Below are 42,266 nucleotides of genomic sequence, written 5' to 3'. Positions count from 1 at the left end.
TAACACCGCCTTCGCGAGCAAGCCCGCTCCCACAGTTGATCGAGTTCCAACTTGAGAATGCGATCGAATGTGGGAGCGGGCTTGCTCGCGAAGCAGGCGACTCGGTCTTACTGAATCTCGTCCGGCTTGACGATCACCCAGTTCTTGTCCGCCGTCACCGGCAAGCCTTCTTTAGCTTGCGCAGCTGCGTGCTTGGCCATCATGCCGTTCAACTGGGTCGTGTACTTGTCCTTGCGGTTGACCCACAAGTGAATGCCACCCTTGGCCACGTCCACATCGTGGAACAGCATGTAGCCATCGCTGGTCGGCGTATCGCCACCCACGATCACCGGTTTTTTCCACTCGTCGATGTAGGTAAGGATCGCCGCGTGCTTGCCGGCCATCCAGGTCGCGGGCGTCCACAGGTACGGGGTCAGCTCCAGACCGAGGTTGGCCTTCTCGTCGTACTTGCCGGCGGTAATCTGCTTACGCGCGGTGGTCAGCTCGCCGGTTTTGCGGTCCTTGAGCAACGTGCTCACGCCGATGACGTTCTGGGGTTTGACGTTGTAGCCGTACTTCGGATCAGCCGCGACCATGCGCACCAGCTCCTCCGACGCGGCGGTCATCACGTACACCTCGATGCCGTTTTCCATCAGCTTGTTGAACAGCTCAGCCTGGCCGGTGAAGACTTTCGGCGGCTGCACCTCGGACTTCTTCACCACGTCGCCTTCAAAGTAGGTGACGGGGACCGGTTTGCCGGACGCCATCAACTCATCCACCTGGACCTTGAGTTCCTTGAGGGTGAAGCCGGAAAAAATCTGCGCAACCCACGGGTAGCAGACCATGTCGTCGACTTCACACAGGCGGTAGTAATAGCTGAACAGGCTTTCCTTGTGGTCGGCGGTGTCTTTGAACGGCATCAGCTTCAGGGAAGGGTCCATGCTGTCGCGGGTGATCAGGCCCTTGTTTTCCATGTACGGCAGCAAGGACTCTTCGAGGTCGTAGCGGTAGCTGGTGTTGTCCATGTCGAACACCGCGAAATTACCCTTGTTGGCGTTGGCGGCGATCATCTTGTTCAGTTGCTCGGCGGCAGGCGCCGGCCAGTGCTTCAACTCGGTGGCGGCAAAGGCTTGGCTGGCAAGGCCGAGGCAAAAGGCAGCGGCGAGCAGCGTGGGCGCGAACTTCATAAGCGTTTTCTCTGTAAGTGAAAGACATCGACGCTAACAAATTCTTGTGACAATTCCCAAGTCGAGCGCGACGGTGCGCGTTCTGATCCCGTCACCGCCATACACCTGAGCGCCACACGCTTATTCCAAAAACGACAGTCACCATTCCATATCGGTATTAAATCAATATATTTCAAGCTGTTAGCATTTTCGGTTCGCAATCGCAGGCTCACGCGATTGGCAACACTCTCAACGGAGTTTCAATGAATCTGCCCCTGATTCTCAACGTACTGGTGTTCGTGGCCCTGTTGCTGGGCCTGGCACAAACCCGCCGCACAAACTGGAGCCTGGCCAAGAAGGTCCTGTTCGCGCTCGCCCTGGGTGTGATATTCGGCACGGTGCTGCACACGATTTACGGCGACGGTAACCCGGTGCTCAAAGCCTCGATTGGCTGGTTCGACCTGGTCGGCAACGGCTATGTGCAGTTGCTGCAAATGATCGTGATCCCGCTGGTGTTCGCCTCGATCCTCAGTGCCGTGGCGCGTCTGCATAACGCCTCGTCACTGGGCAAGATCAGCTTCCTGACCATCGGCACGTTGCTGTTTACCACCGCGATTGCGGCGCTGATCGGCATCGGCCTGACCAACCTGTTCGGCCTCACCGCCGAAGGTTTGGTGGCCGGTACTCAGGAAATGGCGCGCCTGCAAGTGATCCAGAGTGATTACGCAGGCAAGGTCGCCGACCTGAATATCCCGCAACTGCTGTTGTCGTTCGTGCCGGCTAACCCGTTTGCCGACCTGGCCCGGGCCAAACCGACGTCGATCATCAGCGTGGTGATTTTCGCCGCCTTCCTCGGGGTTGCCGCGCTGCAACTGCTCAAGGATGACGTGGAAAAAGGCCAGAAAGTGCTCAACGCCATCGACACCCTGCAAGCCTGGGTGATGCGCCTGGTGCGCCTGGTGATGAAGTTGACGCCATATGGCGTTTTGGCGCTGATGACCAAAGTGGTCGCCGGCTCCAACCTGCAAGACATCATCAAGCTCGGCAGTTTTGTGGTGGTGTCGTACCTGGCGCTGGGCCTGATGTTTGTGGTGCACGGCCTGCTGCTGTCGCTGGCCGGGATCAACCCGCTGCGGTTCTTCCGCAAGGTGTGGCCGGTGCTGACCTTTGCGTTCACCAGCCGCTCCAGCGCCGCGGCGATCCCTCTGAGCATTGAAGCGCAGACGCGCCGCCTGGGCATTCCGCAATCCATCGCCGGTTTCGCCGCTTCGTTTGGGGCGACCATCGGCCAGAACGGTTGCGCCGGGCTTTACCCTGCGATGTTGGCAGTGATGGTCGCGCCGACCGTTGGAATCAACCCGCTGGACCCGCTGTGGATCGCGACGCTGGTGGCGATTGTGACCTTGAGTTCGGCCGGTGTGGCGGGAGTGGGTGGTGGTGCAACGTTTGCTGCGCTGATCGTACTGCCGGCCATGGGTTTGCCGGTGTCACTGGTGGCGCTGCTGATTTCCGTGGAGCCGCTGATTGATATGGGCCGCACGGCGCTGAACGTGAACGGTTCGATGACGGCGGGCGCGATTACCAGCCAGGTTATGGGGCAGACGGATAAAGCGTTGCTGGATGCCGATGAGCATGCCGAATTAGCGCAAGCCTGACAGACCGCTATCGCGGGCAAGCCCGCTCCCACAGTTGACCGAGTTTTCCTGAAGAAACCGGATCACCCTGTGGGAGCTGGCTTGCCTGCGATGCTCTTAGGCCTTTTCCCAAACCTCGAAGTTGTACGCCGGCTTATCGCCCTCAGCCGGGTTTTCAACATTCGACACCAGCTTCCACTGGTTCAAATCAAACTCCGGAAACCAAGCATCACCCTCAGGGCTCAACGCCACCCGCGTCAAATACAGGCGATCCGCCTGCTCCAGCCCTTGCGCATACAACTGCGAACCTCCGATCAGCATCAGCTCATCCACACCTTGCTCCAGCGCCCACGCCTCTGCGCGTTCCACGGCTGCTTCCAGTGACGGAAAAACTTCCGCACCTTCAAGTACAAGATCGGTCTGACGGCTAACCACCAGGTTCAAGCGCCCCGGCAACGGTCGGCCCAGGGAATCCCAGGTCTTGCGCCCCATGATGATCGGCTTGCCGAGCGTGGTGGCCTTGAAATATTTGAAATCCCCCGGCAAATGCCAGGGCATGCTGTTGTCGACGCCGATCACGCGGTTTTCACCGAGGGCTGCGATCAGGCTTAGAGGGAGAGTTTTTTTCATGGCGACGAGAATACCAGAGCCGCGAGTCAGCGGTTATGCTCCAGGCTCACTTGCTCAACAGGATGGCGCGTGACTGCACTGAACCCCCTGCAAAAACTCTGGCTGACGGAAACCGTGCGCCTGCGTGAAGAACACGCCGGTCCCCTGGAAGACCTGGAAGCCAACCGTCTGGCCCGCACGGCCGGTGGCGACTTGCCGACGCGCATCCAGAACCGCGCCCTGCACCTGGCCGAGCGCGATGGCCTCACCGTCGCCCTCACTCGCTGGCTGCAGGGCGCGCGTCTGGCGCTGGTGCTGTTGGCGATAGTCGCGGTTATCAGCGGTGCCGGGCTGGCCTTTGCCGCCTTGGGCAACGGCCTGACCCCAGTGAATGTGTTTTGGGCGTTGGGCAGCCTGCTTGGCTTGAACCTGATTTTGCTGACCAGTTGGGCCTTGGGCCTGCTGTTTGCCGGCGAGCACAGCGCCGCCCTTGGGCGACTGTGGTTGTGGCTCAGCGAAAAGCTCGCCCGAGACGCCAAGGCCGCGCAGCTGGCGCCCGCGCTGCTGCTGTTGTTGCAGCGCCAAAAGCTCAATCGCTGGGCGGTGGGTGTGCTGGTCAATAGCCTGTGGTTGCTGGCCTTGCTCAGTGCCATGCTGATTCTTCTTACGTTGCTCGCCACACGCCGCTACGGCTTCGTATGGGAAACCACCATCCTCGGCGCCGACACCTTCGTCGCCGTGACCAGAGCCCTCGGCACCCTGCCCGCCTTGCTCGGCTTCAATGTGCCCACCGTCGAGATGATCCGCGCCAGCGGCGATTCTGCTCTGAATATCGAAAGCGCCCGTCAGGCCTGGGCCGCGTGGCTGGTCGGTGTGTTGCTGGTCTACGGCCTGCTGCCACGGTTGATCCTCGCCCTGCTGTGCCTGTGGCGCTGGAAACGCGGGCGCGCGGCATTGCGCCTTGACCTGAATCTGCCGGGCTACAGCCAGTTGCGCGAACGTTTGATGCCCAGCAGCGAGCGCCTCGGCGTCAACGATGCCGCGCCCGAACAGCTGCACCACGTCAGCGGCGGCGTCAGCGAACTGGAAAGCGACGGCGCGCTGCTGGTCGCCATCGAGCTGGACGACCAACACCCTTGGCCGCCCAAGCTGCCAAACAGCATCAAAAACGCCGGTATCCTCGACAGCCGTGAATCGCGCAACAAACTGCTGGAGCAACTCACGCGCTTCCCGCCCGCGCGCCTGACCATCGCCTGCGACCCACGCCGCTCGCCGGACCGTGGCAGCCTGGCGCTGATCGCCGAACTGGCGCGCAGCGCCACCGCCACCCGCGTCTGGCTGCTGCAAGCGCCCACTGGCCAAGCGCTGGACGCCGAGCGCCTGGGCGACTGGCACACCGCACTGCAACAGCTTGAGCTGCCCTTCGCCGATTGCGCGCCGCTGAACTGGCTGGAGACCGGTCATGACTAAACCGCTGAAACTCGCCGTGGTCGGCCACACCAATGTCGGCAAGACCTCGCTGCTGCGTACGCTGACCCGCGATGTGGGCTTCGGCGAAGTCTCCCATCGCCCCAGCACCACGCGGCATGTGGAAGGCGCGCGCTTGTCGGTGGACGGCGAAGCCTTGCTGGAGCTCTACGACACGCCCGGCCTGGAAGATGCCATCGCCTTGCTCGACTATCTGGAACGCCTGGACCGACCCGGCGAACGCCTCGATGGCCCGGCCCGACTGGCGCGTTTTCTGGAGGGCAGCGAAGCCCGCCAGCGTTTCGAGCAGGAAGCCAAAGTGCTGCGCCAACTGCTGGCGTCCGACGCGGGACTGTATGTAATCGATGCCCGCGAGCCGGTGCTGGCCAAGTACCGCGATGAGCTGCAAGTGCTCGCCAGTTGCGGTAAACCCTTGCTGCCGGTACTCAATTTTGTCAGCAGCAGCGACCACCGCGAGCCGGACTGGCGCGAAGCCCTGGCGCGCCTTGGCCTGCATGCGCTGGTGCGTTTCGACAGCGTCGCGCCGCCGGAAGACGGCGAGCGGCGGCTGTATGAAAGCCTCGCCCTGCTGCTCGAAACCGCGCGGCCACAGTTGGAGCGGCTGATCCTCGATCAGCAAGCCCAACGCCAGGCCCGCCAACAAAGCGCCGCACGGTTGATTGCCGAGTTGCTGATCGACTGCGCCGCGTGCCGGCGCAGCGTGGTCACCGAGGATGAGCCGCACGCCATCAACGACCTGCGCAAAGCCGTGCGCCAGCGCGAACAAAAATGCGTGGAGGCCCTGCTCAAGCTGTTCGGCTTCCGCCCACAGGACGCCGCCGCCAGCGACTTGCCGTTGCTCGACGGGCGCTGGGGCGACGACCTGTTCAACCCCGAAACCCTCAAGCAACTGGGCGTGCGTGTCGGCGGGGGAATTGCTGCAGGCGCGGCGGCCGGTGCAGGCGTGGATTTACTGGTCGGCGGCTTAACCCTCGGGGCCGCCGCCCTGGCTGGCGCGATTGCCGGTGGCGCACTGCAAACCGCGCGCAGCTACGGCAGCCGCTTGCTCGGCAAGATCAAGGGCCAACGCGAACTGACCGTGGACGACAGCGTGCTGCGCCTGCTTGCCCTGCGCCAACGCCAGTTGCTCAAGGCCCTGAACCTGCGCGGCCATGCGGCGTTGCACAGCATCAAGGTCGACACGCCCCAGGACAAAACCTGGCGCGAAGGCAAGCTGCCGGACGCACTGCACAAAGCCCGCGCCCACCCGCAATGGTCGTCACTCAACCCCCACGCCAAATTGAGTCAGGCCGAGCGCCAGGAACAGGTCGAAGCGCTGGCTCAGCGCCTGGACGCGACCTAAGGCGCCAGTAACCGCCGCGCTTTGGCCTTGAGCACTTCAAGGTCAAGCACCGGCACGTGCATTTGCTTGGCTTGCTCGTCCCAGTGGCGCAGGCGCAGGCTGACTTGGCAGAGCGGGTCTTGCGCAAACGCACGGGCTTCTTCGGCGCTCATCACCCCGCCCTGATAACCCAGGGTACGACGGCTGGCTTCACTCAGGCGGGCGTAGTAGTCCGGCTGGCTGAAGGTCAGGTAGCGCTTGGCCTGCACGTGATACTCCACCAACTTGGCCATACGCTTGCTGAAGCCTGCGCGGCGCAAATAATCCGCGCCGAGGCGCTCATGGCTGACCACGCCATAGCCGCCCATGTTCGCGCCGCCCTGGCCGCAGATATGCCCGATGTCGTGAAAGAACGCGGCCAACACCACCTCATCATCAAAGCCTTCAGCCATTGCCAGTTGCGCCGCCTGAGACATGTGCTCGATCTGCGACACCGGCTCGCCGATGTAATCTGCGGTGCCGTGCTGTTCGTACAAGCCGAAGACGTCGGCAATCGCCTGTTCCGGGTTCATCACGCCTCTCCCCACAACGTTGTGATATTTCGCTCGGCCATCGCCGGCCCCACGCTCATGCCGACGCCGGTGTGCATCAGCGCCGCGCTCACGCCCGGTGCTGCCCGCAGGAACGAAAACGGCCCCGGCCCACGCGAGCCGTACACGCCTTGCCAGCGTTCCACCACTTGAACCTTGCAGCCCAGGGTCTGCTCGGCCAGTTCGATCATCCAGTCATCGACCTGCTCGGCATTGAACGGCGAGGCATCGCTGCCGTAGTCGTGGGAATCGCCGATGATCAGCTCGCCCTGGGGCGTGGGGCTGATCAGCAAGTGAATCCCGTGCTCATGCAGGTACGGCGTTTCGCGCAGGATGTGCGCTCGCACTGGCGCGGCTTCCGGCAGGTCGGCGAAGGCGCCGTAGTGCACGCAACTCAACCCCGTCAGCAAGGCATGTTGCAGATTCAGGTCTATTGCAGGCCGCGCCCGCAGCATTTGCAGGCGGCAGATACTCGGGCTGAGTTCGGCAATCGATTCGGCCAGCAGGGTTTGGTAATCGTGACCGGAGCAGACGATGATCTGCTCGCCGCGAAAGCTGCCTACGGTGCTGTGCAGTTGGCCGGGCTCGACGTCGCGCACCAGGGTGGAGAAGTGAAACTCCACGTTCAGCTCCTGCGCCAGGTAGTTGATCAGCGCCGGAATCGCTTCGCGCGAATACAGTTGCTGATCATCCTTGCCGTGCAGCGCCGCGCGGTGATGGCGGAACTGGCCGCCGTACACCTCCTTCATCGCCGCGCCTTGCAGCAGCTCGACGTTGTAGCCGTGTTCCCTGGCGCGACCGGCGCAGAAGGCTTCCAGCAGATGTTCTTCGGCTTCGGTACGGGCGAACAGGTACGAGCCGTTGCGCTTGAGTTGCAGGCCAGCGACGTGCGCCCAATGGCCCCAGATGTCGTGGCTTTCGCGAGCCAGGTCAAGCATTGGCCCCGGTGGTTGGCCGGTGACCAGTGCCTGGCCGAAGTTGCGCACCGAGGCGCCCAGCGGCGTGGCGCTGCGTTCGAAGACCTTGACCTTGAGGCCGCGTTTGGCGGCGGCAAAGGCGTGGGACAGGCCGAGGATGCCGGCGCCCACAATCAGCAGGTCGTTTGGTTGTGTCATGTCGTGATGTCCTGAATTCGAGACCGCTATCGCAGGCAAGCCAGCTCCCACAGGGGAATGCATTCCAAGTGTGGGAGCTGGCTTGCCTGCGATGAGGCCATCAGCCCTAACGAAAACTTACTGACCCGCTACCTTCTCCGACTTGCCGTCATAGCGCTTGCGCCATTCAGTCAGGATGCTGTCGCGGTTTTTCGAGGCCCAGGCGAAGTCGTTCTTGATCAGGCGCTGTTCGTAGTCAGCCGGCAATTCAGTCTGCGGCTTGGCAATACCTGGCTGGGCGAGCACGGCGAAGTTGTCCTTGTACAAATCCATCGCTGCGGGGCTCGCGGAGAAGTCAGCCAGCTTTTTCGCCGCGTCTGCATGGGCGGTGCCCTTGATCACAGCCGTCGCTTCGATGTCCCAACCCAGGCCTTCTTTCGGCAGGATAATGTCCAGCGGCGCGCCCTGGCGCTTCAACTGCACGGCCGGGTATTCGAAGGAAATACCAATCGGGAACTCACCCGACGCCGCCAGCTTGCACGGCTTGGAGCCGGAGTGAACGTACTGGCCGATGTTCTGGTGCAGGTCGTCCATGTACTGCCAGCCCTGTTTCTCGCCGAAGGTTTGCAGCCAGGCGCTGACGTCGAGGAAACCGGTGCCGGAAGACGTCGGGTTCGGCATCACGATCTTGCCTTTGTACTCAGGCTTGGTCAGGTCTTGCCAGCTCACCGGTTTGGTCAGGCCCTGCTTTTCGGCTTCGACTGTGTTGAAGCAAATGGTCGCCGCCCACACGTCCATGCCGACCCAGGCCGGCGGGTTGGCGGCGTCGCGGTAGTTCTTGCCGATCTTGTCCAGGTCCTTGGGCGCGTAGTTCTCCAGCATGCCCTGCTGGTCTAGGATCGCCAGGCTCGAAGCAGCCAGGCCCCAGACCACGTCGGCCTGCGGGCGGTCTTTTTCAGCCAGCAGCTTGGCGGTGATGATGCCGGTGGAGTCGCGTACCCATTTGATTTCGACGTCCGGGTTAGCCTTTTCGAAGGCCTCTTTGTAAGTCTTCAACTGCTCGGCTTCGAGGGCCGTGTACACGGTCAGCTCGGTCTTGGCGAAGGCATTCAGGCTGAATGCAGTGAGTACCGCAGCGACCAGCGCCAGGGGCTTGAACATGGAACACCTCCTACAGGGACAATTATTGGCCGGGCGCGGTCTGGCGCCAGGCTTGGGAGCGGCGCAATGCGCCACGTGAGGCCCACGCCAGCAGCAGCGAGACGCCGGCCGAGGTGAACAAAATCAGAGTCGACATCGCCGCCGCGCCGCCCACGTTGCCCGCGTCATCCATGTTCAACACGGCGACGGCGGCGAGGATGGTGTCGGGGCTGTAGAGGAAGATCGCGGCGGACACGGTGGTCATCGCCGACACAAACAGGTAGCGCACGATGTCCAGCAAGGCGGGCAAGCAAATCGGTACCGTGACTTTCAGGTAATGGCGGTACAGCGGCGCCTTGAGGGACAGCGCGGCGGCTTCGAATTCGGCGTCCAGCTGGCGCAGCGCGGTGGTCGCGGTCATCTGCGCGGTGGTCAAATAGTGCGCAATGGTGCACACCACCAGCAGGGTCATGGTCCCGTAGAACACATGCAGCGGGTTGCCGTTAAGGTTGAAAAAGAACACGTAGCCCAGGCCGAGCACCAGGCCCGGCACGGCCATCGGCACAAAGCTGAGCATGCGCAGCGCCAGGTTCAGGCCTTTCTGGCCCTTGGTCTTTTCCATCAGGTAAGCGCCGGTGAAGATCAGCACACTGCCCACCAATGCTGTGCACAGCGCCATGGTCAGGCTGTTGCGGTAGGCCAGCCAGCCGCCGCCCGCGGTGTCTTCGAATTGGTAATGGCTGAGGGACAGCGACAGGTTGTACGGCCAGAATTTCACCAGCGAGGAATACACCGCCATGCCGAACACCAGCAGCAACACGGCGCAGATCAACAGCACGGTGGCCAGGTAGCAGCCGTCTCGCAGCCGCGACTGCGCGGGCTGGAACACTTGGGCTCGGCCACTCATGGAGTCGCCATGGCGACGGCGCAGCCAGGCATCCACCGCAAAACTGAACAGCGCCGGCAGCAGCAACACCATGCCAATCAACGCGCCGCGACCAAACTGTTGCTGGCCGACCACCGCCTTGTAGGCTTCCAGCGCCAGCACCTGATAATCGCCGCCGACCACCACGGGCACGCCGAAGTCGGTGATGGTCAGGGTGAACACCAGGCAGAACGCCGCGAACACCGCCTGGCGTGTGGCCGGCCAGGTGATGCTGCGAAACGCCCGGGCCGGGCTGGCGCCCATGCTGGAAGCGGCATCAAACAAGCGCGCATCTGCCAGAGACAGCGCCGACAGTAGAATCATCAGGGCATGTGGGAAGGTGTAGATCACCTCACCCAGCACAATCCCCCAGAAGCCGTAGATGTTGTCCGAGAGCAGGCCGCGCAACAGGCCCTGATTGCCGAACAGGTACACCAGCGCAATCCCTGGCAACATCGACGGTGCCATCAACGGCAGCAGCGACAGGCCGCGCCAGATCGCCTTGCCGGGAATCAGCGTGCGTTGCAGGGCGTAGGCAAACAGGTAGGCCAGGGGTACGACGATGGCCGCGACGCTGAGGGAAACTTTCAGGCTGTTGCCGAGTAGCCAGTGGAAGTTGTCGCTGGTCACCAATTCGCGTGCCGCTACGAGGCCGCCGCCCTGCCCGGCGGCACTGCTGAAGCCGCGCCAGAAGATCGCCAGCAACGGCATCAGCACGGCGATGCCGAGCAGTAACAGCCACAGCAGTTTGCCGCCGACCACGAAAATACGGTCGCCCGTTTCGGCACGTGATGCCTGACGCGGCAACGTCATCACGGCGGCCATGTCAGGCAAACACCTGCAGGCTGCGCGGCGGCAAGGCGACCCAAATGTCCTGCGCACCGAGGCGCGGCATGGCTTCCGGGGCCAGCTCGGCGAGCAATGGATGCCCTGGCAGTTGCTCCAGCTCAAAGCTCATGCGGCAGCGGTTACCCAGAAAGGTGATCTCGCGGACCTTGGCCGGGAACAGGTTTTCTTCATGCACCGGCGGGTTGACGCTAATGGCTTCCGGGCGACAGAACAGCCGGCCGGATTTGGCCACGCCCGCATCGTCGGACAAGCGCATATTCATCCCGCCAACCTGGGCGTGGCTGGCACTGTTGCGGCTGAAAGGCAGCCAGTTGCCCTGGCCGACAAACTCCGCCACGAAGGGCGTGGCCGGGCGGTCGTAGATTTCCTGCGGCGTGGCGTACTGCTCGACCTTGCCGTTGTTCATCACGGCAATGCGGTCGGCCATCAGCATGGCCTCGTCCTGGTTGTGGGTGACCATCAGCGTGGTGATGCCCAGGCGCCGTTGCAGCTGGCGCAGCTCGGTGCACAGATGCTCACGCACACGGGCGTCGAGGGCGGACATGGGTTCGTCCAGCAATAACAAGGAAGGCGCCGGGGCCAAGGCACGGGCCAGGGCGACACGTTGTTGCTGGCCGCCGGAAAGCTGGCCGGGGTATTTTTTTTCGCTGCCGACCAGGCCCACCAGTTCCAGCATCTGGCCGACGCGCTGACGCACTTCATCGCGGCCATTGCCCATCAGGCCGTAGCCGATATTCGCTTCAACGGTGAGATTGGGAAACAGTGCGTAGGACTGGAACAGAATGCCGTAGTCCCGCGCTTGTGGCGGCAACAGAGACACGTCGCGATTGCCCAGGCGCAGCTCACCGCTGTCCTGGCGCTCCAGGCCGGCGATGCAGCGCAGCAAGGTGGTCTTGCCACAGCCGGACGGGCCGAGCAGGCACACCAGCTCGCCGGCGGCGACGTCCAGGGACACGTTGTCCAACGCGGTAAAGGCGCCGAAGCGCTTCTGGATACCACGCACCGTCATCGGCGCGCCGGGGTTGGTCAGGGCTGTGTTCATGGAGGCACCTCATCAAACTGATGAAGGCCATGCTAGGCGGGCAATGCGTCGCGGTTGTGGCAGGAAGGCAAAAGGCGGTGATAGTGGTATTCGTGGATTTGTGTAGGAATTATGGAGATGGGGTGTCTGGTCTGCCGCATTCGCGAGCAAGCCCGCTCCCACACTTGACCGAGTTCCAACCTGAGAATGCAGTCAACATGTGGGAGCGGGCTTGCTCGCGAAGAGGCCCTCAAAGCCACTATCAACCTCAGATTGGCGACATTTCCTGCGCCAGCCCCAGAAACGCCGCCGGGAGCCGCGCAGCCTTTCTTTCCTTGAGGCAGTACAAATACTCCGGAATCTGCGGCGCGTTCTCGATGGTCAGCACCCGCAACTGCGGGTCGTGGGGCACTTCCTGCCGGGCGATGATGCTGATGCCGATATTGCGCAGCACTGCTTCGCGAATCGATTCGCGGCTGCCGATTTCCAGCAGCGGCCCATAACTCACGCCGGCGCCCTGCAACATTTCTTCGGTCAGCCGCCGCGTGGTGGAGCCGGCTTCGCGCATCAACAAGGTGTGCCCGGCCAGGGCACTTAACGGCACGTGATCGAGGTTGGCCAACGGATGGTTGCGATGCACCGCCAGCACCAACGGATCGGTGCCCAGCACGCGGCGGATCAAGCGTGGGTCTTCGAGCAATTGCGAGGAAGCGGCGACGTCAACGCGGTAATCATCCAGCGCTTCGAGCACTTGCTGGGAGTTGCCGATTTCTACCGACACTTCTACCTGTGGCAGGCGCTCGCGAAAGGCTTTGACCAGATCAAGAATGTAATACGGCGCCGTTGCGGCAATGCGTAAGGCGCCCTGAACCTGGCCGGTGTTGCGCAGGAAAAACTCGATGTCCGCTTCCTGCTGCAACAGCGTCTTGACCATCGGCAGCAACCGCGCGCCGTCGTCGCTGACGGTGAGGCGGCGCCCGCCGCGGTAGAACAGTTCAACGCTGTATTGGCTTTCCAGGTTGCGAATCTGGGTGGTGACCGTGGGCTGGCTCAGGCCGAGCTTTTTCGCCGCCTGGGTGATGCTGCCCAGGCGGGCGACCATGTAAAAAGCCTTCAGCTCGGCACTCAGCACGCCACCCTCTCATCGTTTATTTGCGCAACAGGCGCAGGCCATTGAACACCACCAGCAGGCTCACGCCCATGTCGGCGAACACCGCCATCCACATGGTGGCCAGGCCCAGGAACGTGACCGCGAGGAAGATCGCCTTGATCACCAGCGCCAGGGCGATGTTCTGCTTGAGGATACTCGACGTTTGCCGCGACAACCGAATGAAAGCCGGAATCTTGCGCAAATCGTCATCCATCAACGCCACGTCGGCGGTCTCGATGGCCGTGTCGGTGCCAGCAGCGGCCATGGCAAAACCGATCTCGGCGCGGGCCAGCGCCGGGGCGTCGTTGATGCCGTCGCCGACCATGCCCACGCGGTGGCCTTTACCGTAAAGGGCTTCGATGGCTTGCAGTTTGTCGGTGGGCAGCAGGTCGCCCTGGGCCTGATCGATGCCGACCTGGGCGGCAATCGCTTGCGCTGTGTGGGTGTTGTCGCCGGTGAGCATCAGGGTTTTGATGCCCAGCGCGTGGAGTTGCTGGATCGCTTCGCGGCTGCTGTCTTTGACGGTGTCGGCCACGGCGAACAGCGCCAGCGGGCCGGATTTGTCGAGCAGCAGCACCACGGACTTGCCTTGTTTTTCCAGGGCGAAGAGTTTTTCTTCCAGCGCCGGCGAGCACAGGCCGAGGTCTTCCACCAGGCGGTGGTTGCCCAAGTGGTAGGTTTCGCCATTGATGTCGCCGCGCACACCGCGACCGGCCAGGGCCTCGAAGTTATCCACAACGTGGGCGGGCAGGTTTTTATCCACAGCCGCGTTGGCGATGGCCAGCGACACCGGGTGGTCAGAGCGACCGGCCAAGCTGGCCGCCAAAGCCGGCGCGCTGTCTTCAATGTTGGGAAACAGCGCCAGGTAATCGGTTTGCACCGGCTTGCCGTGGGTGATGGTGCCGGTCTTGTCTAGGGCCAGGTAGTCGAGTTTGTAACCGCCCTCCAGGTACACGCCGCCCTTGATCAATATGCCTTTGCGCGCCGCTGCCGCAAGGCCGCTGACGATGGTCACCGGGGTGGAAATCACCAGTGCGCAAGGGCACGCGACCACCAGCAGCACGAGGGCGCGGTAGATCCAGTCAAACCAGACGCCTGCCATGAACAGCGGCGGAATCAGCGCCACGCCGAGGGCAAACAGGAACACCGCCGGGGTGTAGACCTTGGCGAAGCTGTCGACAAAACGCTGGGTCGGCGCCCGCGCGCCCTGGGCTTGCTCCACGGCGTGAATGATGCGCGCCAGGGTGGAGTTGTTGGCGGCGGCGGTGACTTTGTACTCCAGGGAACCGGCCTGGTTGATGGTGCCGGCGAAGACTTTGTCGCCCACGGTCTTTTCAATCGGCAGGCTTTCACCGGTGATCGGCGCCTGGTCGATAGTGGATTGCCCGGCGGTGACTTCACCGTCCAGGCCAACGCGCTCGCCGGGTTTTACCCGCACGATGGCGCCCATTTCAATACTTTTGACTTCCTGTTCAGCCCAGGAGCCGTCGGTCTGCTGCACCGTAGCTTGCTCCGGCGTCATCTGCATCAAGCCGCTGATGGCATTGCGCGCCCGATCCAGGGACTTGGCCTCGATCAACTCGGCCACGGTGAACAGGAACATCACCATGGCCGCTTCCGGCCACTGGCCGATCAGGATCGCACCGGTGACGGCGATGCTCATCAGCGCGTTGATGTTCAGGTTGAGGTTTTTCAGGGCGATCCAGCCCTTTTTATAGGTGGTGAGGCCGCCGCTGAGGATCGACACCAGCGCCACCAGTGCGATGACCCAGGTCGGTGCGACGCCGCTGAAATGCAGCACCTCGGCACCCAACGCGCCTACGCCGGAGACAGCCAGCGGCCACCAGTGTTTCTTCGCAGGTGGCTCGGCGGCGGCGACGCCCTCCTCGATGGGGTCGGCCTGCATGCCGAGGGATTTGATCGCCTCGACAATCGGCGCAGTGCTCGGCAAGTCGTGGGTGACGCCGAGAATGCGATTGATCAGGTTGAATTCCAGTTGCTGCACACCGGCGAGCTTGCCCAGTTTGTTCTGGATCAGGGTCTGCTCGGTGGGGCAGTCCATGGCTTCAATGCGGAAGGTGCTGAGCCGCGAGCCGGCGGTGGGCGCGTCGCTCAGTTGCACCAACGCGGGAGCTGGCGTGCCGGAACAGCAGGCGCCGCCGTGGCCGTGGTTATGCACAGGCGTGAGTTTTTTCGGGGCATGATCGTGGTCGTGATCATGGTCGTGTTTGTGCGGGGTGTGGAGGGAGTCGCTCATTCTGTCGCGTCCGTAAAGGTGCCTGTTGCCAAGTAAAGACCCTGTAGCCACTATAGGGTCAAGCACCCATTTGGAGATTGCTGCAATGAAGATCGGCGAATTGGCCAAACTGACCGACTGTCAGGTGGAAACCATCCGTTATTACGAGAAGGAAGGACTGCTCCCGCCCCCGGCCCGCACGGACGCCAACTACCGCGTGTACACCCAGGCGCACACCGAGCGGCTGATCTTTATCCGCAATTGCCGCAGCCTCGACATGACCCTCGAGGAAATCCGCAGCCTGCTCGGGCTGCGCGACAGCCCGCAAGACCAGTGCGAAAGCGTGAATGCGTTGATCGACGAGCATATCCACCATGTAAAAGCGCGGATCGACGGGCTGCTGGCCTTGCAGGAGCAGTTGCTCGATTTGCGCCAGCGCTGCGGCGGCGGGGATCAGTGCGGGATCTTGCAGCGGCTGGAGGTCAGCGGTGGCGTGACGGCCAGTGAGGCCGAGCCTTCCCATGTGGGCAGAAGCCACGGCCATTGATTCAGCCTGGCAACCTGATTCATATGTGGGCGCTGGCTTGCCAGCCCCCACATTTTTTGACCGAGGCCGCTTTCAGATTGCGACGTCAGCCTTGATGCTTGGGTCGGCGTCGTAGCCGACGATTTCAAAGTCTTCAAACTTGTAGTCGTAGATCGACGCAGGTTTACGCTTGATCACCAGTTCTGGCAGCTTCTTCGGCGTGCGCGCCAGTTGGGTGCGGATCTGCTCCATATGGTTGCTGTAGGCATGGGTGTCGCCGGTGGTGACGATGATCTCGTGCGGGATCAGGTCGCATTGCTGGGCGAGCATATGGGTCAGCAGCGCCAGGGCGGCGGTGTTGTACGGCAGGCCGAGGAAAACATCGGAGCTGCGGATGTACAACTGCATCGACAGGTGACCGTCGTGCACAAACGCCTGGTACAGCAGGTGGCACGGCGGCAGGGCTTGCTTGCCGTCACGGGCGTTTTGCTGCGGGCTTTTAGTTTCGTCCGGCAGGTATTCGACGTTCCAGCCGTGGAACAGAATGCGACGGCTGTTGGGGTTGTTCTTCAGCGTGTCGACCATGTAATCGATCTGGTTGATCGTGCCGCCGTCCTTGGTCGGCCAGGCGGTCCACTGCTCACCGTAGACCGGGCCCAGGTCGCCGTCTTCGGTGGCCCATTCGTCCCAGATTTTCACGCCGTTTTCGTTAAGCCACTTGATGTTGGTGTTGCCGCTCAACATCCAGATCAATTCGTTGGCGATGCTTTTGAAATGAAGCTTCTTGGTGGTCAGCAGCGGGAAGCCGTCGGCCAAGTTATGCCGATACTGACGGGCGAACACGGCCTTGGTGCCGGTGCCAGTGCGATCGCCCTTGGTCAATCCATTGGTCACGACGTCGTTCAGTAGTTCGAGATATTGCTTCATGTTTTTACCTGTATCAAAGAAGCCGAGGCGCGCACGCCCCGGCGTTCGTATTTAAAGCGCGGCGTTCTTGATCGGTTGCGGGCGATTGTAAGCCCACCACAGCAGGCCCAGGCCAGCGATGATCATCGGCAGGCTGAGAATCTGACCCATGGTCAACCAGCCCCACGCCAGGTAGCCCAGCTGTGCATCCGGCACGCGGACGAACTCGACGATAAAGCGGAAGATCCCGTAGAACAACGCGAACATGCCGGACACGGCCATGGTTGGGCGTGGCTTGCGCGAGAATAGGTAGAGGATAAGGAACAGTGCCACGCCTTCCAGCGCGAACTGGTAGAGCTGCGACGGGTGGCGCGGCAGTTGCGCCGGGTCGCTGAACGGCGGGAACACCATGGCCCATGGCACGTCGGTCGGCTTACCCCACAACTCGGCGTTGATGAAGTTACCGATTCGCCCGGCGCCCAGGCCGATTGGCACCATTGGCGCAATGAAGTCCATCAGCTGGAAGAACGACTTGCCGTTGCGACGGCCGAACCACCACGCGGCGATCATCACGCCAACAAACCCGCCGTGGAACGCCATGCCGCCCTTCCACACTTCAAAGATCAGCGTGGGGTTGGCGATGTAGGCCGGCAGGTCGTAAAACAGCACATACCCCAGGCGTCCGCCGACGATGACTCCCATCGACAGCCAGAAAATCAGGTCGGAGAGTTTCTCTTTGGTCCAGGTCGGATCAAAACGGTTCAGGCGCCGGGAAGCCAGGAACCAGGCACCGCCGATGCCGATCAGGTACATCAACCCGTACCAGTGGATTTTCAGCGGACCGATGGCCAGGGCCACCGGGTCGATCTGCGGGTAAGGCAGCATTGCGACTCCTCGTTAATCATTAGTCATGGCGACCGGACCTTGCCCGGGCGCGATTAAGCCTGCGTTACATCAAGAAACTTATTCGCCGAGGAAGCCGACGGTCATCCACAAAGACCGGCATGTTAACGGATGGAAGGCGTGCGACCCAACTGGATACGATGGAACGCCTGTGCCTGAGTGGGTAGAGTGGCAAAAAACACAAAAGGGATCGCCTGATGTGCCTGATTGTTTTTGCCTGGCGGCCGGGTCACGCCCAACCGCTGATCGTCGCGGCCAACCGCGATGAGTTCTACGCCCGCCCGAGCCTGCCACTGGCGCAGTGGCCGGATGCTCCCGATATCTATGCCGGCCGTGATCAGCAAGCCGGTGGTACCTGGCTTGGGGTGAATGCAGCCGGACGTTTTGCGGCCCTGACCAATATTCGCGACCCGCACCAGCCACCGGCGCGCAAGTCCCGTGGGGAGTTGGTGGCGCGCTTTCTGAGTGGATCACTGCCGATTGACGAATACTTGGCTGACGTTAACGGGCGTTCGATTGAATACGCCGGTTTCAACCTGCTGCTGGGCACGCGGGATGAGCTGTGGCATTACAACGCCAATGACACCGAGCCGACGCGGTTGCAGCCCGGGGTATATGGGTTATCCAATGCCGGGCTGGACACACCGTGGCCCAAGTTGCTCAAGGCCAAGGCGGCACTGAGCGGGTTGCTGGAGGATCCACAGCCGGAAGCGTTGTTGGGGATTTTGAGTGATGCGCAGACCGCGCCGTTCGCTGACTTGCCGGACACCGGGGTGGGGTTGGCGACGGAGAGCCTTTTATCCAGCGTGTTTATTGCCAGCCCGAGTTATGGGACGCGGGCGAGCACGGCGCTGATTGTGAATGCGGATGGGTCGCGGCGGATGGTGGAGCGCAGTTTTGGGCCGCATGGAGGGCGGCTCGGTGAAGTCGAACTGATGATTTAGCGGTGCCTGGACTGGCGCCATCGCAGGCAAGCCAGCTCCCACATTTGACTGTGTATGCAGTTCAAAATGTGGGAGCTGGCTTGCCTGCGATAGCCGCGCTTCGGTCTAAAGGGTTTTCGCCGACGCCGGGTTAATCATCCGCGTCAGCCCCAGGTTCTTCAGCGCCAATTGCAGCGAGCTGTGGATAACTTGCGGGTTGTCGATGGTCATCAATTGCGCCAGCAGATCCTTGGCCATGCCCAGTTCGACCTGGCGCAACATCCACTTCACCTTTGGCAAGTTGGTAGCGTTCATCGACAGGCTGTCAAAGCCCATCGCCATCAACAGCACCGCCGCCGCCGGGTCGCCGGCCATTTCACCGCAGATGCTCACCGGCTTGCCTTCGGCATGGGCGTCGCGCACCACGTGTTGCAGGGCTTGCAGCACCGCCGGGTGCAGGTAGTCGTAGAGGTCGGCGACCCGCGGGTTGTTACGGTCCACGGCCAGCAGGTATTGGGTCAGGTCGTTGGAGCCGACGGACAGGAAGTCTACCTGGCGCGCCAATTCCTTGGCCTGGTACACCGCCGCCGGAATCTCGATCATTACGCCAATCGGCGGCATCGGCACGTCAGAGCCTTCGTCGCGCACTTCGCCCCAGGCGCGGTGGATCAAGTGCAGCGCTTCTTCCAGCTCATGGGTGCCGGAGATCATCGGCAGCAGGATACGCAGGTTGTTCAAGCCTTCACTGGCCTTGAGCATGGCGCGGGTCTGCACCAGGAAAATTTCCGGGTGATCAAGCGTTACACGAATGCCGCGCCAGCCGAGGAAGGGGTTGTCTTCCTTGATCGGGAAATACGACAGTGACTTGTCGCCGCCGATGTCCAGGCTGCGCATGGTCACCGGCAACGGGTGGAATGCGGACAGTTGCTCGCGATAAATCGCCAGCTGCTCCTTCTCACTCGGGAAACGCTGGTTGATCATGAACGGCACTTCGGTGCGGTACAGCCCCACGCCTTCAGCGCCGCGCTGTTGCGCACGGGCTACATCGGCGAGCAGGCCGGTGTTGACCAGCAACGGCACGCGGTGGCCGTCGAGGGTGACGCAGGGCAGTTCGCGCAGAGAATCCAGGCCCAGTGCCAGTTGTTTCTCTTCTTCCACCACCTCGGCGAACTGCTTGCGCAGCAAGTCGCTGGGGTTGGTGTAAACCTCGCCGCGATGGCCATCGACGATCATGTCGATGCCGTCGACTTTGGAATACGGCAAGTCCACCAGGCCCATCACCGTCGGGATGCCCATGGCTCGGGCCAGGATCGCGACGTGGGAGTTACCCGAACCCAGAACCGAGACTAACCCCACCAGCTTGCCTTCCGGCACTTCGCCGAGCTGGGTTGCGGTCAGCTCTTCACTGACCAGGATGGTGTTGGCGGGGAACACCATGTTGGTCGTACGGTCTTCCTGCAGGTAAGCCAGCAGACGGCGACCGAGGTCGCGCACATCCGAGGCCCGCTCACGCAGGTAGGCGTCGTCCATCATTTCAAAGCGGTTAACGTGATCGGTCACCACCTGACGCAGCGCGCCCTGGGCCCACTGGCCGGTCTTGATCACGGTTTTGACTTCGTTCCCGAGGGACGCGTCGTCGAGCATCATCTGGTACACGTCGAACAGTGCGCGCTCTTCCGGGCGCAGCTGGGTGGCCAGCTTGTTCGACAGGTTGCGCATGTCAGCGCGTACGCCTTCCAGCGCGGTTTTGAACAGTTTGATTTCAGCTTCGATGTCTTTGACGGTCTTGTCCGGCACCACGTCCAGGTCCGCCGGCGGCAACATGACCACCGCCGTACCGACCGCAGCGCCCGGCGAACCCGGCACACCGACAAACTTGGCCGCCTGGATGCCCTTGCCTTCACGGCCCAGGCCGCGAATCGAACCCGTCGCTTCGGCGTGGGCAATAACCCCGGCCAACTGCGCGCTCATGGTCACCAGGAAGGCTTCTTCACCTTCGTCGAACTGGCGGCGCTCTTTTTGCTGGATGACCAACACGCCGACGACGCGGCGGTGGTGAATGATCGGTGCGCCGAGGAACGAGGCGTAACGCTCTTCGCCGGTTTCGGCAAAGTAGCGGTAACGCGGGTGATCGGCCGCGTTTTCGAGGTTCAGGGGTTCTTCACGCGTCCCCACCAGGCCCACCAGACCTTCATTGGGCGCCATGCTGACCTTGCCAATGGAGCGCTTGTTCAGGCCCTCGGTGGCCATCAGCACAAAACGGTTGGTCTCGGGGTCCAGCAGGTAAACCGAGCAGACCTGGCTGCCCATGGCTTCCTTGACGCGCAACACAATAATCCCCAACGCCGCCTTGAGATCCTTGGCGGAGTTAACTTCCTGGACGATCTTGCGCAGCGTATTGAGCATGGCTCGGGGTCGAACTCCGTCGTCAGTCGCGCGCTAAAAGGCGCGGGGCAAGCTCTTTGAGAGCGCGACGATAAACTTCGCGCTTGAATGTCACCACCTGGCCCAACGGGTACCAATAGCTGACCCAACGCCAGCCATCGAACTCCGGTTTACCGGTTAAATCCATCCGCACCCGCTGCTCGTTGGAGATCAGGCGCAGGAGAAACCATTTTTGCTTCTGGCCGATGCACAGCGGTTGGCTGTGGGTACGCACCAGGCGTTGCGGCAAACGATAGCGCAACCAGCCACGGGTACAGGCCAGAATTTGCACATCTTCGCGCTCAAGGCCGACTTCTTCATTCAACTCACGGTACAAGGCGTCTTCAGGGGTTTCGTCGGGGTTGATTCCGCCTTGAGGAAACTGCCAGGCATCTTGGTTGATTCGGCGAGCCCATAGCACCTGTCCGGCATCATTCGTAAGAATAATCCCGACATTAGGACGGAAACCATCGGGGTCGATCACGGCAACAACCTCGCAAACGCATGTCGCCGCATTGTTCCACAAAGGTTCATCAAGCGGCAACGAGGCTTCTTACCTTATGTGCACTCTTGTGAAAAGACCGTATTCTGGACGCCTTTTTACAGACTTTTCAGCGAGTAACTGCAATGCGCCTGGCTTTATTCGACTTGGACAACACCCTTCTCGGCGGTGACAGCGATCACGCGTGGGGCGATTACCTGTGTGAACGCGGGATTCTCGACCCGGTGGCCTACAAGGCCCGCAACGACGCGTTCTATCAGGACTACCTGGCCGGCAAGCTGGATAACGCCGCTTACCTGAATTTCAGCCTGGAAATCCTCGGCCGCACCGAGATGGCCCAGCTGCAGGCGTGGCACAACGACTTTATGCGCGACTGCATCGAGCCGCTGATGCTGCCTCAAGCTGTGGAACTGCTGGCCAAGCACCGCGCCGCCGGCGACAAGCTGGTGATCATCACTGCGACCAACCGCTTCGTGACTGCACCGATTGCCGCGCGCCTGGGCGTTGAAACCCTGATCGCCACCGAGTGCGAGATGGAAAATGGCCGCTACACCGGGCGCAGCACCGATGTGCCGTGCTTCCGCGAAGGCAAGGTGACGCGCTTGAACCGCTGGCTGGAAGAGACCGGGTATAGCCTGCAAGACAGCTACTTTTATAGCGATTCAATGAATGACTTGCCGTTGCTGGAGCAGGTGACGCATGCGGTGGCGGTGGATCCGGACCCGAATTTGCGTGCAGAGGCCGAGAAGCGTGGGTGGCCGGTGATTACGCTGCGCAGCTGAGTGCGCTATCGCAGGCAAGCCAGCTCCCACCTTTACTGTGTTCGCAATTCAAAGGTGGGAGCTGGCTTGCCTGCGATGAAGCCGACTCGGTCTTGAGCCTTAAACCGGCTTGGCGCCCATCAACCCGGCAATCGCCACAAACCCCACCAGACTGACCACCGCCAATACCAGGGTGAAATTCAGGTTGCCGCCCTCGCCTTTGCGCAGGCGATTAAGCCGCGCCACCAGCCAGAACCACGCCAGCGCCGCCACGGTGTAGAGAATGCTGGAGCCCAGAATCCAGATTTGCCCCAGCGGCCAGCCGATCAGATGCGCCAGCCACCAGCCGGTAAACGGCATGCTCACCAGGCAAACGCCCATCAGTAGCCACACAAACACCCACGGGCGTTGCACGGTCACCGCCGGGCCGGCGCTGCGTTTGCGCCAGGCCAGTACCGCCAGGCCGAGGCCGCTGAGCAGCAGCAACACGGTGGCGGTGATGTGGATAACCTTGAGGGTGGTCAGCGTTTCCATAGTCTCTATTCCTTAAGGGCCGCTCAGTCAGCGTAGTCGCTCAACCGAGGAACAGCTGGTAGGCCGGGTTTTCGCTTTCATCCCAGTACGGGTAACCGATTTCGGCCAGAGCGGCCGGCACCAGGTGGCGCTCGTCCGCCGGTACTTGCAGGCCCGCGACCACACGGCCATCGGCGGCGCCGTGGTTGCGGTAGTGGAACATCGAGATGTTCCAGCGCCCGCCCAGCTTGTTGAGGAAGTTGAACAGCGCGCCGGGCCGCTCCGGGAATTCGAAGCGGAATACCAGCTCGTCACTGACCTTGGCCGCATGCCCACCGACCATATGGCGGATGTGCAACTTGGCCAGTTCGTTTTCGGTGAGGTCCAGCACCGGGAAACCCTGGCCTGTGAGGCTGGCGATCAACGTGCTGCGCGGATCGTTTTCCGGGTGAGTCTGCACGCCGACAAAGATGTGCGCCTCGCGGCCGGAGTGGTAGCGGTAGTTGAATTCGGTGATCTGGCGCTTGCCGACGGCTTCGCAGAACGCCTTGAAGCTGCCCGGCTGCTCGGGGATGGTCACGGCGATGATGGCTTCGCGGCCTTCACCCAGCTCGGCGCGCTCGGCCACATGGCGCAGGCGGTCGAAGTTCACGTTGGCGCCAGAGTCGATGGCGACCAGGGTTTGCCCGGTGACGCCACGGGTCTCCACGTATTTCTTGATGCCCGCCACACCCAACGCGCCCGCAGGCTCAGTGATCGAGCGCGTATCGTCGTAGATGTCCTTGATCGCCGCACAGATTTCATCGGTGCTCACGGTGATCACTTCGTCTACATAGTCTTTACAGATTTCGAAGGTGTAGTGGCCGATCTGCGCCACCGCCACGCCGTCGGCAAAGATGCCCACGGTTGGCAACACCACGCGCTCACCCGCAGCCATGGCGGCTTGCAGGCAGTTGGAGTCGTCTGGCTCAACGCCGATGATCTTGATGTCCGGGCGCAGGTATTTCACGTACGCCGCGATACCGGCGATCAGCCCGCCGCCGCCCACCGGCACGAAAATCGCGTCCAGCGGCCCCGGGTGCTGACGCAGAATTTCCATCGCCACGGTGCCCTGCCCGGCAATGGTGTGTGGGTCATCATAAGGGTGAATGTAGACGTAGCCTTTTTCGTCGACCAGTTTCAGCGAATAGGCCAACGCTTCCGGGAAGGTATCGCCATGCAGCACCACTTTGCCGCCACGCGAACGCACGCCTTCAACCTTGATTTCGGGCGTGGTCTTGGGCATCACGATGGTGGCTTTCACCCCCAATACTTTAGCGGCCAGTGCCAGGCCCTGAGCATGGTTGCCCGCCGACGCCGTGACCACGCCGCGCGCGCGCTCCTCAGCCGTCAACTGGGTCAGCTTGTTATAGGCGCCGCGAATCTTGAACGAGAACACCGGCTGCAAGTCTTCGCGCTTGAGCCAAACGTTGTTGCCCAGCCGCTCGGAGAGCTGGCGAGCAGTTTGCAACGGGGTTTCCACGGCGATGTCGTAGACGCGCGAGGTGAGGATCTTTTTGACGTACTGTTCAAGCATCGGCGGAAATCACTGAGCAGGTTGGGCAGGGCCAAGGAGTCTAACCCAGCGTTTGGCCGGGCGACCACACGAATCCCGAGGTTTTGTTGGGTTATACTCGCGCCCCTCTTTAGTCCCCGCCCGTTCCGGAGCCCGCATGACCCAGGATCAACTCAAACAGGCAGTGGCCCAGGCCGCCGTCGATTTAATCCTTCCCAAACTCGACGACAAGAGCGTCGTCGGTGTCGGCACCGGCTCCACTGCCAACTGCTTTATTGACGCACTGGCCCAGCACAAAGGCGCATTCGACGGCGCCGTCGCCAGCTCCGAAGCCACCGCCGCACGCCTCAAAGGCCATGGTATTCCGGTGTACGAACTCAATACCGTGAGCGACCTGGAGTTCTACATCGACGGCGCCGACGAAAGTGACGCGCACCTGAACCTGATCAAAGGCGGCGGCGCAGCCCTGACCCGCGAGAAGATCGTCGCGGCCGTAGCCAAGACCTTCATCTGCATCGCCGACGGCAGCAAGCTGGTGCCGGTGCTCGGCGCGTTCCCGCTGCCGGTGGAGGTGATCCCGATGGCCCGCAGCCACGTGGCCCGCGAGCTGGTAAAACTCGGCGGCGACCCGGTGTACCGTGAAGGCGTGTTGACTGACAACGGCAACATCATCATTGACGTGTTCAATATGCAGATTACCAACCCGGTGGAGCTGGAAAGCCAGATCAATGCCATCGTTGGCGTAGTGACCAACGGCCTGTTCGCCGCACGCCCGGCGGATGTATTGCTGCTGGGCACATCCGAAGGCGTCAAAACTCTTAAAGCCTGACGCAAAACCCAATGTGGGAGGGGGCTTGCTCCCGATAGCGGAGTGTCAATCGCCAGATGTGCGGACTGATCCACTGCCATCGGGAGCAAGCCCCCTCCCACATTTGAACTGCGCTGTACCCAGGGTCAGGGCTTCTTGAACACGTAAAACAGGTTCGGCTCGCTGACCAAATACAAGCTGCCTTCGTCATCCATGGCGATCCCTTCGGCCTGAGGCACACGTTTTTTCAGGCCCTGGCGCCCGTTGAGCAACGACAAGCTGCTCAACGGGCGACCGTCAATGTCCAGCTCCAGCACCAGAAACGACTCATCCGACAGCGCCAGCAAATGCCCGCTGCGCTCGTCGTATTGCAGGCTCGACAGGTCGCGTACAAACAGCCCGGCATCGCGCTTGGGGTTGTTGATCACGTGCACCGAATAGGTTTTTTCCGGCTTGAAGTGCGGAAACCCGTGGACCTCGTAGATCAACATCGGGTCGCGCTCCTTGGCCACGAACAGGCGCTTGCCCACCGAATCGTAGGCCAGGCCTTCGAAACCTTTGTTGCCGCCAACGTGCACGCCGAGGGTCATTTGCTCCGCGTCGGCGGCGTCGAGAAATTTCGTGTCGTCATCCACATGCACTTTGATCAGCCGCTGCTGGGCTTCATCGCTGATCACGTAGATGTTGTCGCTGATGAACTCCACTGCCTCGGCATCGCCAAAACCCACCAACGGTATGCGCCGCAGGAGTTTGCCCTCCAGCGACAACTCGATCAGCTCGGCGTTTTTATTGGTGACGGTAAACAGGCTTTTGCGCACCGGGTCATAGGTGAGTGCCGAGACGTCTTCATTAAGGCCTTCGATCACCTGGCCTTCAACCACTACGCGGTAATCGGCCAGGCCAATCGAGCGCTCATCGGCAGGCGAGCGCCAGGTCTGCCAGTTGAACCACGCGCGTTCGAACAAGCGAAGTTGCTGCGCGACCAACCCGGAGGCAACCAGGGCGATCAGCAACAGAATAAGTAATGCGGGTTTGGGGCGGGTAAATCGGCGCATCAGCAGGGCTCAAGATCAAAAGTGGCGAATGAATATCACGCCTGTCTGAATTTAAACTTAAACGCTGCCCGATGTCTGGCGAATGCCGTTCCTGGAGAAATATCCGACGTAATCGTGGGTTATTTTTGCTTTTCGAAACGATAGAACAGGTTCGGCTCACTGACCATGTACAGCGTGCCGTTCTCATCCATGGTCACGCCTTCTGCGCGGGGGATGGTTTGCTTGAGGCCGTTGAAGCCGCCGAGCAGGGTCATGAAGCTGACTTGCTCGCCCTTTTCATCCAGTTCCAGCAACAGGTGTGAGTCGGCCGACAGCACCAGCAGGTGCCCGGTACGTGGGTCGACCGCCAACGCCGAAAGGTTGCGCATGTCCAGCTCGGTGCTGGCGACCTTTTGCTTGTCGCCGGTCAGCGCAATGCCATCGCTTTTCAAGGTAAACAGCGCGGGCGGGCGCTCTTCGCCGAGTACGATTTGTTGATTGCGCTTGTCCCAGGTGACGCCTTCGAAGGCTTTGTTCTGGTTTTTGGACGGGCCCAGGTCGTAGGGCTTGAAGTCGGCGATGTTCAGCTGCTGGGTGCCTGGGTCTACCTTGACCACGGTCAGGCTGTGCATACGCTCATCGACAATGGCCATATGGCCATCTTCCATCATCGTCAGACCTTCCGGGTTGTTCCAGCCAATGAGCGGCATTTTGCGCAGCACGTCGCCTTGCAGGCTTAGCTCAACGAGGAACGGGTTTTTGCCCATGACGGAAAACAGGGTTTTGGTCTGCGGGTTGTACGTCACATCCGAGGCTTCGTCCTTTTCCATGCCAGGCAGCAGTTTGGCGTCGATGACCACGTGGTAGTCCGGCAGCCACACACTGGCTTGTTGCTCGGCCGGGGTTTCAAAGCGCTCCGCTACCCACAAGACGCCGCGATCGTCCCAATGCATGACCCATGAAACGCCATACACAATCACCCCGACCAGAAGCAGCCAGGAATACCAGCGCAGGGAGAGACGGGAGCGAGGCTTGGAAGTGACGGTAGGCAAGGGCACGGCCATGGGGTGCTTTTCCGGGAAGTCAGCTTAAGGTGATAGCACAGGACCAGCAGGCCTGCGCGCAGGACGCTGGGGATTATCCGGATGGTGTGTGAAAAAAATGCAATAAAGCCATAAGCAGGATGAACTCGGAGCCACTGTGGGAGCGGGCTTGCTCGCGAAAGCGGTGGATCAGCCAGCTCATCTGAAACTGACGTACCGCATTCGCGAGCAAGCCCGCTCCCACATTTTTGACCGAGTTTCGCCAGGGAGTTAGCGAACGCTGCTTTCGAAGCGGCTGCCGCCACCCAACTCCAGCACCAGTTCATCACCCACATTCAGCGGGCCCACGCCAGCCGGCGTGCCGGTGAGGATTACGTCGCCCGCCTGCAGCGAGAAGCAGCTGGCCATGTGCTGGATCATCGGGATGATCGGGTTGAGCATCTGCGAGCTGTTACCGTCCTGGCGCACTTCGCCGTTGATGGTCAGGCGAATGCCGATGTCGGTCACGTCCGGGAACGTGCTGCCAACCACGAACGGTGCGATCACCGCCGCGCCGTCGAAGGACTTGGCGATTTCCCACGGCAGGCCCTTGGCTTTCAGCTCGGCCTGCTTGTCGCGCAGCGTCAGGTCCAGCGCCGGGGCGAAACCGGAGATGGCGTCCAGCACTTCTTCGCGGCTGGGCTTGGTCGACAGCGGTTTGCCGATCAATACCGCGATTTCAGCTTCGTAATGCACCGAACCGCGCTCGGTCGGAATGGCAAACCCACCTTCCAGCGCAACCACGCAGCTGCCCGGCTTGATGAACAGCAACGGCTCGGTCGGTACCGGGTTGTCCAGCTCCTTGGCGTGTTCGGCGTAGTTACGCCCGATGCACACCACTTTACCCAGGGGAAAGTGAATGTTGGTGCCGTCGACATACTTGTGCTGGTAGCTCATGGAACGACTCCTTCAGGGGGCGGTTAAACAGCGAAGATCTTGCCAGGGTTCATGATCCCGTTCGGGTCGAACACCGCTTTCACTGCTTTCATGTAGTCGATTTCAACCGGCGAACGGCTATAGGTCAGGTAATCGCGCTTGGTCATGCCAACACCATGTTCGGCGGAGATCGAACCGTTGTACTTCTGCACGGTTTCAAATACCCACTTGTTCACGGTGGCACACTTGGCGAAGAACTCGTCCTTGCTCAGGTTTTCCGGCTTGAGGATGTTCAGGTGCAGGTTGCCGTCGCCAATGTGGCCGAACCAGACGATTTCGAAGTCCGGGTAGTGTTGGCCAACGATCGCGTCGATTTCCTTCAAGAACGCCGGCACTTTGGAGACGGTGACCGAAATATCGTTCTTGTACGGCGTCCAGTGGGAAATGGTTTCTGAAATGTACTCGCGCAGTTTCCACAGGTTATGCAGCTGGGTTTCGCTCTGGCTCATCACGCCGTCCAGCACCCAACCCTGCTCCACGCAGTGTTCGAAGGTTTCCAGGGCGTGGTTGGCGACTTCTTCGGTGGTGGCTTCGAATTCCAGCAGCGCGTAGAACGGGCACTCGGTTTCGAACGGCGCCGGCACGTCGCCACGGCCCATGACTTTGGCCAGGGCCTTGTCGGAGAAGAACTCGAAGGCGGTAAGATCGAGCTTGCTCTGGAAGGCGTGCAGCACCGGCATGATCGAGTCGAAATCAGTGGTGCCGAGCACCATCGCGGTGAGGTTCTTTGGCGCACGGTCCAGACGCATAGTCGCTTCGACCACAAAACCCAACGTACCTTCGGCGCCGATAAACAGCTGGCGCATGTCGTAGCCGGTGGCGTTCTTGATCAGGTCGCGGTTCAGCTCCAGCACATCACCCTTGCCGGTGACGACCTTCATGCCGGCCACCCAGTTGCGGGTCATGCCGTAGCGAATAACCTTGATCCCGCCGGCATTGGTGCCGATATTGCCGCCGATCTGGCTGGAACCGGACGAGGCGAAATCCACCGGGTAGTACAGGCCTTTTTCTTCGGCGACGTTCTGCAATTGCTTGGTGACCACGCCCGGCTGGCACCTGGCAGTGCGGTCGGTGAGGTTCACCTCAAGAATTTGGTTCATGTAGTCGAACGACACCACCACTTCGCCATTCGCTGCCACCGCAGCTGCCGACAGGCCGGTACGCCCACCCGATGGCACCAGCGCCACCTTGTGTTCATTGGCCCAACGGACGATGGCCTGCACCTGCTCGATGGTCTTGGGGAAGACAATGGCGGTGGGCGCGGGGGCGAAATGCTTTGTCCAATCCTTGCCGTAAGTCTCCAGGGAGTCTGCATCGGTCAGTACTTTGCCGGGCTCAACCAGGGTCTTCAGCTCATCAATCAGGGCAGGATGGGTCATCGACAGAACTCTCGAACAATTCATGGTCATCCTGAGAACGCTTCACGTCGCAGGAATGGGTGTTTAGCGGGGCACGTATGCTAGCATACCGCCCCCGCAGGACAGAGCCCAAGGGCGTTTTGCGGTGACGGCTTTCCTGCCGTCCGGGTCAGCTTACTCGATCCGATTCCCTGCCATTTTTCTCCGGGATACAGGTTTACGCAGATGAGCAAGACTTCTCTCGATAAGAGCAAGATCAAGTTCCTTCTTCTGGAAGGCGTCCACCCATCGGCCGTCGAAGTCCTGAAGGCCGCCGGGTACACCAGCATTGAGTACATCACCAGTTCTCTGCCGGAAGCCCAGTTAAAGGAAAAGATCGCCGACGCGCATTTTATCGGCATTCGCTCCCGCACTCAGTTGACCGAAGAAATCTTCGATCACGCCAAGAAACTCGTGGCGGTCGGCTGTTTCTGCATCGGCACCAACCAGGTCGACCTCAACGCTGCACGCGAGCGCGGCATCGCGGTGTTCAACGCACCGTACTCCAACACCCGTTCCGTTGCGGAGCTGGTGCTGGCCGAGGCCATCCTGCTGTTGCGCGGCATCCCTGAGAAAAACGCTTCCTGCCACCGTGGCGGCTGGATCAAAAGCGCAGCCAACTCCTTCGAAATCCGTGGCAAAAAGCTGGGTATCGTCGGTTACGGCTCGATCGGCACTCAGTTGTCGGTACTGGCTGAAGGCCTGGGCATGCAGGTGTTCTTCTACGACACCCTGACCAAGCTGCCATTGGGCAACGCCACTCAGGTGTCGAGCCTGAACGAGCTGCTGGGCATGTCCGACATCGTCACCCTGCACGTTCCGGAAACCGCTGAGACCCAGTGGATGATCGGCGAGAAGGAAATCCGCGCCATCAAAAAAGGCGGCATCCTGATCAACGCTGCACGTGGCACCGTGGTCGAGCTGGACGCACTGGCCGACGCGATCAAGGACAAGCACCTGATCGGCGCCGCGATCGACGTATTCCCGGTGGAGCCACGCTCCAACGACGACATCTTCGAAAGCCCGCTGCGCGGCCTGGACAACGTGATCCTGACCCCGCACATCGGCGGCTCTACCGCTGAAGCCCAAGCCAACATCGGCCTGGAAGTCTCGGAAAAGCTGGTCAAGTACAGCGACAACGGTACTTCTGTCTCGTCGGTCAACTTCCCGGAAGTGGCGCTGCCGGCTCACCCTGGCAAGCACCGTCTGCTGCACATCCACCAGAACATCCCTGGCGTGATGATGGAGATCAACAAGGTCTTCGCGGAAAACGGCATCAACATCTCCGGTCAGTTCCTGCAGACCAACGAGAAGGTCGGCTACGTGGTAATCGACGTAGACGCCGAGTACTCGGACCTGGCGCAAGAGAAGCTGCAGCACATCAACGGCACCATTCGCAGCCGCGTGTTGTTCTAAGGTTTCAACGCACCACGAAAAAGGGAGCCCCTCGGGGCTCCCTTTTTTTCATCTGAACAACGCTTACTTGACGTTAACCGTGATCACTTTCGAGGCCACAGTCGGGTTGAACTGCATGTGCAGTTTGTCGCCGGCGACCAGTTGCAGCGTGTGCTTGCCTGGGGTCAGGGTCAGCTCGGTTTCGGTTTGCGCCTTGCCGTAGTGGATCACGGTGTCGGTGGCCGGGATCGGCATGCTGGCGTCCGGCAGTTCTTTCTGGTCGATCAGCAGATGATGGTGGCCGGTGCCTGGATCCTGGCTGGTGGCCGGAGCCAGTTTCAGGCCTTCCATACCGAATTTGACGGTGAAGGTTTTATCCACGGTGGCGCCGTCTTTTGGCGACACGATAAACACTTTGGCACCTTCTGGTGGCGCGCTGCGCGGAATACCTTCAGCAGCGCTGGCCAACATGGAAGCACCCAGCAGCAGGCTGGCAATCGTGGCACGGGACAATAAAGAGTTCATTCGTTTCTCCAGTTTCTGCGGGAAATCTGTTGGGTTATGACAACTTCACGACACATTGCTGTCCGAGGACGCCGACTTGCTGCCAGGCGTTGAATTCGGCAAATACGATGTGGCTATCAACCATATTGCTCTGACTGTCGAGCTGCAGGATCGGTTCGATTTCAGTGACGCCTATAAGGAAACACCTGAGCTGGCGACTCCATTCCAAAGAGGCAATCCGGCGTTCAAAAGTAGTTTGGACGAGGCATTGCATCAGGTTAAGGCGTTGACGCAGAAGTGGTTTGCCGGGGATGCACCGGTAGGCAAAATGCAGTAGAACCAAATGTGGGAGCGGGCTTGCTCGCGAATGCGGTATGTCAGGAACAAATGTGCTGACTGATACACCGCATTCGCGAGCAAGCCCGCTCCCACACTTTTGATCTATGCAAGGCTTAAGAGATGCCGTGCTGCCTCGGGCAACTCCAGCTCACTGAACACCACCACCCCATGGCGCTTGAGCAGCGCCGCCGTGACGCCTTCGCCGCTGACCTTCACCCCACTGAACGTGCCGTCATAGGTCAGCAGGTTGCCGCAGGATGGGCTGTTGGCCTTGAGCACAGCGATGCGGATACCGTGGCGCTGCACCAGCGCCAATGCCTGGCGGGCGCCGTCGAGGAAGGCGGCGCTGAAGTCTTCGCCCTCGGCCGTCAGCACCTGGGCGCGCCCTTCCCACACATCGATGCCCTGCCCGCCGGGAATCTCGGCAGATGGCCTGGGCGTCGGCAAACCGCCCGACACTTCCGGGCAGATCGCAACGACGCGGCCCTCAGCCTGCCACGCCGCCAATTGATCGAACGGCCCGCTGGCCTCGCCGTCGTAGCGCACCTTGTGCCCGAGCAGGCAGCGGCTGACCAGAATCTTTTCCATGATTAAAACGGCTCGTTGCCGCGCCGGCGAAACCAGCCGGTGAGGGACAAGCGCTCGCGCGTGGCGGGCAGGACTTCGTGGGGTACCTCGCCGGACAGGAACACCACCAGGCAACCGCCGGTGGGCACCACGTCGTATTCGACGCCGCCCTTGAGGTACATGCGCAACTGGCCGCCATGCTCGGGCAGCCAGTCCTCGTTCAAGTAAACCACCGCCGAAACCATGCGCCGGTCATCGTCGCGAAAACGGTCCACGTGCTTGAGGTAGAACGCGCCCGGCGGGTACATCGCGAAATGGCTTTCGAAATCTTCCAGGCCCAGAAACAGCCCGCGATTCATCGCTTGTCGCACGCTGTCCATCACGCCCATGTAGGTCTCACAGACGGCCGCGTCGCCCTCTTCCAGCCACTGGATATGGTCACCGCGAATGCCCTCGCGGATCTCCTGCGCCGGCCCGCGACCGACTGCGGCGGGCGCCAATTCCCCTTCGGCCGCACGTTTATGGCACTCAGCCGCCAGTTCCAGGGTCAGAGCCTGGGGCAGGAAGCCGTTCTGCTGCGACCAGCCTTTTTCGGCCAGGTCGTCCACAATGCGTTGCAGCAGAGGATGATCGAGGGGGATTTGCATGGCGCGCATAGTATCCATACGCCTGTGAATCCGACAGAGCCGCCGAGCGTCTGAATACACTTTAGTCAGGTAGCCGATAGGATTTCTCGACAAATCCTACGCCCGACACGGACAATAGTGGCCGACTGACAGGAGTCCCTATGCGTCGTTTGTTTTTTTCCATGCTGATGTTATGCGTTTTGCCCGCTTGGGCAGACGGCCATGACCAGTTGTACAAGGTTGCCGGCTGGGCCGAACAACGTGCGCATTTCAATGACGCCCTCAGTGCGACCCAGCAGCGCTACCGCAATAGCCTGCCGCCAGCGGTGTACCAGGCGCTGGTCGACAACAGCAATAAACGCTTTGCCGCCCAGGCGGTGGACAAGCGCGCCGAAGCGCAATTGCGCCAAAACCTCGCGGACCCGAAACCTGCACTGGCGTTTTTCCAGTCGCCATTGGGCCGCAAGATCGTCGCCGCCGAGTTGCTCGCCACCCGCCGCGACCAGTTGGCCAAAAATGCTCAGGGCCTGCCGCACATCGAAGCCGACGCCACCCGCAGCCTGATCATCGGCCACCTCGCCCAAGCGTTACCGGCCCGTGAAGCCGGTGCGGAAGTCAGCCTGGCAATTGCCGGTGTAGCCGCCGACAGCTTGAGCCAGATGATCCCCGGTTTGTTGGGCGGTGGTCAGGCGCAGGGCATGTTGAATGGCCAACGTGAGCGGTTGATGCAGCAGATTGGCAATGACCTGAACAACACGTTGCTGTACGTCTATCGGGATTTGTCTGACCCGGAGCTGGAAGAGTTCGCCACGTTTGCGGAGTCGCCGGAGGGTAAGGCGTATTACAAGGCGGCACTGGCAGCGATTCGTGCGGGTCTTGCCGTCGGCCAAAGCACTTCCAGCCTGTCGCAATAACCAATGTGGGAGCGGGCTTGCTCGCGAAAGCGGAGTGTCAGTCAACTGATTTGTCAGCTGACACACCGTATTCGCGAGCAAGCCCGCTCCCACATTTGGATTGGGTTACTTCAGATGATTCGTGAGGTACCGGAAGTATTCCTCGCGAATCTCTGGAATCTCATTCGCCAAGTGATGCCTTCCACGCGGCACCATCAATACCTCGGGCTGATCAAACTTGCTTCGCAGCACCTGCAAGTTGTGTTGCCAGTCCACCGTCATGTCTTCCTCACCCTGCACAATCACCGGCCGCCGTGGGCTGCGCGGTGCGGCTTCGATGCGTTTGATCCAGCGCGACAATGCGCCCACCCAGGCAGTCGGCAATTGGCGCGGCTGTAACGGGTCGGCTTCAAGGAAGGGTTTGAATGCAGGGTCGTGGGTGTTCTCGCTGAACCGTCGCGCAATGCCTTTGACGAACGGGCGCAGCAGGTAATAGCTGACCTGCGACCAGCCCCAGGCACGCGGGCGCACCAAGGGCGACAGCAGGAAGGTTTCACCCTGAGCCGGGCTGTCGGCGCCATGGTTGAGCACGTGGTCCACCAACACCGCACCACCGGTGCTTTGCCCGAACAGGTGCCAGGGTTGCGGCAGTTGCAGCGTTTGCGCCTGGGCGAACAGCGCCTGCACCACGTCCTGGTACACCGCAAAATCATCGATGCTGGCGCGCGCGCCGCTGGACAGGCCATGGCCCGGCAAGTCGCAGGCAATCACCACGAAACCCTGATCCAGCGCCCAGTCCACCACGTTGCGGTACAGCCCCATGTGGTCATAGAAGCCGTGGAACATGAACATCGTCGCCACCGGCACCGGCGGCCACCACACTTGCGCCACTACTTGAAACCCATCCACCTCGAAGCGTCCCAGGCGACTCACCGCTGGCACTGCGCGCGCCGGCAAGTCCAGCCCGTAGAAACGCTGATAAACCCGCGCCTCGGCGCTGAGCGGTTGCGCATCCACTAAAGGCCGCAAGCTTTCGCGCAGATGATCGGGGTCAAAACTGACAGGCATAAAGGGTTCCAGACTCACGGTGAAGATGAATATCGAGCTGCGATATTCATCTGTCAGGGCAAGCATGGCAAGCTACGCGACCTTCGAGGATTGATCTGAATGCGACAACCCTACCGTTCCGCCTTGTTCGCCAGCCTGCTTCTGGTCATTTGCGCCGGCGTGCTGTGGACGGCGTATGACTGGTTTCAGAGCCGCTACCTGCGGGCGTTCAGCGAACACACGGCGGTGTTTTCCGGCGATGCCTTGCGCCTGCCCGCCGAACTGGCAGGCCCCGGCCCGATCCGCCTCGTGCACTTCTGGGACCCGGCGTGCCCGTGCAATGTCGGCAACCAGCAGCACCTGGGCGAGCTGATTGAGCACTACGCGCCCAAGGGCGTCGAGTTTTATGCCCTGCAAAAAGCCGGCAGCCACGGCAAGCTGCCCGACAACCTGCGCGACATGAAAACCCTCGCCGGCCTGTACGGTGCCGACCAGGTACCGGCCACACCGGCTGTGGGCATTTGGGATCGCAGCGGAAAACTGGCGTACTTCGGCCCCTACAGCGAAGGGCTGACGTGTAACACCGGCAACAGTTTTATCGAGCCGATTCTCAAGGCCCTGGACGCCGGGCGCGAGGTCGATGCCACCCACACCCTGGCGGTGGGCTGCTATTGCCAATGGGGCAATGCGTCAAACTGAACACAAGCTGTTCGACCGGCAAACTCCAGTCACCCGGCCAGCAGGCTCCTGTATCGTAGTTTTCCAGCGGGTTTGTAAAGCAGACGACAGGAACATATGAGCCAGTTAACCATCATCCTCTGGATGCTCAACGTGATCGTTGATACATCCGGCCAACTGGCATTCAAAGCCGCCGCCTCCGCCAGTGCCGAACATGACGGCCTGGCGCACTGGAAGCACATGCTCAAGCGCCCGTGGATCTGGCTCGGCGTCATCTGCTACGTCTTCGAATTCGTGTTGTGGCTGGCATTTCTGTCGCTGGTGCCGTTGTCGGTGGGCGTGATGCTCGGCTCGATCAACATTGTGGTGATCATGATTGCCGGGCGTTTCCTGTTCAAGGAAAGCCTGAGCAAGTGGCGGTTGATCGGCATCCTGCTGATCGCCTGTGGCGTGACCGTCGTAGGGTTCGAATGATGAAACGCTTTTATATCCTGGGTTTTCTCGCGCTGATCATTTTCGACACACTGGCGCAGGTCAGTTTCAAATTCGCCTCGGTGCATGCAGAACCCTTGGCGATGGATGTCGCCTGGCTGGTTCGCGTATTTGGTGCACCGTGGATCTACGGCGCTTTCGTGGGGTACATCGGCGCCTTCTTCACCTGGATGACGTTGCTCAAGTACGCGCCGGTAGGCCCTGCGTTTGCGGCGTCGCACCTGGAGCTGATCAGCGTCACGCTGATCTCCGTCTGGCTGTTCGATGACAGCCTGACCCTGCCAAAAATCATCGGCGGCGCGCTGATCATCGCGGGCATTCTGTGCCTGGCGCGCAGTGAAGACGAAGCCGAAAAAGTCGTCGAAGCCGACCCTGCGGAAACGCTCGCGTAATGCTCCACCGAGAAATCCCGCCCACCGCAGGGCTGCCTCTGCGCTGGCAGGATTTACTCGGCCTTTCGGGCGAACTGGCCCCCGCGCTGGCGCGCCAACTCTCGATCCCACTCCCCGCGTTGCCCTGCTCTGGCACTGCCGCACTGATCATCGCCCTGCGCGTGTTGCAGCAACGCATGCCCGGCCGCACCCGGCTGATCGTGCCGGCTTACACCTGCCCGCTGGTGGCATTGGCGGCCCATTACTGCCCGCCGCTGCGGGTGGTGCCGTGTGATTTGCAGCAGGGCGGCATCGATCTGGATGAAAGCCAGCTGACGCAGTTGTGCGACGACAGCACCCTCGCGGTGGTGGTCACTCACTTGGCGGGGCGCGTGGCCGATGTGGATACGGCCAAGCGCATTGCCAGTCGCGTCGGCGCCGCAGTGATCGAAGACGCCGCCCAAGCCATGGGCGCGCTGGACGACGGCCACTCTGTGGGGCTTAAAGGCGACGTGGGGTTTTTCAGCATGGCCCTCGGCAAAGGCCTGACAACGGCGGAAGGCGGCGTGCTGTTCAGCCGCGACCCGGTGCTGCATCAGGCACTGCATCGCCAGTGCCGCAACGACCTGCCCTTCAGCCTGCGCTGGGAGCTGCAACGTAGCGCCGAACTATGGGGTTACGCGCTGGTTTATCAGCCGCGCGGTTTGTATTACGCGTATGGCAAAGGCCTGCGCGCAGCGCTCGCACACGGCGATGAAGTGGCCGCCGTGGGTGATGATTTTTCGGTCGACGACATCCCGCTGCACCGTCTCGGCGGCTATCGGCGCAAAGTCGGCGCCGCCGCACTGGCTCGCTTGCCTGACTACTTGCAGCAAGGCCGCCAGCGCGCATTCCACCGCGCAGCACGCTTGAATGCCCTGCCCGGCGTCTCAGTGGTGATGGACCGGCCAGGGCAGCAAGGCACCTGGCCTTTTCTGATGGTGGTGATGCCGTCTGCACAGGCCCGTGATGCAGCGATGGCCCAGCTGTGGACCTCCGGGCTCGGCGTAACGCGCCTGTTTATCCACACCCTGCCCGGCTACCCCGCCGTCGCCCCGCTGTTGCAGCCGGCAGGCCCGATCACCGTGGCCGAGGACTTCGCCCGCCGCAGCCTGTCGATCAGCAACAGCCATTGGCTGAGCGACGAACACTTCGAACGGATACTCGCTCAGCTCAAGGCGATTGTTGCCAGCCCTGATTGATGCGCGCCACCAGCCGGCTATTCAGCTCGTTCTGCTGTTGCTGCCAGATATGTATTTGCGCCGCAGGCAATTGCTCCTGGCCGTCGGACGCACTCAGCCAGCGCTTGAACGTGCTTTGATAGCTGTAGGCCGACACGTCCCCGGTGATGTCCGCGCCGATGATCCGGCCCTCGCAGGCGCTGATCAGGTCGTTCAAATGCCGCTCAAGGAACTCGCCCTGGTCCCAGTTGGTGTTCACCACGTCCGGGCTGAGCACATCTTTGTCGATGGACAGGTACACCGGCAACGAGGGATCAAACTGCGCCAGAAACGCGTGCATCAATGCATCGGGATTGCTGAACGCCCGATTGCCGCGACCGGCGCCCACCCAGTTCATCCAGCGCGTGTCGACGTTGACGTTCCAGTAGGTCAGCTTGCGCTTGAGCAGCGGCGACCAGTGATTTTCCCAGGCGTGGCCCAGGGAAATGTCCTGCGAACCAATGCCCAGCACATGCACATGCTCGACCTGCGGCAAGCGGCTGGCCCAGTAGACCCACGAGCCGCAGTGGATGCCAAACGGGTAGCGCATGTTGTCGGGGTGGTTGTCGCAAATAATCAGCTGGAATTTTTGCTGCGTGGGCAGGCGGTTCAGCAGCAGTTGGCTGAGGTGGTGATAGTCGCCGCTGCCCGTGAACACGCAGCCATAATCGCCGGGCATTTGTGCATCAAGGGCCGTTTCCAACGCTTTGAATTGCGCCCAACTGCAGCCGAAACGGATTTTTTCCTGCCAGGTTTGCAGCGGCACGGTGACTGCGCCGGGGATGTCACTGACCGCGCCGTCGAAATCCAGGATCAGCGGCGCTCGGGCCACACTCATGAGGTTTGCTCCTGATGCCATTGGTTGTCGCTTTCAAAATGATGGCGAAAACGATTGCCCAACTTGCGCAGCAGCGGGTTGCGTACCCACACCAAGTGACGCGTAAAGGTGAAGTCGGCGCCGAGGTTGGCCTTGACCTGCGGGTCGGTCCAGCCCGCCACATAGAATTTCAGGCCGTTGGCCACGGCGTATTCCAGGTTCACAAACCAGCTGACGAAGTAGAGGTTGAACTCCAGCGCCAGCGGGTAATTCAGGCCGATGTACTTGTCGAGCAGCTTGCCGCCCTGCACGTAGCACAGGTTGAAGCCGATCAGCTCGTCGCAGTGCCAGTAGCAGAACACGCGGCCGTTGCTGTCGGGATCCCTGAGCAAGCCGCTGAAAAACGCAGGGGTCAGCAGGTCAAAGTGGATCTCGCTCTGGTCGTACACCGCCTTGTACAGATCAAACAATTGCGTCAGCCAGGCGTCGTCGTTAAAACGCGCATCGCCGGTGTCGAGAATGTCCACGCGCATGGCCTCACGGCTGCGCAACTTGCGTCGGATATTGCGCCGACGGCTGTGGGACAAGCGCGCCAGGTATTCATCAATCGTCGTAAAGTTGATCGGCACATACGCCAGCGCCTGGCCCTCCAGGCTGATAAAGCCGCGCCGTGTGCAGTCCTCGATCAAGGCCTGGGCGTAGCGGTTGTCCGCGTCACTGAGCAGTGGAGAGTCGCACGGCACATCCTTGATAACAGTGAGCTTGCGTTGCGTAACGCATTCGTCCTGCAGCCATTGCGCGAGGTCCTGAGGCGCCACGCGTTGTGGCAACGGCGCGTATTCGCTGACCGTGGTGCCGACGAAACAGCTGTCGACACGCATCCACGAATGCCAGAAGCGATACCCCGGCCAGCCGCGCACACGCGCCACGAATGCGTCGTCGGCGGTGGTCAGCAGGTCGAATGGCGTGAAGAAATACGGCAGGCCCTGAGCGGACAGCCGAGCGTCAAAGCCCGTTGGCGGGTGCTGCAAAAACTGCCCGATCAGCGAGGGCGCTTCCAGGCAGCACGCGTAGGTGGCCTCGGGGCGGCTGGAGTCTGACAGGGGTTGCAGGGCGCAGGTCATGGCGAAAAGCTCAAAGATGACAGGTGGAATAATAGCCGCTTCGAGGTGTTCTCCACTTGAACCTCGGCTGTCGCAGCAGCAATTCCCCAAGCCTTCGCCAAACCCATTAGACTCCGTTGACCTTCAAGGTGAATGACTCAAGGACCGTCCATGAAACGCAGCCTGACCGTGCTCGCTCTGCTGATCGCCGCCCTCCTGGCGGGCGCCGGCTGGTATGTCTACAGCAAGCAACCGACCCGCCAGGGCACCGAAACCCTGGCCAACCTGCAGGGCTCGGTCACCGTGCGTTATGACGACCGGGGCGTGCCGCACATCCGCGCCGAGAACGAGACCGACCTGTACCGCGCCCTCGGCTACGTACACGCCCAGGACCGGCTGTTCCAGATGGAGATCATGCGGCGCCTGGCCCGTGGCGAACTCGCCGAGGTGTTGGGGCCCAAAGTGCTGGAGACCGACAAACTGTTCCGCAGCCTGCGCATTCGCGAGCGCGCCTTGAGCTACGTGGAACACATGGACCACGAATCGCCGGCGTGGAAAGCGCTGCAAGCCTATCTGGACGGCATCAACCAGTATCAGGACAGCCACGCCAGCCCGATGGAATTCGACGTGCTGGGCATTCCCAAGCGCCGCTTTACCGCCGAAGACACCATCAGCGTTGCCGGTTACCTGGCCTACAGCTTTGCCTCCGCGTTTCGTACAGAGCCCTTGCTGACGTATATCCGTGACCAGTTGGGCGGCGACTACCTGAAAGTCTTCGACCTCGACTGGCAACCCAAGGGCGCGCTGAACCTCGCCGCCAGCGACTGGAACCGCCTCGGCGCCCTCGCCTCGCTGAGCGATAAAGCCCTGGCCGACAACGGCCTGCCGCAGTTCGAAGGCAGCAACGCCTGGGCCATCAGCGGCAGCCGCACCAAGAGTGGCAAGCCGTTGCTGGCGGGTGACCCGCATATCCGCTTCTCGGTGCCGTCGGTGTGGTACGAGGCGCAACTGTCGGCGCCGGGCTTTGAGCTGTATGGCTATCACAACGCCCTGGTGCCGGTGGCGTTTCTGGGGCACAACCTGGATTTCGGCTGGAGCCTGACCATGTTCCAGAACGATGACCTCGACCTGATCGCCGAAAAGGTCAACCCGGCCAATCCCAATCAGGTCTGGTACCACGACCAGTGGGTCAACATGACCAGCAGCGAGCAGCAGATTGCGGTCAAGGGCCAGGCGCCGGTGACCATTACCCTGCGCCAGTCGCCCCACGGCCCGATCATCAACGACGTGCTTGGCGAAAGCGCCGGCAGCACGCCGATAGCCATGTGGTGGGCGTTTCTTGAGACGCAGAACCCGATTCTTGAAGGGTTCTACCAGCTCAACCGCGCCGACACGCTGGCCAAGGCGCGTGCGGCAGCGGCCAAGGTCTCGGCACCGGGGCTGAACATTGTGTGGGCGAATGCCAAGGGCGATATCGGCTGGTGGGCGGCGGCGCAGTTGCCGATCCGCCCGGCCGGGGTCAACCCGGGGTTTATCCTGGATGGCAGCAGCGCTCAGGCCGACAAGTTGGGTTTTTATCCTTTCAGCGCCAACCCCCAGGAAGAAAACCCGGCGCGCGGGTATGTGGTGTCCGCCAATGCGCAGCCGGTGTCGCCTACTGGCATGGAGATTCCCGGTTATTACAACCTGGCTGACCGTGGCCAGCAGTTGAATGCGCAGTTGAGCGACAACAGCGTGAAGTGGGATGTGAATAACAGCCAGGCCTTGCAGCTGGGTACAACCACCGCGTATGGCCCACGGTTGCTGGCGCCGTTGTTGCCGGTGCTGCGTGAGGTGGTCAAGGATCCGGCGCAGTTGAAGCTGGTGGAACAGCTCGCCAGCTGGAAGGGTGATTACCCGCTGGAGTCCACGAGTGCCACGTTGTTCAACCAGTTTTTGTTCAACCTGACGGATGCGGCTTTTCATCCAAAGCTTGGCGACAACATGTTCAAGTCGCTGCTGAGCACGCGTGTGATTGATGCTGCGTTGCCGCGCCTGGCTGATTCGCCGGATTCGCCGTGGTGGGGTGGCAAGCGTGCCGAGACCGTGAAGCTTGCCTGGGATAACAGCCTGGCGCATCTCAAGGCGACGTTTGGTGATGACCCGAGTCAGTGGCAGTGGGGCAAGGCGCACACCTTGACGCACGGGCATCCGTTGGGGATGCAGAAGCCGTTGGATGTGGTGTTTAACGTTGGGCCGTTTCCGGCTCCCGGCAGTCACGAAGTGCCGAATAACCAATCGGCTGCGATTGGGCCGGCGCCTTGGCCGGTGACGTATGGGCCTTCGACGCGGCGGCTGATTGACTTCGCTGACCCGGCTCATGCGTTGACGATCAACCCGGTGGGGCAAAGCGGCGTGCCGTTTGATTCGCACTATGGTGATCAGGCGCAAACCTATATTGAGGGTGGGTATGAGCAGGCGCACTTTACTGATGAGGAAGTGACGGCGAATACGCGTGGGACGTTGAAGTTACTGCCTGCCAGATAGTGGCGTGTGTGAACCTGGTTGGTGTGGGAGCTGGCTTGCCTGCGATGGCGGCTTGTTGGGGTACATATCCGTTGCTGCGGTAACGGCTTAAATTGGTTCCGCTCTTACAGCGGGTCACTTTTGGCAAACGCCCCAAAAGTAACCAAAAGGTCTTCGCCCCACCACTCGGTGCCTCGC

At 61.3% G+C, this 42,266-nt stretch carries 39 protein-coding genes and 1 pseudogene; 15 read left to right on the top strand and 25 right to left on the bottom strand.

What is annotated here, in order from left to right; translation table 11 throughout:
- Positions 1–107 precede the first annotated feature (107 nt).
- Positions 108–1,166 carry a haloacid dehalogenase-like hydrolase gene (locus Q7C20_RS23650; RefSeq protein ID WP_375070672.1) on the bottom strand — a complete coding sequence of 353 codons (1,059 nt, stop codon included), beginning with the start codon at positions 1,164–1,166 and terminating at the stop codon, positions 108–110.
- Positions 1,167–1,408: 242 nt separating this feature from the next.
- Here Q7C20_RS23650 and Q7C20_RS23645 point away from each other — a divergent pair, with 242 nt between their 5' ends.
- Entirely contained in the window at positions 1,409–2,800 is a 1,392-nt protein-coding gene (locus Q7C20_RS23645; protein ID WP_375070670.1) for an L-cystine transporter, read from the top strand.
- A gap of 96 nt (positions 2,801–2,896) precedes the next feature.
- Here the strand turns inward: Q7C20_RS23645 and Q7C20_RS23640 are convergent, their stop codons facing one another.
- Positions 2,897–3,409, bottom strand: a complete 513-nt coding sequence (locus Q7C20_RS23640) for a dihydrofolate reductase (protein ID WP_375070668.1) — start codon at positions 3,407–3,409, stop codon at positions 2,897–2,899.
- A gap of 69 nt (positions 3,410–3,478) precedes the next feature.
- Between Q7C20_RS23640 and Q7C20_RS23635 the strand changes: the two genes are divergently transcribed.
- A complete protein-coding gene (locus Q7C20_RS23635; protein ID WP_375070666.1) occupies positions 3,479–4,858 on the top strand; it encodes a DUF2868 domain-containing protein in 1,380 nt (459 codons plus the stop codon).
- The gene (locus tag Q7C20_RS23630; protein WP_375070664.1) at positions 4,851–6,218 is read left to right on the top strand and encodes a DUF3482 domain-containing protein; all 1,368 of its coding nucleotides are present in this window, start codon (positions 4,851–4,853) and stop codon (positions 6,216–6,218) included. Before Q7C20_RS23635 ends, Q7C20_RS23630 begins: the two co-directional genes overlap by 8 nt.
- On the opposite strand, the gene Q7C20_RS23625 is transcribed toward Q7C20_RS23630, so the two are convergent.
- The 7 genes from Q7C20_RS23625 to Q7C20_RS23595 form a co-directional block, all read right to left on the bottom strand.
- Positions 6,215–6,769, bottom strand: coding sequence for a phosphonate degradation HD-domain oxygenase (locus tag Q7C20_RS23625; RefSeq protein ID WP_375070662.1), 555 nt, complete (start codon positions 6,767–6,769; stop codon positions 6,215–6,217). The genes Q7C20_RS23630 and Q7C20_RS23625 overlap by 4 nt on opposite strands.
- Positions 6,769–7,902: a TIGR03364 family FAD-dependent oxidoreductase gene (locus Q7C20_RS23620; protein ID WP_375070660.1), complete on the bottom strand. Its 1,134-nt coding sequence runs from the start codon at positions 7,900–7,902 to the stop codon at positions 6,769–6,771. The genes Q7C20_RS23625 and Q7C20_RS23620 overlap by 1 nt, the downstream gene beginning before the upstream one ends.
- 117 nt (positions 7,903–8,019) lie before the next feature.
- The gene (locus tag Q7C20_RS23615; protein ID WP_375070658.1) at positions 8,020–9,042 is read right to left on the bottom strand and encodes a putative 2-aminoethylphosphonate ABC transporter substrate-binding protein; all 1,023 of its coding nucleotides are present in this window, start codon (positions 9,040–9,042) and stop codon (positions 8,020–8,022) included.
- Positions 9,043–9,064: 22 nt separating this feature from the next.
- Complete coding sequence (locus Q7C20_RS23610; protein ID WP_375070656.1) at positions 9,065–10,771, bottom strand: putative 2-aminoethylphosphonate ABC transporter permease subunit; 1,707 nt, start codon at positions 10,769–10,771, stop codon at positions 9,065–9,067.
- 1 nt (position 10,772) lies between these two features.
- Positions 10,773–11,837, bottom strand: a complete 1,065-nt coding sequence (locus Q7C20_RS23605; protein ID WP_348056853.1) for a putative 2-aminoethylphosphonate ABC transporter ATP-binding protein — start codon at positions 11,835–11,837, stop codon at positions 10,773–10,775.
- Positions 11,838–12,084: 247 nt separating this feature from the next.
- A complete protein-coding gene (locus Q7C20_RS23600) occupies positions 12,085–12,948 on the bottom strand; it encodes a LysR family transcriptional regulator (protein WP_375070654.1) in 864 nt (287 codons plus the stop codon).
- 16 nt (positions 12,949–12,964) lie between these two features.
- A complete protein-coding gene (locus Q7C20_RS23595; RefSeq protein ID WP_375070652.1) occupies positions 12,965–15,223 on the bottom strand; it encodes a heavy metal translocating P-type ATPase in 2,259 nt (752 codons plus the stop codon).
- A gap of 85 nt (positions 15,224–15,308) precedes the next feature.
- On the opposite strand from Q7C20_RS23595, the gene cadR reads away from it, so the two are divergent.
- Positions 15,309–15,749, top strand: coding sequence for a Cd(II)/Pb(II)-responsive transcriptional regulator (gene cadR, locus Q7C20_RS23590; protein ID WP_375070651.1), 441 nt, complete (start codon positions 15,309–15,311; stop codon positions 15,747–15,749).
- A 72-nt stretch (positions 15,750–15,821) separates the two neighbouring features.
- On the opposite strand, the gene Q7C20_RS23585 is transcribed toward cadR, so the two are convergent.
- Positions 15,822–16,655: a thymidylate synthase gene (locus Q7C20_RS23585; protein ID WP_078739624.1), complete on the bottom strand. Its 834-nt coding sequence runs from the start codon at positions 16,653–16,655 to the stop codon at positions 15,822–15,824.
- Positions 16,656–16,706: 51 nt separating this feature from the next.
- Complete coding sequence (gene lgt / locus Q7C20_RS23580) at positions 16,707–17,519, bottom strand: prolipoprotein diacylglyceryl transferase (RefSeq protein ID WP_348056845.1); 813 nt, start codon at positions 17,517–17,519, stop codon at positions 16,707–16,709.
- A gap of 215 nt (positions 17,520–17,734) precedes the next feature.
- On the opposite strand from lgt, the gene Q7C20_RS23575 reads away from it, so the two are divergent.
- Complete coding sequence (locus Q7C20_RS23575) at positions 17,735–18,481, top strand: NRDE family protein (protein WP_375070649.1); 747 nt, start codon at positions 17,735–17,737, stop codon at positions 18,479–18,481.
- 105 nt (positions 18,482–18,586) lie between these two features.
- On the opposite strand, the gene ptsP is transcribed toward Q7C20_RS23575, so the two are convergent.
- Both ptsP and Q7C20_RS23565 read right to left on the bottom strand, forming a co-directional pair.
- Complete coding sequence (ptsP, locus tag Q7C20_RS23570) at positions 18,587–20,866, bottom strand: phosphoenolpyruvate--protein phosphotransferase (RefSeq protein ID WP_348056841.1); 2,280 nt, start codon at positions 20,864–20,866, stop codon at positions 18,587–18,589.
- A gap of 22 nt (positions 20,867–20,888) precedes the next feature.
- Complete coding sequence (locus Q7C20_RS23565; RefSeq protein ID WP_003176750.1) at positions 20,889–21,368, bottom strand: RNA pyrophosphohydrolase; 480 nt, start codon at positions 21,366–21,368, stop codon at positions 20,889–20,891.
- A 143-nt stretch (positions 21,369–21,511) separates the two neighbouring features.
- Between Q7C20_RS23565 and Q7C20_RS23560 the strand changes: the two genes are divergently transcribed.
- Complete coding sequence (locus Q7C20_RS23560) at positions 21,512–22,168, top strand: HAD family hydrolase (protein WP_375070647.1); 657 nt, start codon at positions 21,512–21,514, stop codon at positions 22,166–22,168.
- Between the two features lie 99 nt (positions 22,169–22,267).
- Here Q7C20_RS23560 and Q7C20_RS23555 read toward each other — a convergent pair whose 3' ends face one another.
- Both Q7C20_RS23555 and ilvA read right to left on the bottom strand, forming a co-directional pair.
- The gene (locus Q7C20_RS23555) at positions 22,268–22,681 is read right to left on the bottom strand and encodes a DUF2269 family protein (RefSeq protein WP_375070645.1); all 414 of its coding nucleotides are present in this window, start codon (positions 22,679–22,681) and stop codon (positions 22,268–22,270) included.
- 40 nt (positions 22,682–22,721) lie between these two features.
- The gene (ilvA, locus tag Q7C20_RS23550) at positions 22,722–24,236 is read right to left on the bottom strand and encodes a threonine ammonia-lyase, biosynthetic (protein ID WP_375070643.1); all 1,515 of its coding nucleotides are present in this window, start codon (positions 24,234–24,236) and stop codon (positions 22,722–22,724) included.
- Between the two features lie 136 nt (positions 24,237–24,372).
- Between ilvA and rpiA the strand changes: the two genes are divergently transcribed.
- Positions 24,373–25,044 (top strand): ribose-5-phosphate isomerase RpiA, encoded by a 672-nt coding sequence (gene rpiA / locus Q7C20_RS23545; protein ID WP_375070641.1) that lies wholly within the window; start codon positions 24,373–24,375, stop codon positions 25,042–25,044.
- Positions 25,045–25,169: 125 nt separating this feature from the next.
- Here rpiA and Q7C20_RS23540 read toward each other — a convergent pair whose 3' ends face one another.
- The 4 genes from Q7C20_RS23540 to Q7C20_RS23525 form a co-directional block, all read right to left on the bottom strand.
- Entirely contained in the window at positions 25,170–26,078 is a 909-nt protein-coding gene (locus tag Q7C20_RS23540; RefSeq protein ID WP_375070639.1) for an SdiA-regulated domain-containing protein, read from the bottom strand.
- 119 nt (positions 26,079–26,197) lie between these two features.
- On the bottom strand, positions 26,198–27,121 hold the full coding sequence (locus Q7C20_RS23535) for an SdiA-regulated domain-containing protein (RefSeq protein ID WP_375070637.1): 924 nt from the start codon (positions 27,119–27,121) through the stop codon (positions 26,198–26,200).
- Between the two features lie 249 nt (positions 27,122–27,370).
- A complete protein-coding gene (locus Q7C20_RS23530; protein ID WP_375070635.1) occupies positions 27,371–28,036 on the bottom strand; it encodes a fumarylacetoacetate hydrolase family protein in 666 nt (221 codons plus the stop codon).
- Between the two features lie 23 nt (positions 28,037–28,059).
- Positions 28,060–29,454, bottom strand: a complete 1,395-nt coding sequence (locus Q7C20_RS23525; protein WP_348056825.1) for an FAD-binding oxidoreductase — start codon at positions 29,452–29,454, stop codon at positions 28,060–28,062.
- 204 nt (positions 29,455–29,658) lie between these two features.
- On the opposite strand from Q7C20_RS23525, the gene serA reads away from it, so the two are divergent.
- Positions 29,659–30,888: a phosphoglycerate dehydrogenase gene (gene serA, locus Q7C20_RS23520; RefSeq protein ID WP_375070633.1), complete on the top strand. Its 1,230-nt coding sequence runs from the start codon at positions 29,659–29,661 to the stop codon at positions 30,886–30,888.
- A gap of 63 nt (positions 30,889–30,951) precedes the next feature.
- On the opposite strand, the gene Q7C20_RS23515 is transcribed toward serA, so the two are convergent.
- Positions 30,952–31,392 (bottom strand): DUF4399 domain-containing protein, encoded by a 441-nt coding sequence (locus Q7C20_RS23515; RefSeq protein WP_375070631.1) that lies wholly within the window; start codon positions 31,390–31,392, stop codon positions 30,952–30,954.
- A gap of 55 nt (positions 31,393–31,447) precedes the next feature.
- On the opposite strand from Q7C20_RS23515, the pseudogene Q7C20_RS23510 reads away from it, so the two are divergent.
- Positions 31,448–31,708, top strand: a pseudogene (locus Q7C20_RS23510) (transporter substrate-binding domain-containing protein); the annotation flags it as partial.
- Between the two features lie 104 nt (positions 31,709–31,812).
- Here Q7C20_RS23510 and Q7C20_RS23505 read toward each other — a convergent pair.
- Together Q7C20_RS23505 and Q7C20_RS23500 are read right to left on the bottom strand one after the other, a co-directional pair.
- Positions 31,813–32,298 (bottom strand): DUF523 domain-containing protein, encoded by a 486-nt coding sequence (locus tag Q7C20_RS23505; RefSeq protein ID WP_375070629.1) that lies wholly within the window; start codon positions 32,296–32,298, stop codon positions 31,813–31,815.
- A 2-nt stretch (positions 32,299–32,300) separates the two neighbouring features.
- Positions 32,301–32,933 carry a 2OG-Fe(II) oxygenase gene (locus Q7C20_RS23500; protein ID WP_348056875.1) on the bottom strand — a complete coding sequence of 211 codons (633 nt, stop codon included), beginning with the start codon at positions 32,931–32,933 and terminating at the stop codon, positions 32,301–32,303.
- Positions 32,934–33,064: 131 nt separating this feature from the next.
- Between Q7C20_RS23500 and Q7C20_RS23495 the strand changes: the two genes are divergently transcribed.
- Entirely contained in the window at positions 33,065–33,817 is a 753-nt protein-coding gene (locus tag Q7C20_RS23495) for a DUF2059 domain-containing protein (protein ID WP_375070627.1), read from the top strand.
- A gap of 105 nt (positions 33,818–33,922) precedes the next feature.
- On the opposite strand, the gene Q7C20_RS23490 is transcribed toward Q7C20_RS23495, so the two are convergent.
- Positions 33,923–34,864, bottom strand: a complete 942-nt coding sequence (locus Q7C20_RS23490) for an alpha/beta hydrolase (protein ID WP_375070674.1) — start codon at positions 34,862–34,864, stop codon at positions 33,923–33,925.
- Positions 34,865–34,963: 99 nt separating this feature from the next.
- On the opposite strand from Q7C20_RS23490, the gene Q7C20_RS23485 reads away from it, so the two are divergent.
- From Q7C20_RS23485 to Q7C20_RS23470, 4 genes are all read left to right on the top strand, one after another.
- Positions 34,964–35,542, top strand: coding sequence for a DUF6436 domain-containing protein (locus Q7C20_RS23485; protein WP_375070625.1), 579 nt, complete (start codon positions 34,964–34,966; stop codon positions 35,540–35,542).
- A 96-nt stretch (positions 35,543–35,638) separates the two neighbouring features.
- Positions 35,639–35,995, top strand: a complete 357-nt coding sequence (locus Q7C20_RS23480) for an EamA family transporter (protein WP_375070623.1) — start codon at positions 35,639–35,641, stop codon at positions 35,993–35,995.
- Positions 35,995–36,405, top strand: coding sequence for an EamA family transporter (locus Q7C20_RS23475; protein WP_348056811.1), 411 nt, complete (start codon positions 35,995–35,997; stop codon positions 36,403–36,405). Before Q7C20_RS23480 ends, Q7C20_RS23475 begins: the two co-directional genes overlap by 1 nt.
- Positions 36,405–37,625 (top strand): DegT/DnrJ/EryC1/StrS family aminotransferase, encoded by a 1,221-nt coding sequence (locus Q7C20_RS23470; RefSeq protein WP_375070621.1) that lies wholly within the window; start codon positions 36,405–36,407, stop codon positions 37,623–37,625. Before Q7C20_RS23475 ends, Q7C20_RS23470 begins: the two co-directional genes overlap by 1 nt.
- Here Q7C20_RS23470 and Q7C20_RS23465 read toward each other — a convergent pair.
- Both Q7C20_RS23465 and Q7C20_RS23460 read right to left on the bottom strand, forming a co-directional pair.
- Positions 37,597–38,481 carry a hypothetical protein gene (locus Q7C20_RS23465; RefSeq protein ID WP_348056807.1) on the bottom strand — a complete coding sequence of 295 codons (885 nt, stop codon included), beginning with the start codon at positions 38,479–38,481 and terminating at the stop codon, positions 37,597–37,599. The genes Q7C20_RS23470 and Q7C20_RS23465 overlap by 29 nt on opposite strands.
- Positions 38,478–39,584, bottom strand: coding sequence for a GNAT family N-acetyltransferase (locus tag Q7C20_RS23460; RefSeq protein ID WP_375070619.1), 1,107 nt, complete (start codon positions 39,582–39,584; stop codon positions 38,478–38,480). The genes Q7C20_RS23465 and Q7C20_RS23460 overlap by 4 nt, the downstream gene beginning before the upstream one ends.
- Before the next feature lie 150 nt (positions 39,585–39,734).
- Between Q7C20_RS23460 and Q7C20_RS23455 the strand changes: the two genes are divergently transcribed.
- On the top strand, positions 39,735–42,089 hold the full coding sequence (locus tag Q7C20_RS23455; protein ID WP_375070617.1) for a penicillin acylase family protein: 2,355 nt from the start codon (positions 39,735–39,737) through the stop codon (positions 42,087–42,089).
- Positions 42,090–42,266 lie beyond the last annotated feature (177 nt).

Source organism: Pseudomonas sp. AMR01 (assembly GCF_041946035.1).
In the GTDB taxonomy this organism is placed as follows: domain Bacteria; phylum Pseudomonadota; class Gammaproteobacteria; order Pseudomonadales; family Pseudomonadaceae; genus Aquipseudomonas; species Aquipseudomonas antarctica_B.
This window is presented reverse-complemented; position numbering and strand designations above follow the sequence as displayed.

Coding starts and splice junctions, on each gene's coding strand:
- ptsP (WP_348056841.1), bottom strand. CDS start 20,866: ATGCTCAATACGCTGCGCAAGATCGTCCAGGAAGTTAACTCCGCCAAG.
- Q7C20_RS23605 (WP_348056853.1), bottom strand. CDS start 11,837: ATGAACACAGCCCTGACCAACCCCGGCGCGCCGATGACGGTGCGTGGT.
- Q7C20_RS23495 (WP_375070627.1), top strand. CDS start 33,065: ATGCGTCGTTTGTTTTTTTCCATGCTGATGTTATGCGTTTTGCCCGCT.
- Q7C20_RS23465 (WP_348056807.1), bottom strand. CDS start 38,481: ATGAGTGTGGCCCGAGCGCCGCTGATCCTGGATTTCGACGGCGCGGTC.
- lgt (WP_348056845.1), bottom strand. CDS start 17,519: ATGCTGCCTTACCCGCAGATCGACCCGGTGGCCCTGGCCATCGGTCCG.
- Q7C20_RS23515 (WP_375070631.1), bottom strand. CDS start 31,392: ATGAACTCTTTATTGTCCCGTGCCACGATTGCCAGCCTGCTGCTGGGT.
- Q7C20_RS23625 (WP_375070662.1), bottom strand. CDS start 6,769: ATGAACCCGGAACAGGCGATTGCCGACGTCTTCGGCTTGTACGAACAG.
- Q7C20_RS23505 (WP_375070629.1), bottom strand. CDS start 32,298: ATGGAAAAGATTCTGGTCAGCCGCTGCCTGCTCGGGCACAAGGTGCGC.
- Q7C20_RS23470 (WP_375070621.1), top strand. CDS start 36,405: ATGCTCCACCGAGAAATCCCGCCCACCGCAGGGCTGCCTCTGCGCTGG.
- Q7C20_RS23595 (WP_375070652.1), bottom strand. CDS start 15,223: ATGAGCGACTCCCTCCACACCCCGCACAAACACGACCATGATCACGAC.
- Q7C20_RS23630 (WP_375070664.1), top strand. CDS start 4,851: ATGACTAAACCGCTGAAACTCGCCGTGGTCGGCCACACCAATGTCGGC.
- Q7C20_RS23480 (WP_375070623.1), top strand. CDS start 35,639: ATGAGCCAGTTAACCATCATCCTCTGGATGCTCAACGTGATCGTTGAT.
- cadR (WP_375070651.1), top strand. CDS start 15,309: ATGAAGATCGGCGAATTGGCCAAACTGACCGACTGTCAGGTGGAAACC.
- Q7C20_RS23650 (WP_375070672.1), bottom strand. CDS start 1,166: ATGAAGTTCGCGCCCACGCTGCTCGCCGCTGCCTTTTGCCTCGGCCTT.
- ilvA (WP_375070643.1), bottom strand. CDS start 24,236: ATGCTTGAACAGTACGTCAAAAAGATCCTCACCTCGCGCGTCTACGAC.
- Q7C20_RS23525 (WP_348056825.1), bottom strand. CDS start 29,454: ATGACCCATCCTGCCCTGATTGATGAGCTGAAGACCCTGGTTGAGCCC.
- Q7C20_RS23620 (WP_375070660.1), bottom strand. CDS start 7,902: ATGACACAACCAAACGACCTGCTGATTGTGGGCGCCGGCATCCTCGGC.
- Q7C20_RS23640 (WP_375070668.1), bottom strand. CDS start 3,409: ATGAAAAAAACTCTCCCTCTAAGCCTGATCGCAGCCCTCGGTGAAAAC.
- serA (WP_375070633.1), top strand. CDS start 29,659: ATGAGCAAGACTTCTCTCGATAAGAGCAAGATCAAGTTCCTTCTTCTG.
- Q7C20_RS23530 (WP_375070635.1), bottom strand. CDS start 28,036: ATGAGCTACCAGCACAAGTATGTCGACGGCACCAACATTCACTTTCCC.
- Q7C20_RS23585 (WP_078739624.1), bottom strand. CDS start 16,655: ATGAAGCAATATCTCGAACTACTGAACGACGTCGTGACCAATGGATTG.
- Q7C20_RS23555 (WP_375070645.1), bottom strand. CDS start 22,681: ATGGAAACGCTGACCACCCTCAAGGTTATCCACATCACCGCCACCGTG.
- Q7C20_RS23460 (WP_375070619.1), bottom strand. CDS start 39,584: ATGACCTGCGCCCTGCAACCCCTGTCAGACTCCAGCCGCCCCGAGGCC.
- Q7C20_RS23535 (WP_375070637.1), bottom strand. CDS start 27,121: ATGGCCGTGCCCTTGCCTACCGTCACTTCCAAGCCTCGCTCCCGTCTC.
- Q7C20_RS23475 (WP_348056811.1), top strand. CDS start 35,995: ATGAAACGCTTTTATATCCTGGGTTTTCTCGCGCTGATCATTTTCGAC.
- Q7C20_RS23560 (WP_375070647.1), top strand. CDS start 21,512: ATGCGCCTGGCTTTATTCGACTTGGACAACACCCTTCTCGGCGGTGAC.
- Q7C20_RS23615 (WP_375070658.1), bottom strand. CDS start 9,042: ATGTTCAAGCCCCTGGCGCTGGTCGCTGCGGTACTCACTGCATTCAGC.
- Q7C20_RS23575 (WP_375070649.1), top strand. CDS start 17,735: ATGTGCCTGATTGTTTTTGCCTGGCGGCCGGGTCACGCCCAACCGCTG.
- Q7C20_RS23540 (WP_375070639.1), bottom strand. CDS start 26,078: ATGCGCCGATTTACCCGCCCCAAACCCGCATTACTTATTCTGTTGCTG.
- Q7C20_RS23500 (WP_348056875.1), bottom strand. CDS start 32,933: ATGCGCGCCATGCAAATCCCCCTCGATCATCCTCTGCTGCAACGCATT.
- Q7C20_RS23645 (WP_375070670.1), top strand. CDS start 1,409: ATGAATCTGCCCCTGATTCTCAACGTACTGGTGTTCGTGGCCCTGTTG.
- Q7C20_RS23490 (WP_375070674.1), bottom strand. CDS start 34,864: ATGCCTGTCAGTTTTGACCCCGATCATCTGCGCGAAAGCTTGCGGCCT.
- Q7C20_RS23455 (WP_375070617.1), top strand. CDS start 39,735: ATGAAACGCAGCCTGACCGTGCTCGCTCTGCTGATCGCCGCCCTCCTG.
- Q7C20_RS23610 (WP_375070656.1), bottom strand. CDS start 10,771: ATGGCCGCCGTGATGACGTTGCCGCGTCAGGCATCACGTGCCGAAACG.
- rpiA (WP_375070641.1), top strand. CDS start 24,373: ATGACCCAGGATCAACTCAAACAGGCAGTGGCCCAGGCCGCCGTCGAT.
- Q7C20_RS23485 (WP_375070625.1), top strand. CDS start 34,964: ATGCGACAACCCTACCGTTCCGCCTTGTTCGCCAGCCTGCTTCTGGTC.